Annotated in this window: 52 protein-coding genes, 10 pseudogenes and 1 other annotated feature (1 of these 63 running past the window's edge); of the genes and pseudogenes, 24 read left to right on the forward strand and 38 right to left on the reverse strand. The window is 62.0% G+C overall.

Translation table 11 applies throughout. From position 1 onward, the window contains the following. Positions 1-654: 654 nt before the first annotated feature. Both FFS09_RS03225 and FFS09_RS03230 read left to right on the forward strand, forming a co-directional pair. Positions 655-1182 (forward strand): annotated as a pseudogene (locus FFS09_RS03225) (site-specific integrase); the annotation flags it as partial. A 169-nt stretch (positions 1183-1351) separates the two neighbouring features. Next, a pseudogene (locus tag FFS09_RS03230) lies at positions 1352-1624 on the forward strand (IS5/IS1182 family transposase); the annotation flags it as partial. A 191-nt stretch (positions 1625-1815) separates the two neighbouring features. On the opposite strand, the pseudogene FFS09_RS03235 reads toward FFS09_RS03230, so the two are convergent. From FFS09_RS03235 to nhaR, 3 genes and pseudogenes are all read right to left on the reverse strand, one after another. Next, positions 1816-1989, reverse strand: a pseudogene (locus tag FFS09_RS03235) (transcription elongation factor GreAB); the annotation flags it as partial. Positions 1990-1991: 2 nt separating this feature from the next. Next, positions 1992-2186, reverse strand: a complete 195-nt coding sequence (locus FFS09_RS03240) for a hypothetical protein (RefSeq protein ID WP_137917435.1) — start codon at positions 2184-2186, stop codon at positions 1992-1994. 143 nt (positions 2187-2329) lie between these two features. Further along, positions 2330-3250, reverse strand: coding sequence for a transcriptional activator NhaR (nhaR, locus tag FFS09_RS03245; RefSeq protein ID WP_137917436.1), 921 nt, complete (start codon positions 3248-3250; stop codon positions 2330-2332). Between the two features lie 163 nt (positions 3251-3413). On the opposite strand from nhaR, the gene FFS09_RS03250 reads away from it, so the two are divergent. The 3 genes from FFS09_RS03250 to FFS09_RS03260 all read left to right on the forward strand — a co-directional run bounded on the left by FFS09_RS03250 (position 3414) and on the right by FFS09_RS03260 (position 5881). Further along, positions 3414-3653 carry a TFIIB-type zinc ribbon-containing protein gene (locus tag FFS09_RS03250; RefSeq protein WP_137917437.1) on the forward strand — a complete coding sequence of 80 codons (240 nt, stop codon included), beginning with the start codon at positions 3414-3416 and terminating at the stop codon, positions 3651-3653. A gap of 24 nt (positions 3654-3677) precedes the next feature. Further along, positions 3678-4085 carry a tellurite resistance TerB family protein gene (locus tag FFS09_RS03255; protein ID WP_137917438.1) on the forward strand — a complete coding sequence of 136 codons (408 nt, stop codon included), beginning with the start codon at positions 3678-3680 and terminating at the stop codon, positions 4083-4085. Between the two features lie 710 nt (positions 4086-4795). After that, positions 4796-5881 (forward strand): calcium/sodium antiporter, encoded by a 1086-nt coding sequence (locus FFS09_RS03260; RefSeq protein ID WP_137917439.1) that lies wholly within the window; start codon positions 4796-4798, stop codon positions 5879-5881. 360 nt (positions 5882-6241) lie between these two features. Here the strand turns inward: FFS09_RS03260 and FFS09_RS03270 are convergent. Beyond that, positions 6242-6496: pseudogene (locus FFS09_RS03270) on the reverse strand (DDE-type integrase/transposase/recombinase); the annotation flags it as partial. A 41-nt stretch (positions 6497-6537) separates the two neighbouring features. After that, positions 6538-7768: pseudogene (locus FFS09_RS03275) on the reverse strand (IS3 family transposase). Continuing rightward, positions 7372-7488, reverse strand: a sequence feature (AL1L pseudoknot). (Overlaps the previous pseudogene by 117 nt.) Here FFS09_RS03275 and FFS09_RS31485 point away from each other — a divergent pair. Further along, on the forward strand, positions 7741-8016 hold the full coding sequence (locus tag FFS09_RS31485) for an integrase core domain-containing protein (protein ID WP_137917440.1): 276 nt from the start codon (positions 7741-7743) through the stop codon (positions 8014-8016). The pseudogene FFS09_RS03275 and the gene FFS09_RS31485 overlap by 28 nt on opposite strands. Positions 8017-8175: 159 nt before the next feature. Here the strand turns inward: FFS09_RS31485 and FFS09_RS03285 are convergent, their stop codons facing one another. From FFS09_RS03285 to FFS09_RS03295, 3 genes are read right to left on the reverse strand one after another with little or no spacing between them, the layout of a single operon-like run. Further along, positions 8176-9132: a PDR/VanB family oxidoreductase gene (locus tag FFS09_RS03285; RefSeq protein WP_137917441.1), complete on the reverse strand. Its 957-nt coding sequence runs from the start codon at positions 9130-9132 to the stop codon at positions 8176-8178. A gap of 14 nt (positions 9133-9146) precedes the next feature. Next, positions 9147-10136 (reverse strand): PhnD/SsuA/transferrin family substrate-binding protein, encoded by a 990-nt coding sequence (locus FFS09_RS03290; protein ID WP_137917442.1) that lies wholly within the window; start codon positions 10134-10136, stop codon positions 9147-9149. A 28-nt stretch (positions 10137-10164) separates the two neighbouring features. Further along, a complete protein-coding gene (locus FFS09_RS03295; RefSeq protein ID WP_212745043.1) occupies positions 10165-11103 on the reverse strand; it encodes a Bug family tripartite tricarboxylate transporter substrate binding protein in 939 nt (312 codons plus the stop codon). Here FFS09_RS03295 and FFS09_RS30850 point away from each other — a divergent pair. The 5 genes from FFS09_RS30850 to FFS09_RS03315 are packed head-to-tail and all read left to right on the forward strand — an operon-like array spanning position 11102 to position 15377. Next, positions 11102-11260, forward strand: a complete 159-nt coding sequence (locus FFS09_RS30850) for a hypothetical protein (RefSeq protein ID WP_212745044.1) — start codon at positions 11102-11104, stop codon at positions 11258-11260. The genes FFS09_RS03295 and FFS09_RS30850 overlap by 2 nt on opposite strands. After that, positions 11254-12540, forward strand: a complete 1287-nt coding sequence (locus FFS09_RS03300; protein ID WP_137917444.1) for an aromatic ring-hydroxylating dioxygenase subunit alpha — start codon at positions 11254-11256, stop codon at positions 12538-12540. The genes FFS09_RS30850 and FFS09_RS03300 overlap by 7 nt, the downstream gene beginning before the upstream one ends. Then, complete coding sequence (locus FFS09_RS03305; RefSeq protein WP_137917445.1) at positions 12537-13652, forward strand: zinc-dependent alcohol dehydrogenase; 1116 nt, start codon at positions 12537-12539, stop codon at positions 13650-13652. The genes FFS09_RS03300 and FFS09_RS03305 overlap by 4 nt, the downstream gene beginning before the upstream one ends. Next, positions 13649-14434, forward strand: a complete 786-nt coding sequence (locus tag FFS09_RS03310; RefSeq protein ID WP_137917446.1) for an IclR family transcriptional regulator — start codon at positions 13649-13651, stop codon at positions 14432-14434. The genes FFS09_RS03305 and FFS09_RS03310 overlap by 4 nt, the downstream gene beginning before the upstream one ends. Positions 14435-14441: 7 nt before the next feature. Continuing rightward, entirely contained in the window at positions 14442-15377 is a 936-nt protein-coding gene (locus FFS09_RS03315; protein ID WP_137917447.1) for a CobW family GTP-binding protein, read from the forward strand. A 112-nt stretch (positions 15378-15489) separates the two neighbouring features. Here FFS09_RS03315 and nadC (FFS09_RS03320) read toward each other — a convergent pair whose 3' ends face one another. The 4 genes from nadC (FFS09_RS03320) to FFS09_RS03335 are packed head-to-tail and all read right to left on the reverse strand — an operon-like array spanning position 15490 to position 18597. After that, on the reverse strand, positions 15490-16398 hold the full coding sequence (gene nadC, locus FFS09_RS03320; protein WP_137917448.1) for a carboxylating nicotinate-nucleotide diphosphorylase: 909 nt from the start codon (positions 16396-16398) through the stop codon (positions 15490-15492). Then, positions 16370-16864, reverse strand: coding sequence for a bacteriohemerythrin (locus FFS09_RS03325; RefSeq protein WP_137917449.1), 495 nt, complete (start codon positions 16862-16864; stop codon positions 16370-16372). The genes nadC (FFS09_RS03320) and FFS09_RS03325 overlap by 29 nt, the downstream gene beginning before the upstream one ends. Continuing rightward, positions 16861-17592, reverse strand: a complete 732-nt coding sequence (locus FFS09_RS03330) for a sulfite exporter TauE/SafE family protein (protein ID WP_137917450.1) — start codon at positions 17590-17592, stop codon at positions 16861-16863. The genes FFS09_RS03325 and FFS09_RS03330 overlap by 4 nt, the downstream gene beginning before the upstream one ends. A gap of 33 nt (positions 17593-17625) precedes the next feature. After that, positions 17626-18597, reverse strand: a complete 972-nt coding sequence (locus FFS09_RS03335) for a Bug family tripartite tricarboxylate transporter substrate binding protein (protein WP_137917451.1) — start codon at positions 18595-18597, stop codon at positions 17626-17628. 217 nt (positions 18598-18814) lie between these two features. On the opposite strand from FFS09_RS03335, the gene FFS09_RS03340 reads away from it, so the two are divergent. The 3 genes from FFS09_RS03340 to FFS09_RS03350 are packed head-to-tail and all read left to right on the forward strand — an operon-like array spanning position 18815 to position 21511. After that, positions 18815-19783, forward strand: a complete 969-nt coding sequence (locus FFS09_RS03340) for a PDR/VanB family oxidoreductase (protein ID WP_137917452.1) — start codon at positions 18815-18817, stop codon at positions 19781-19783. Then, a complete protein-coding gene (locus tag FFS09_RS03345; protein ID WP_137917453.1) occupies positions 19780-21006 on the forward strand; it encodes a Gfo/Idh/MocA family protein in 1227 nt (408 codons plus the stop codon). The genes FFS09_RS03340 and FFS09_RS03345 overlap by 4 nt, the downstream gene beginning before the upstream one ends. Continuing rightward, positions 20999-21511 carry a MarR family winged helix-turn-helix transcriptional regulator gene (locus tag FFS09_RS03350; protein ID WP_137917454.1) on the forward strand — a complete coding sequence of 171 codons (513 nt, stop codon included), beginning with the start codon at positions 20999-21001 and terminating at the stop codon, positions 21509-21511. The genes FFS09_RS03345 and FFS09_RS03350 overlap by 8 nt, the downstream gene beginning before the upstream one ends. Here the strand turns inward: FFS09_RS03350 and FFS09_RS03355 are convergent. Beyond that, a complete protein-coding gene (locus FFS09_RS03355; protein ID WP_137917455.1) occupies positions 21504-22493 on the reverse strand; it encodes a PhnD/SsuA/transferrin family substrate-binding protein in 990 nt (329 codons plus the stop codon). The genes FFS09_RS03350 and FFS09_RS03355 overlap by 8 nt on opposite strands. An 8-nt stretch (positions 22494-22501) precedes the next feature. After that, positions 22502-23821: a Rieske 2Fe-2S domain-containing protein gene (locus FFS09_RS03360; RefSeq protein WP_137917456.1), complete on the reverse strand. Its 1320-nt coding sequence runs from the start codon at positions 23819-23821 to the stop codon at positions 22502-22504. Between the two features lie 123 nt (positions 23822-23944). Here FFS09_RS03360 and FFS09_RS03365 point away from each other — a divergent pair, with 123 nt between their 5' ends. After that, positions 23945-24295: a DUF2798 domain-containing protein gene (locus FFS09_RS03365; protein WP_252374211.1), complete on the forward strand. Its 351-nt coding sequence runs from the start codon at positions 23945-23947 to the stop codon at positions 24293-24295. Positions 24296-24307: 12 nt separating this feature from the next. On the opposite strand, the gene FFS09_RS03370 is transcribed toward FFS09_RS03365, so the two are convergent. The 7 genes from FFS09_RS03370 to FFS09_RS03405 form a co-directional block, all read right to left on the reverse strand. Continuing rightward, positions 24308-25468 carry an aldehyde dehydrogenase family protein gene (locus FFS09_RS03370; RefSeq protein WP_252374212.1) on the reverse strand — a complete coding sequence of 387 codons (1161 nt, stop codon included), beginning with the start codon at positions 25466-25468 and terminating at the stop codon, positions 24308-24310. A gap of 465 nt (positions 25469-25933) precedes the next feature. Further along, on the reverse strand, positions 25934-26449 hold the full coding sequence (locus tag FFS09_RS03375; protein WP_252374224.1) for an IS110 family RNA-guided transposase: 516 nt from the start codon (positions 26447-26449) through the stop codon (positions 25934-25936). A gap of 216 nt (positions 26450-26665) precedes the next feature. Then, the gene (locus FFS09_RS03385) at positions 26666-27682 is read right to left on the reverse strand and encodes a 2Fe-2S iron-sulfur cluster-binding protein (protein ID WP_137917458.1); all 1017 of its coding nucleotides are present in this window, start codon (positions 27680-27682) and stop codon (positions 26666-26668) included. Then, positions 27679-28650, reverse strand: coding sequence for a PdxA family dehydrogenase (locus tag FFS09_RS03390; RefSeq protein WP_252374213.1), 972 nt, complete (start codon positions 28648-28650; stop codon positions 27679-27681). Before FFS09_RS03390 ends, FFS09_RS03385 begins: the two co-directional genes overlap by 4 nt. Further along, on the reverse strand, positions 28647-29111 hold the full coding sequence (locus FFS09_RS03395; RefSeq protein ID WP_137917459.1) for an aromatic-ring-hydroxylating dioxygenase subunit beta: 465 nt from the start codon (positions 29109-29111) through the stop codon (positions 28647-28649). Before FFS09_RS03395 ends, FFS09_RS03390 begins: the two co-directional genes overlap by 4 nt. Positions 29112-29113: 2 nt before the next feature. After that, positions 29114-30346, reverse strand: coding sequence for an aromatic ring-hydroxylating dioxygenase subunit alpha (locus tag FFS09_RS03400; RefSeq protein ID WP_137917460.1), 1233 nt, complete (start codon positions 30344-30346; stop codon positions 29114-29116). 11 nt (positions 30347-30357) lie between these two features. After that, positions 30358-31329 carry a Bug family tripartite tricarboxylate transporter substrate binding protein gene (locus FFS09_RS03405; RefSeq protein WP_137917461.1) on the reverse strand — a complete coding sequence of 324 codons (972 nt, stop codon included), beginning with the start codon at positions 31327-31329 and terminating at the stop codon, positions 30358-30360. Positions 31330-31405: 76 nt separating this feature from the next. Between FFS09_RS03405 and FFS09_RS03410 the strand changes: the two genes are divergently transcribed. Then, positions 31406-32206 carry an IclR family transcriptional regulator domain-containing protein gene (locus FFS09_RS03410; RefSeq protein WP_137917462.1) on the forward strand — a complete coding sequence of 267 codons (801 nt, stop codon included), beginning with the start codon at positions 31406-31408 and terminating at the stop codon, positions 32204-32206. 307 nt (positions 32207-32513) lie between these two features. Here FFS09_RS03410 and FFS09_RS03415 read toward each other — a convergent pair whose 3' ends face one another. Further along, positions 32514-33311 (reverse strand): IclR family transcriptional regulator, encoded by a 798-nt coding sequence (locus FFS09_RS03415; RefSeq protein ID WP_137917463.1) that lies wholly within the window; start codon positions 33309-33311, stop codon positions 32514-32516. 144 nt (positions 33312-33455) lie between these two features. On the opposite strand from FFS09_RS03415, the gene FFS09_RS03420 reads away from it, so the two are divergent. From FFS09_RS03420 to FFS09_RS03435, 4 genes are read left to right on the forward strand one after another with little or no spacing between them, the layout of a single operon-like run. Continuing rightward, positions 33456-34730 (forward strand): aromatic ring-hydroxylating dioxygenase subunit alpha, encoded by a 1275-nt coding sequence (locus FFS09_RS03420; protein WP_137917464.1) that lies wholly within the window; start codon positions 33456-33458, stop codon positions 34728-34730. 37 nt (positions 34731-34767) lie between these two features. Beyond that, positions 34768-35748, forward strand: a complete 981-nt coding sequence (locus FFS09_RS03425; RefSeq protein ID WP_137917465.1) for a Bug family tripartite tricarboxylate transporter substrate binding protein — start codon at positions 34768-34770, stop codon at positions 35746-35748. Continuing rightward, a complete protein-coding gene (locus tag FFS09_RS03430; RefSeq protein WP_137917466.1) occupies positions 35749-36534 on the forward strand; it encodes an SDR family NAD(P)-dependent oxidoreductase in 786 nt (261 codons plus the stop codon). Between the two features lie 45 nt (positions 36535-36579). Then, the gene (locus FFS09_RS03435) at positions 36580-37542 is read left to right on the forward strand and encodes a PDR/VanB family oxidoreductase (protein WP_137917467.1); all 963 of its coding nucleotides are present in this window, start codon (positions 36580-36582) and stop codon (positions 37540-37542) included. A 283-nt stretch (positions 37543-37825) separates the two neighbouring features. Here the strand turns inward: FFS09_RS03435 and FFS09_RS03440 are convergent. Beyond that, a pseudogene (locus FFS09_RS03440) lies at positions 37826-38928 on the reverse strand (IS110 family RNA-guided transposase). Positions 38929-39126: 198 nt separating this feature from the next. Between FFS09_RS03440 and FFS09_RS31380 the strand changes: the two are divergent. Then, a complete protein-coding gene (locus FFS09_RS31380; protein ID WP_289509287.1) occupies positions 39127-39249 on the forward strand; it encodes a hypothetical protein in 123 nt (40 codons plus the stop codon). 120 nt (positions 39250-39369) lie between these two features. After that, a pseudogene (locus FFS09_RS03455) lies at positions 39370-39893 on the forward strand (IS91 family transposase); the annotation flags it as partial. On the opposite strand, the pseudogene FFS09_RS03460 reads toward FFS09_RS03455, so the two are convergent. The 15 genes and pseudogenes from FFS09_RS03460 to FFS09_RS03525 all read right to left on the reverse strand — a co-directional run. Then, positions 39850-40781: pseudogene (locus tag FFS09_RS03460) on the reverse strand (IS481 family transposase); the annotation flags it as partial. The pseudogenes FFS09_RS03455 and FFS09_RS03460 overlap by 44 nt on opposite strands. Before the next feature lie 82 nt (positions 40782-40863). Further along, positions 40864-41227 (reverse strand): annotated as a pseudogene (locus FFS09_RS03465) (IS110 family transposase); the annotation flags it as partial. A 361-nt stretch (positions 41228-41588) separates the two neighbouring features. Beyond that, positions 41589-42431 carry a carboxylating nicotinate-nucleotide diphosphorylase gene (nadC, locus tag FFS09_RS03470; RefSeq protein ID WP_252374214.1) on the reverse strand — a complete coding sequence of 281 codons (843 nt, stop codon included), beginning with the start codon at positions 42429-42431 and terminating at the stop codon, positions 41589-41591. Positions 42432-42475: 44 nt separating this feature from the next. Beyond that, positions 42476-42928, reverse strand: a complete 453-nt coding sequence (locus FFS09_RS03475; protein WP_137917469.1) for a bacteriohemerythrin — start codon at positions 42926-42928, stop codon at positions 42476-42478. Positions 42929-42944: 16 nt separating this feature from the next. Further along, positions 42945-43697: a sulfite exporter TauE/SafE family protein gene (locus FFS09_RS03480; protein WP_137917470.1), complete on the reverse strand. Its 753-nt coding sequence runs from the start codon at positions 43695-43697 to the stop codon at positions 42945-42947. Positions 43698-43735: 38 nt separating this feature from the next. After that, on the reverse strand, positions 43736-44725 hold the full coding sequence (locus tag FFS09_RS03485; RefSeq protein ID WP_137917471.1) for an ABC transporter substrate-binding protein: 990 nt from the start codon (positions 44723-44725) through the stop codon (positions 43736-43738). A 29-nt stretch (positions 44726-44754) separates the two neighbouring features. After that, entirely contained in the window at positions 44755-45759 is a 1005-nt protein-coding gene (locus tag FFS09_RS03490; RefSeq protein ID WP_212745045.1) for a PDR/VanB family oxidoreductase, read from the reverse strand. Then, positions 45756-46925 carry a Gfo/Idh/MocA family protein gene (locus FFS09_RS03495; RefSeq protein WP_137917472.1) on the reverse strand — a complete coding sequence of 390 codons (1170 nt, stop codon included), beginning with the start codon at positions 46923-46925 and terminating at the stop codon, positions 45756-45758. Before FFS09_RS03495 ends, FFS09_RS03490 begins: the two co-directional genes overlap by 4 nt. After that, complete coding sequence (locus tag FFS09_RS03500) at positions 46925-47461, reverse strand: MarR family winged helix-turn-helix transcriptional regulator (protein ID WP_137917473.1); 537 nt, start codon at positions 47459-47461, stop codon at positions 46925-46927. Before FFS09_RS03500 ends, FFS09_RS03495 begins: the two co-directional genes overlap by 1 nt. Positions 47462-47500: 39 nt before the next feature. Further along, the gene (locus tag FFS09_RS31655; RefSeq protein ID WP_502703715.1) at positions 47501-48052 is read right to left on the reverse strand and encodes an ABC transporter ATP-binding protein; all 552 of its coding nucleotides are present in this window, start codon (positions 48050-48052) and stop codon (positions 47501-47503) included. A 17-nt stretch (positions 48053-48069) separates the two neighbouring features. Continuing rightward, positions 48070-48598 (reverse strand): annotated as a pseudogene (locus FFS09_RS31660) (ABC transporter ATP-binding protein); the annotation flags it as partial. A gap of 22 nt (positions 48599-48620) precedes the next feature. Next, entirely contained in the window at positions 48621-50378 is a 1758-nt protein-coding gene (locus FFS09_RS03510; protein WP_252374215.1) for an ABC transporter permease, read from the reverse strand. Between the two features lie 8 nt (positions 50379-50386). Continuing rightward, on the reverse strand, positions 50387-51433 hold the full coding sequence (locus FFS09_RS03515; protein ID WP_137917475.1) for an ABC transporter substrate-binding protein: 1047 nt from the start codon (positions 51431-51433) through the stop codon (positions 50387-50389). A 149-nt stretch (positions 51434-51582) separates the two neighbouring features. Then, positions 51583-52314 carry a class II aldolase/adducin family protein gene (locus FFS09_RS03520; protein ID WP_137917476.1) on the reverse strand — a complete coding sequence of 244 codons (732 nt, stop codon included), beginning with the start codon at positions 52312-52314 and terminating at the stop codon, positions 51583-51585. Then, positions 52307-53596 carry an aromatic ring-hydroxylating oxygenase subunit alpha gene (locus tag FFS09_RS03525; protein ID WP_137917478.1) on the reverse strand — a complete coding sequence of 430 codons (1290 nt, stop codon included), beginning with the start codon at positions 53594-53596 and terminating at the stop codon, positions 52307-52309. The genes FFS09_RS03520 and FFS09_RS03525 overlap by 8 nt, the downstream gene beginning before the upstream one ends. 270 nt (positions 53597-53866) lie before the next feature. Here FFS09_RS03525 and FFS09_RS03530 point away from each other — a divergent pair, with 270 nt between their 5' ends. Further along, on the forward strand, positions 53867-54847 hold the full coding sequence (locus FFS09_RS03530; protein ID WP_137917479.1) for a porin: 981 nt from the start codon (positions 53867-53869) through the stop codon (positions 54845-54847). Between the two features lie 268 nt (positions 54848-55115). Further along, on the forward strand, positions 55116-55424 hold the 5' portion of the coding sequence (locus FFS09_RS31490; RefSeq protein WP_354595863.1) for an IS66 family transposase. It continues 189 nt past the right edge of the window; only the first 309 of its 498 coding nucleotides appear in the window; it begins with the start codon at positions 55116-55118; the stop codon falls past the right edge of the window.

Here is a 55424-nt window from a genome sequence, read left to right on the forward strand (position 1 = left end):
GGTCTGCTCCATACCCCCCATCATCCGCGTCCGAGGCCAGCCCGTGGCCACCCGCGGCGGGTGGCCTTGCGTCCCGGAAAACCCGCCAAGGCACATAGGTCGTGTGCTGGGACCGCGTCGCGCAAAAGTCGTGCAATCGAACGCACAAAGAAAAACGGGCTAGCTCTTTTGGAGCTAACCCGTTGTTCTAGAACAGTGTTCTGGTGCGGCTGGCAGGAATTGAACCCACGACCCCTTGGTTCGTAGCTACCAGATCATCCGTAAGTTGTTGATTTATAAAGACAGGACGTCTGCTCATTGTACAAAAACTACTCAGTATAGACATGTATTGCAGAGCCCAGTCCCGCAAATGTCCCGCGGCGAAATTGCGCGCGAGGTCACATTGATCAGTTTCTGCGGCCGGAGCGCAAACGTTTTCTGGAAGATGGGCAGGCGCCTGGTGGGTATTGTGATGCGACAAAAATGCGCCCACTCGTTCGAACCCGACAGAGAGATAGGTGTCGATAAGAAGATCGTTATCGCGGTTAATTCATCTGTCGCATATTTTTTAATACATAGTATGTGTGATAAATCGCCATTAGTCACCCTGATCTGAACAGGCGCCTGCCCACGCTCCAAAAGACGCCCGCCCTGCAGCCTCACGAGCTCAGCGATATCACCGCCGAAGCCGTGGCCGATCTGCTGCGCGAAGGGGAATCGCTCAATACGCAGATGAGCTACCGCAGCGCGTTGCGCTATTGGGCCGCCTGGTACGGCATCCGTTTCGGTGGGCAGATCAGCCTGCCTCTGCCGGCGACCTGTGTGCTGCAGTTCATCGTCGACCACGCTCAGCGCACGACGCCCCAGGGCCTGGTGCACGAACTGCCAGCCGAGATCGATGTCGCTTTGGTCGAGGCCGGCTACAAGGGAAAACTGGGGCCGTTGTCCCACAACACGCTGGTACACCCCTTGGCGGTGCTCTCCAAGGCCCACCAGATGCGCGAAGTTAAGAACCCATGCCAGGACGCCAAGGTGCGCGAGTTGCTCTCTCGCACGCGCAAGGCCTACGCCAAGCGCGGCGATCTGCCCAAAAAGAAGGACGCGTTGACCAAGGACCCGCTGCAGCTCGTGCTGGCCGACCGCGCCCTCCTCCTCTTTGCCTGGGCCAGCGGCGGGCGAAGACGCTCGGAGGTGGCCGCGGCCAGCCGAAGCCCCTGGGCCTTCGTCTCGTGTGAGCAAGTCGCTATGGTGTGACGGGCTATTAAACCCGTGCAGGACGGGCTCGTTGGCTCGTTAGAGGCAGCCTTTTCATTGATGTGCTGTCCTCTCTGCGCGCTCCCGGAGTTGGAGAGCTGTCGCGCCAGTGAGCACGGATGGCCGCCGGCCATTCGGCGCAGGCATCCGCAACGTCTGCTAGCGCTTCATCGGTTTGTGCCGCGAGCTCAAGCTCTTCTCCCAGGCCATCGTCGCCATTGATGGCAGCAAGTTCAAGGCGGTCAACCGCAACTTAACGCCCGGCAAGATTGGGGACCGCCAGCGGCAGATCGAACAAAGCATCCAGCGCTACCTCGACGCACTGGAAACACCCGATCGCACGCAGCCCGCAGAGGTGGAAACCAAGACCGAGCGTTTGACGGACAAGATCCAGAAGTGATCACATGCCAAGCTTCTTTGCGAAACGATCGTGCTGTTGCGCTATTAGCGCTTGAGCACGGCCTTCGTTCTGACCGCTTTGCGGGCCCCCCGGTAACCCTGCGCCTGGATCTGGGAGAACAGCGCAGTGCCGAGCCCCGGCTTTGCTTTGGTCGGTGCGCATCGGCCGCCAGCGCCTGCATCAGCGTGGCCGGTGGCCAGGTAGGCGGCTTCGAGTCCCAATGTGTCGTATTTGTTTTCGGCGATGCTTTCTTCGTGAGTCGCCGTTTCATCCGCCGCCTGCACTGCTTGTTCGGCTTGCAGCAGGCTTTCGGCGAGACGTTTCAGCACCTGCTCCTGCAGCAAGAATTTATCCATCATCAAAGGTAGGCATCTCTACCAAGAGGGGGCAAGCTTTGACTATGAAGGGCCACACCAGCCTTCGACGCTTCGCTTTGCTGCAGATCAACTCTAGCTATGGGCACTGTCCTGTCGCCCATCGAAGCACCGAAGGACAGCCAGTGGTCGAAAAAAATGTGATCTCGCGGCGGCATCATGCAGATGACCTTCAGCATGGTGGTCCTGCAGGCCAACACCAGCTTCCGGCTATCCAGAGCATGGTCGGCGCAATCTGTTCGTGCAACGAAAGCAGTGATGTCTCCTGTGTCAATGACCGGTGCGCCACACGCCTCACCGCACGAAGCTTGGCAATTCCTGATTAAGCCCCGGGAAACAACTCGCGGCGAGCTGTGGCAGTGATGGCGGCAACCGCCGGGTTTGAAATCCTGCGTTCGATGGAAATGGCATAGAACTCCTCCATGAGTTCCTGCGCCGTGCCCAGCTCAACCACCAGGTACTGCGCTTCAATCTCGGAAGCCAGGACAGCGGGTCCAGCAAACACCCCGAAACCCTGACGTCCGAACGCCTTGGTGAGGGCGCCATCGTCAAATTCTGCGGCGATACGAGGAACGACCCCTTGGTCGCTCAGCCAAGCGTCCAGACGAGGACGCAACACCGAATCAGGGTTCGGCATGAGCCATGGCAAGCGGCCAAGGCAACTTGGAAAGCGGGCCCGTGCCTGCCTCAGAGAAATCCCCTCGGTCTTGAGCAGTTTGGGTGACGCAAAGAAGCTGACATCCGTTCTCCCAAGCAGGTGGGTAAACGCCTTGACGCTCAAACCAGTCGGCATGGGCACATCCGACACCACCAGGTCCAGCCGGTGGATCGCCAGCTCGGCCAGCAGCGCAGTCAGCTTGCCTTCAACGCACACCATGCGAGCTCTGTCTGGCATGGCCAGTGCAGGTTCGAGTACATGGCAAGCAATGGATTTCGGTACTGAGTCCACCACGCCGACCCGAAACGTGCTCTGCACAGACTCGACTTGATCGGTTTGCAAGGCCTCCTGCAAGGCAGAGCCGATCGCGAAGATTTCGTCCGCAAAACGCTGGACCATGCGTCCCGTATCGGTGGGCTCCACACCACGCCCCACCTTTCGAAGCAGTGGCTTGCCCAAGCGATCCTCAAGCAGTTTGATCTGGCCGCTCAGCGTTTGAGGAGTGAGGTGCAGTTGGGCGCTGGCTCGGGCGATGCTGCCCGTGCGAAGAACTGTCCAGAAATAGAAAAGGTGCTTGTAATTCATTCAGAAGCCTCGCTTTATTCGATGGTTTTTACATAAAAAGCGAATTTATCTCGAATCAACACCCGCCTACAGTCAAGTTGTGTCTCATAACAAGTCTTCGTTCAAGGTCAAAAAACTAGCCAATGTTATGCACAGTGTCTGCGTGGTCAAAGAGGAGTTCCTCATGCAATGTCCCGTCTGTGAATCCATCGCCCTTGTCCTCACCGAGCGCTCTGGCATCGAAGTTGATCACTGCGCTCAATGCCGTGGCGTGTGGCTTGACAGGGGTGAATTGGAAAAACTGATCAAGCGTTCAAACACGATGCAAGCGCCGCGTCGCCAGTTTGTAGATCTGGATGAGCCTGACCCGGGGATGCGCGGACCAAGTCGACGCAAGTCGTGGCTCGGTGACATTTTTGAGTAAGAACCGACTTCAAAGGAGGCATTCATGAGGCCCTACCCCGTCAACAGCGCTCGGGCTGCCGCCAGGTTGATCGCGCTTGCTGTTCTGGCCGATGGCCACCTGAGTACCAGCGAGCTTGGTTTGCTGGAGCGGATGAATGCGGCATGTCGTCTGGGTTTGACTCGCGAACAGTTCAACGAATTGGTTCGAAATCTGTCTGAAGACCTCATGACCTCCTCTTACGCCGTTTGGGGATCAGCCTGCCAGATTGACACAGAGGCCTTGCGATCGGTCATGGCTGAAGTCACCGACCCAGTGCTTCAACAAACAACGCTTGAACTCTGTATTGCAGTGGTTCGAGCCGATTTTCACCGTGCAGATTCCGAAGAAAACCTGGTCAACGCGCTTGCCGAACACTGGCGCCTGGTCAAGCCGGGCCTTCATTTCAGTTAGTTCATCCATCAAGGAGAGCAGCATGCATATCGACGTTCGTACCCCCAACACCAAGCTGTCCCGCGCCCACAGTCTGGAGATCGCTGAGCGCTTGAGAACCACCTTCGCAAAACTGGCGCACAAGATCGTGCGGATCGTAGTCCGCGTGAGTGAGTCATCACGATCGGGCCCGGCTCTGAGGGAGTGCATGGTGGAAGTGCATCTACCCAACGGACAAGTTGCCACCGTCAGTGAACGTCAACGCAAGTTGGGAGCCTTGTTGAGACGAGCCACTGAACGGTCGTGGAAGACGGTCAACGCGTTGGTGGGTCCCCCCCCTGATGTGTCCAAACCGATTCGAGTGCAGTCACGTAGCAATGGGCAACCAGCGTAACTTCATTTCAGTTTGCGTTGATGACCGTCGCAACGGGCTGCATGCTTGGAGCTTGGCTCGGACATCGAAACGGGGATGAGGCGCGCGACGTGGGCCTCATGTCCGGCATCGGTGGCTTACTCGGCCTGGCGTGCTTGGGTACCCTGTAATTGCAATCACATCTGCTGTTCTTGGCGTCATAGAAACACGATGGAGTTTTTGGATACCCCGCTTTTCGGTCAATCCATGAGGTCACCTGTTGCCGATCCATCTGCTGCGGGCACTCCAATCGCTTGGGAGTGGCCCAGAGCACTTTGAGCCGATAGTGCCTAGGGGTTTGTGACTACATTACGCGACTATGAACATACTTATCTTTATCGGCGGTTTGATTTTGCTTGTCCTGGGTGCCAGCTTGTTGGTGCGGGGCGCATCGAAGCTGGCCCTTTCGTTTGGTATCAGCCCACTGGTTGTGGGACTGACGATCGTGGCATTCGGCACAAGTGCGCCTGAGGTGGCGGTGAGTGTGGGTGCCGTGCTGGACGGGAAAACCGACATTGCCATCGGCAACGTGGTGGGCAGCAACATTTTCAATGTCTTGTTCATCCTGGGCATCAGTGCACTGATTGCTCCACTGGTGGTCAACATCCAGCTCATACGACAGGAGGTTCCGATCATGATCGGCGCCAGCCTGCTGCTGCTGGCTCTAGGGCTGGATGGCCGGCTTTCGTTTCTTGACGGGGGCCTTCTTTTTGCGCTGCTGGTGTCCTACACGGTGTTCCTCATCGTTCAGTCGCGGCGCGAAACGCAGATGGCCAAGGACGAATACGCCGGCGAAATCCAGCCTGCGGTACCGGGGGCCTGGGACGATCGTTTGCCGGTTCAGTTGCTGCTGATTGCTGCTGGCCTCGCGGCGCTGGTGTTTGGCTCCGAGTATCTGGTGCAGGCATCGGTGAATTTCGCCAAAGCCATGGGAGTGAGCGACCTGATCATTGGTTTGACCATCGTCGCCGCCGGCACCAGCATGCCCGAGGTCGCCACCAGCATCACCGCTGCCGTCAAGGGCGAGCGCGACATTGCGGTGGGCAACGTGGTGGGCAGCAACACCTTCAACATCCTGGGTTGCCTGGGCGTGTCGGGCCTGGTGTCGGGTGACCTCGGATTGGCCATGGCGCCGTCGTTGCTGGCATTCGACATCTGGGTCATGCTGGCTGTGGCATTGGCCTGCCTGCCCGTGTTCATGACCGGTCGTGAAATAGCACGCTGGGAGGGCGGAGTTTTCCTCGGCTACTACGTCGCCTACGTGGCCTATCTCATCCTGGCCGCACAACAGCACGCTGCGCTTGCTGCCTACTCGGGCGTCATGCTCAGCTTCGTGGTCCCGCTGACAGTCGTGACGCTGGTTGTCGTGCTGATCCGGCGCCCAGTGAAAGCGGGCGGACCATGAGTTCATCATCGGCTCCACTTGGCAATTGAAACGAATTTAACAGCCCACATTTAGCCAATAGGCTGAACCGCACATCCGCGGATGCGCGCGAGTAGCCCAAAGAATGAGTGAAGTCGCGAGTGGGAGCGGCTGAAGTTGCCACTCGCCCCGGGGCTTCGAATCAGGATGGCACATCTTTGTCACGGCCCCCATTAAGAATCTGGTGTTCTGTAGGTTCTTACGTATCCGATCGAGAAACAGGCCCTGTTCGGTTGCTCTTCTTCAGGTCTGTTGCTCTGATTCTGAAAGCCGGTTTTGGAAATCACTTTGCTTTGGTTCTTGTGTGTTACCTTGATTGTGTTGGGCTTGGCGGGCACCGTGTTGCCGATGTTGCCAGGCACTTTGCTGGTGTGGGGTGTACAACCCGTTGATGGTCTCGGCCAGCGCGTTGTCGTAGCTGTCACCCTTGCTGCCCACAGAGGGCTCGATGCCAGCTTCTGCGAGTCGTTCGCTGTAGCGGATGGACACGTATTGCGACCCCCTGTCGGAATGATGAATCAAGGCGCTATCACGCTCAGGTTGTCGGGCATACAACGCCTGCTCCAGGGCATCCAGAATGAAGTCTGTGTGCATGGAACTGAACCGCCCCGGGTTTCGTGGAGGCCGGTTGGTTTAAGTCAGTCCTCCACCGTGGAGGTTTGACTGGCGAGATGCCGGTAGTAGTTTGCCTCAGCCTCGGCTGGCGGGACATATCCGATGGGTCCGAGCAACCTGTGGTGGTTGAAGCAGGACACCCATTCGAGGGTTGCCAACTCCACCGATTCGCGCGTTGGTCAGGATCGGCGATGAATCACCTCGGCCTTGTACAGCCCGTTGATGGTCTCGGCCAGCGCGTTGTCGTAGCTGTCACCCTTGCTGCCCACCGAGGGCTCGATGCCTGCCTCCGCCAGGCGCTCTGTGTAGCGAATGGAGACGTATTGCGACCCGCGATCGGAGTGATAGGTCAAGACGCCATCGCGCTCGGGTTGGCGGTCATAAAGCGCCTGTTCCAGCGCATCCAGAACAAAGTCTGTGTGCATGGAGCGGCTCACGCGCCAACCCACGATGCGCCGCGCGTACACGTCGATCACGAAGGCCACGTACAGCCACCCCTGCCAGGTCGAGACATACGTGAAGTCCGATACCCAGAGCTGGTTGGGTCGATCGGCCTTGAAGACCCGGTTGACCCGATCCAGCGGGCATGGCGCCTTGCCATCACTGACAGTGGTGCGCACCACCTTGCCACGGCGCACACCCTGCAAGCCCAGACGTTTCATCAAGCGTTCGACCGTGCAGCGGGCAACGGAGATGCCCTCGCGGTTGAGCTGCTTCCAGACCTTGTCGGCACCGTAGACCTGCATGTTGGCTCGCCACACGCGCTCGATCTGTGGCGCCAGGACACCGTCATGCTGTGCGCGCTGACATCGCAGGGTCGGGTTGCGATGCTGGGCGGCTTGGCGCCAGTAGCCAGACGGGGCGATCTGCAGCACCTTGCAGATCGACTCGACCCCATAGGCCTGTCGATGCTGATCGATGAAGCCCTTCAGGACTTCAGACGGCGGTCGAGCTCCGCCTGAGCGAAAAACGCGCTGGCCAGCTTCAGGATCTCATTGGCCTTGCGCAGCTCCTTGTTCTCACGTTCGTGTACCTTCAGGCGCTGCAGGTCGGTCGTCGTGACGCCGGCACTGGTGCCGGTATCGATCTCATCGCGCTTGACCCATTCGTTGAGGGTCTGCGGCACGCAGCCAATCTTGGGGCGATGGATTCGATGGCGGCCCACAGCGAGGGGTACTCGCCTCGGTGCTCCTTTACCATGCGAACAGCGCGTTCACGGACCTCGGGTGATAACTTGTTTGACTTCTTGCTCATGGCTCAATCCTCTCAGAGAAAAGAGCCTCCTCAAAATCCGGGGCGGTCATAGTGGAAACAAGATTCACGACGCATCGTCGTGTTCTTTACCGTACCTAAAACAGCGTAGGAAGCCCAGCGGAAAGGAGGTGCGCGACATGACGGCCGACTGGCTGCACCGATACAACTACCACCGACCCCATGAATCCCTCGGCCGCGTCCCGCCCGTCGAGTACCGCATAAAACAGTTCCCCAACCTCTACTACTGACTGGCTCAGGAATTCGAGCGGACTTCAATGCACTGGAATTGTGATTTTTCGGCCCAGATTAATAATAGGCAAGCGGGGCCAAGCTAGTGCGCTCGTGTGAGTTTGGCGCTAAGACGCGTATTGCACCGGCTACTCGGACAAGCCGAACACCTTTGAATCTTACAGATCCAGCACCAGTCGCTGCGAAAGTGAACGGGAGCAACACGGCAGAAAACAATTGTTCTGCGCCTGCTCGTCGGGCGAGAGGTACATGTCCCGGTGCTCGGGCTGGCCGTCGAGCACGCGCGTGAGGCAGGTGCCACAGACGCCTTGCTCGCAGGAGGTGGCCACCACCACCCCGGCATCCGCCAGTGCCTGCGCCGCCGTGCGAGACGAAGGTACACAAATCACACGGCCGGAACTCGCCAACTGGATCTCGAACGCGCCATCGTCCTCGGACGCCACGACGGTGGACGCAAAGTACTCATAGTGCACGTGGTCCTTGGCCCAGCCCAGCCGCTTCGCGGTGCCGATCACGGCGTCCATGAAACCTTTGGGGCCGCAGACGTAGAGATGCACACCGAGGGTGGGTTGCGCCAGCAGCGCTTCCAGGTCGGCGCCCTTCTCGTCGTCGTGGTGAAACCGCACCCGCGGTGCAAAGCCCGACCGAAGAATGCGTTCGCGAAAGGCGGTGCGCTCGCGCGAACGGGTGCAGTAGTGCAGATCGAAGTCCGCCTGCACCGTCGCCAGGCGTTCGGCCATGCAGAGCAAGGGCGTGATGCCAATGCCCCCGGCCAGCAACAACGACTTCTTCGCGTTCGGCTGCAACTCGAAGTGGTTGCGCGGCCGGCTGATCGACAGCGTTTCCCCAACGCGGATCTGCTCGTGCACCGCGCGCGAGCCTCCGCGAGAGCCCGGGTCCTTGAGCACCGCGATGAGGTAGCGGTGGCTTTCGGTCGGGTCGTTGCACAGCGAGTACTGCCGCACGAGCCCATTGGGCAGGTGGACGTCGACATGGCTGCCGGCCGAGAACGCAGGCAGCGCATCGCCTTGTGCATCCACCAGTTCAAGGGCGCAGATGTCCAGGGCTTCGGTGGACTTGCGGGCGACCCGCACGCTCAGGCTGGCATTCGTCATGGGGTGGCCGCTCCTCAGATGCTGTAGGTTTCGTAGGTCGATGGATGGAACAGTTCAGCCACATCCAGCTGCCGCGCCGACAGGCCTTGCGAGTGGTGGTGGCGCACAAAGGTCTCCAGCGTCTTGCGCGATGCGGCTACGCCATAGGGCCAGTAGTCCTCACCCATCGCCGACTTGGCGGCCTTGAGCTGTTCTTCGACGAAAGGCAGAGTGACCTTGGTGGCGGAGGTGTCCCCCAGCAGATCGAGGGCGGCGCTCTTGGCTTGCGAGAAGGCCTTGAAGACGGCCATGGGCAGCCAGGGGTGTTGCGCCGCCAGTTCTTTGCGAATACCCACCACGTGCATGATCGGGAACACACCGGTGCGCTGGTAATACGCCTTGGCGGTGGCGGTGGGATCGTCGAACAGCCAACCAATGTTCGGGTTACGCAAGGCCACGGCGTTGGGCGGGCGCGGCCCGATGAAGCCATCGATCTCGCCACGGTCGAGCAAGACCGAGATGGTCTGGCTTTCGGGTGCGCTTTCCACCCGGATGTCGGGCGGCAGCTGCAAGGCAATCTTCTCGGGCCGAGAAGGCGTGTCGATGCCGCCGCGCACCCAGGTTACGTCGCGCGGATGCACACCATGGTCGTCCTCCAGTATCGCGCGCGCCCACACGTTGGCGGTCAACTGGTACTCGGGCAGTCCGATGCGCTTGCCCTTCAAATCCTCGGGCCGCTGGATGCGGTCCTTGCGCACATAGATGGACGTGTGGCGAAAGGCGCGCGACACGAACACCGGCACCGCGATGTAGGGGCACTCACCGCGCGAGTGCTTCACGAGGAAACTCGAAAACGAGAGCTCCGTGATGTCGAAGTCCTGGCTGCGCATGGCCCGAAAGAACATCTCTTCCGGGTTGAGCAGCATGTAGACGGGGTCCACCCCATCGATCTGGACGCGCCCATCAAAGAGCGGGCGCGTGCGGTCGTAGTCGCCCATGGTGACGGAAAGTCGAAGCTTGTTCATGCAAAGTCGGTGTGGGTGGGGAGCGCGATCAGGGCTTGCGGGAGGAACCGAGCGACTTCACCAGAGGTGTCCAGCGGTCGATTTCGCTCTGCACGTAACGCGTGAACGTGGGCGCATCCCAGTCCTGCGACTCGATGCCTTCCTGTTCCATCAGCTTGCGCACCGGCTCGCTCTTCATGCCACGGCGAACCTCCGCGTTGATCTTCTCGACCAGGGCGGGCGACATGCCATGCGGTCCCGACAGCGAGAACCAGGTGGTCGCGTTGAGCTCCGGGTAGCCCGCCTCGGCAAAGGTCGGGACTTGCGGAAGGTCTGCCGAGCGCTTGGGTGAGGTGATGGCCAGAGCCTTGATCTTGCCGGAGCGGATGAAGGAGCTGGCCGAGGTGTAGGTGATGAAGGCCGCTGGAATCTGGCCGCCCGCCAGGTCGGCCACGGCCGGCGCCGCGCCCTTGTAGCCGATATGGGTCTGTGCGTACTTGGCCCGCTGCGCGAACAACTGGCCGATGAGTTCGCCATGCGTGCCCTGCCCTGGCGATCCCCAGGTGAGCCCGCCCGGTTGTTGCTGCACCAGCGCCACGAAATCATTGAGCGTGTTGACCTGCATCGAAGGATGCACCACCAGCACGGTGGCGGGACCACCCAGCATGGCGATGTGCGTGAAGTCCGCCATGGGCTGGAGGGTCTTGACTTCGACGGGTGCGATGACGTGCGAGCCGATGCCCGAGACCACCAGCGTGTAGCCATCGGGAGGTGTCTTGGCCACCTGGCTCGATCCGATCGTGCCCCCACCGCCCGGACGGTTGTCGATCACGAACGGTTGTTTGAACGCCGTCTGCAGGTGCAGGCCAATGGCCCGGCCCAGCGTGTCGGAAGAACCGCCCGCCGCGTACGGCACGACGATGCGCACCGGCTTGGCGGGCCAGTTGGCCACGTCGCTGGATTGCGCGCTGACGGCGCCGGCGCCCATGGCAACGGCACAGAACAAAAGCGAAGAAGAGAGTTTGCAAATCATCGTTGTCTCCAAAAAATGGTGGGGCTTGCTTCGACCTGCGAATGACTTTATCATCGTTCCACATGCAGGCAAACAGTTCTTTTATGTGGAACAGGAGATAAACCGATGTTGAAAAATGAGCAGAACGAATTGGTCACGCGCACCAGCGCAGGCACTCCCATGGGCGAGTTGTTTCGCCGCTATTGGCTGCCGGCCTTGCTGTCGGAAGAACTCGCCGAGCCCGACGGCCCGCCGGTGCGCGTGCAGTTGCTCGGCGAGCGCCTGATCGCCATTCGCGACACGCAGGGCCGCCTGGGTGTGATGGACGAGTTCTGCGCCCACCGTGGCGTTTCGTTGTGGTTTGGCCGCAATGAAGAGAACGGCCTTCGCTGCCCGTACCACGGCTGGAAGTACGACGTCTCGGGCCGCTGTGTGGACGTGCCGTCCGAGCCCGAAGGCAGCCGCCTGTGCGAGCGCATCACGCTCAAGTCCTACCCGCTGATCGAGCGCGGCGGCGTCATCTGGATCTACATGGGGCCGCCGGAGCTGCAACCGCCGCCACCCGAATGGGAATTCGCCACGGTGCCGGCCGAGCAGAGCTTCACGTCCAAGCGCTTGCAGGAGTGCAACTGGCTGCAGGCGCTCGAAGGTGGCATCGATTCGAGCCACGTCTCGTTCCTGCACAGCGGCGGCCTCAACACCGACCCGCTGTTCAAGGGCGCCAAGGGCAACGAATACAACATGAACGACCTGCGACCCCAGTTCGAGGTGACCGACGCCGAAGGCGGGCTCTTCATCGGCGTGCGCCGCAAGGCCGAGCCGGGTTCGCTCTACTGGCGCATCACGCCGTGGATCATGCCCTGCTTCACCATGGTCCCGCCGCGCGGCGACCATCCGGTGCACGGGCATTTCTGGGTGCCGATCGACGATGAAAACTGCTGGGCCTGGAGCTTCGACTACCACCCCACGCGCGCGCTGAAAGACAGCGAGGTGCAGGCCATGAAGGACGGCGCCGGCATCCATTGCAAGTACGTGCCGGGCACCTACATTCCGTTGGCCAACAAGACCAACGACTACCTGATGGACCGCGCAAGGCAGCGCACGGGCGAGCTCTACAGCGGTGTGGAAAGCATCGCCATCCAGGACTCGTCGCTGCAGGAAAGCATGGGCCCGATCCAGGACCGTACCCGCGAGCACCTGACCGGCACCGACCGCGGCATCGTTCAGGCGCGCCGTTGCCTGATCGCGGCGGCCACCGCGCTGGCCGAATCCGGCACCGCGCCACCCGGCAACGAGCCGCACGTGCAGAAGGTGCGTTCGGCGGCCGTCGTGTTGCCCGAGGGCCAACCCTTCCAGGAAGCCGCGCGCGAAGCCTTGCGAGCGGAGCCCGGCAAACCGCACGCCACGGTATGAGCGAAGCACGTTCCGTGAGGGCCGCCGTGGCGGTGGCGGTCGGTCGCACCGAGATCCACGACATCGAGGTGCCCGCGACCGACGCCAGTTCGGGCACGCTGCGCGTGGCCATCACCGGCGTGTGCGGCAGCGACTGGGGCTACTACCAGAACCTGCCCCGCTCGCGCGGCCCCTTGATCCTGGGCCACGAAACGGTCGGCCATGTCGAGACGCTGGGCGCGCTCGCCGCGCAGCGTTGGGGCGTGAAGGAAGGCGACCTCGTGGCACTCGAAGAGTATTTGCCCTGCGGCCACTGCGAGTACTGCCGCTCGGGCGACTTTCGCCTGTGCAACGCGACTGACTGGCGCCTGGGCGGCATGCGCTACGGCGCCACCGCGCTCAACGTGGCGCCGGGCCTGTGGGGTGGCTATGCGCAAGTGCAGCACCTGCACGCCAACACCGTGTTCCACCGCGTGCCGTCGGGCGTGTCGCCGCAACACGCGGCCCTGGCGCTGCCGATCTCCAACGGCATCGAATGGGCCTACCTGCAGGGGGGCGCCGGGCCGGGGCAGACGGTGGTGATCCAGGGGCCGGGGCAACAGGGCCTGGCGTGTGTGGTCGCGGCGCGCGAGGCCGGTGCGGCGTGCGTGATCCTCACGGGGCTGTCGAACGACACCGACCGCCGCCGACTCGCCCTGGCGCGCGAACTGGGCGCGCACCACACCATCGACATCGAGCAGGACGACCTGCTGGAAACCGTGGCCGAGATCACCGGTGGGCGCATGGCCGACCTCGTGATCGATTGCGCGTCGGGCGGGCCGGGCTCGGTAACGAGCGCGATGCAGTTGGCGCGCAAGAAAGGCACCGTGATCCTGGGCGGTCAGAAGCGGCAGCCTATTCCCGAATTCGATAGCGACCGGATCGTCGCCAACTTCCTGACGGTCAAAGGCATGCGTGGCCACTCCTACGCCTCGGTCGAGCTCGCACTGCAGCTCATCGCAGGCAATCGCCATAATGTGACGGCGATGAGCACGCACACCTTTTCTCTCGACGAGACGGACCTGGCCTTGAGATCCTTGGTCGGTGACGGCGTCGAGGGGGCGATCCACATGACCATCAACCCGCATCAGTGAGCAATACCGAGAAATCCGGCGAGAGCCGCAACCTGTCATCCGTGGCCGCCGCCCTAAGGCTGCTGAAAACCTTCACGGCCGAAGAGCCCGAGCTGGGCATCACCGCACTGTCCAAGCGCCTCGGGGTCGCCAAGAGCACCGTGCACCGGCTGGCGGTGACCTTAGTGTCCGAGGGATATCTCGAGCAGAACCCGGCCGACGGCCGCTACCGCCTGGGTCTGCTGCTCTTCTCGATGGGCACGCTCGTGCGCCGCCGCATGGACGTGGCCGAGGAAGCGGCGCCGCTGCTGCACACCTTGTGCGAGCAAAGCGGCGAAACCGTGCACCTAGCGGTGCTGCATGGCAGCGAGATCCTGTACCTGCGCAACATCGAAAGCCGGCACGCCATCCGCCCACGCTCGTACCTGGGCGTGCGCAAGCCGGCCTTCTGCACCAGCGAAGGCCGCGCGCTGCTGGCCTTCAGTCCACCGATGCTGATCGCCAACGCCCTGCGCGCCGACCTGCAACCGCGCACCGCGCACACGGTGGTGGGAAAGGCCGAACTGCAACGGCTGCTGACCGAAGTGCGCGAGAGCGGCCATGCGATCGACGACGAGGAAAGCGAAGACGGCATGCGTGGCGTGGCCGCGCCCATCTTTGATGCCAACGGCAACGTGTTGGCCGCGGTGGGCCTCGTGGCTCCCACGCAGCGCCTCACCAAGCAGAAGCTGCGCCGCATCATTCCCATGGTGACCGAAACGGCGCAATTGATTTCGTCGCGCTTGGGATACGAAGCGGACTGAACCTGCCATGAAGGCCACGCGCATCCCCGTCTGGTTGATGACGGGCTACCTGGGCAGCGGCAAGACGACCTTGTTGCGCTCCTGGCTGCGCGACGCGGCGCTGCAGGACGCCGCGCTGATCGTCAACGAGATCGGCGAGGTGGGCCTGGACGACAAGTTGCTCGGCCAGGCGGTCGACAGTGCGTCGCTGATCTCGAGCGCGTGCATCTGCTGCACCGGTCTGCCCGGACTTCAAGACGCCCTTGAGAACCTCTGGTGGGACCGACTGCACCGCCGCCGTCCCGCCTACGGCTCGGTGGTGATCGAAACCACGGGGCTGGCCGACCCCCGCTCCGTGATCGATGCTTTCGAGACCGTTCCAGTGCTGCGCGAACGCTACCGGCTGGCAGGCGTCTTCACGGCGGTCAGCGCGGTGGCCGGGCTGGACCTGATCGAAGCGCACCCGGAGGCGGTGGCGCAGGTCAGCGCCGCGAACGCGCTCATCGTCACCAAGTGCGACCGGGCCGACGGTGCCGCTTTGGAGCGCATACTACGCCAGCTCAATCCGCGTGCAGAGATTGTCCTGTCGCGGAACGCTTCCTTGGGATGGCCCAGTGCAATGGCGATGGCCAATGCTGCCGGCAGACCAACCCCAACGCCGCCCTGGCGGGCCCACGTTCCCACGGACCATGGGACCTCGGCCCATTTCGTGCCACTGGACGCACCGCTGACGCTGGCGGCACTGAACGCCCAGGTGGACGCCCTGCAGGGCGACACGTTGCTGCGGCTCAAGGGCGTGATCCGGCTGGACGACGGGGCCTTGCGCGACGTGCAGTGGTCGGTCGGCGACCGCGACATTGCTGTCGCGCCTTTCGCAGGCGATGTGCCCAGGCTGGGGTTGACCTGCATCCGGGCGCTCGAAAACCCCGCGCTCACCACCAAACCACCGCCATTCGTTTTCTGATGGCCGGCGCTGGTCGCGGTTGTTCTATAGAGCGTACGTTAAGCGAAGACTCCAAGGCATCTCGCTCTCTAGGAGACGTCCATGTAAGACCTTCCCTAACCCATCTGCAAGGCTAAACGCGTTGCGTCTCAACAGGTTTGTCAGCGAACCGCATGGAAAAGTCGACGGCCGTGATGTCCTTGATCAGACTTCCCACGGATATCCGGTCCACGCACGTCTCGGCGCATGCGCGGATCGTTTCGAGGTTCACACCGCCGGACACTTCAAGGCTGCAGCGTCCCGCGGCGAGTTCAACAGCCTGCCGAGTCTGATCGAGAGACATGTTGTCCAGCAACACCATTTTCACGCCCGCATCCAGTGCCTCTTGGAGTTGCGTCAAGGTTTCGACTTCGACCTGAATGAACGAGACCGCGACGGACAGCTTGCGCGCCGCATGGAAAGCGGCCGTCAGTCCACCACAGGCGGCGATGTGGTTTTCCTTGATGAGGATGGCATCGTAGAGTCCCATTCGATGATTGGATCCACCACCACAACGCACCGCATACTTCTGCGCCATTCGCAAGCCTGGAATAGTTTTGCGCGTATCCAGGACGACTGCCCTTGTCCCCTCAATCGCCTTCACATAACGAGCAGTCTTTGTCGCGACCGCACTGAGCGTCTGAAGAAAGTTGAGGCAGACTCGCTCTGCGGTCAGCAGCTCGCGGGCGAGTCCTGATATTTCCACGATCGTTTGCCCCGGGTCGCAATGCTGCCCGTCTTCGTTGAACCATCGAGCGACGGCCGTCGGGGCCACTTGACGGAGTACTTCATCGACCCATGGGCGCCCGCAAATGACGGCCCGCTCTCTGCAGATGATCGTGGCCGTGGCCATCTGTTGAGCAGGTACAAGGGCCGCAGTCACATCGCCGGTGCCCACATCCTCGCTTAACGCGCGTTCGACATCGATTCGGACTTCAAGGGGAAAATTGATTGCGGCAATTGACACGGTTTTCTCACTTTTTGACAGGAATGACGGTTTCATCGAATGAGAGGTTTCGTCGTAACACCACCGGTTTGCCACCCAGACGTGTTTTGCTCATCCAGTGAGAAAGGGCGGCGTCTAGGTAGTCGGCATGGCCCGGAAACCACTGAATCAGCTCATCGCCGAAGCGGCGCACGATGGCCACGTCGCCGTTCGCGCAGAGCGCTTTCACCTGTTCAAGCGTGGCAAGCACGGCGCCATGCTCGTCCATGTGGCATTGACGTGCGGGAAAATCCGTCTCCTCCATCCAGCGATCCTCCGTTCCGAAGTGATCGCGAAGGTGACATTCCAAGCGAGCCAGAGCACCATCGAGTTCATCGTCAGTCGCCTGCATGAGTGCTGAAACAACTTCCACGAACTCCCTATGCGTGTCGTCCAGGGGACCGTAGCCCAACAAAAAGGCATCGGTCCACACCAGTGTGCGAGCGACGCCCGCTTGGGGGGAAATCAGAGCATTGGTCGTCATAGGAGCAGCAGCACAGCGAGCATGACTAGAAGCAAAAGGAGTATTTTGCGGAACAGAACCTCATTCAGGCGCTTTCGAAGCGCCCTTCCCATCAGCAAGCCCACACCCATGGGAACGAGCGCCAGACAGGAGAGCCAGACATCACCCATGCCGATTCGGCCGAAGTAGAGCATCGCAGCGTACAACGGAATGGCGCCACTCAGATAGATGACGCTGATACTGCCGATAAAGGCGTCTCTCTCCAGTTTCAACGCCATCAGATACGAAATCACCAGCGGTCCCGTCAGCGAGGAAATGCCTCCCAGCACTCCGGACGCGGCCCCGACAGCCACGCTTGCCACTGCTTCGCGCCGAGGGCCGATTTCGAAATTGGGTGTGAATGCCATCAGCGCCACAGCCACGAGCAAGGACAAGGCCACCATGAATTCCAGCTGAGAAGGCGACCAGGAAAGCGTCATTTTCACCACCAGCACGGTCATGACGAATTGGGACAGAATCATCCCTGCGAAGCGGCGAACGTTGCGCCGAAGTCCAGCGCCCTCCCGTGACTGAATCAGATTCGACAGCAACACAGGCATCACCATCAAGCCTATGGCCTGAGGAATGGGCAGCCATAAGGACAACAGCGGAACCGTCACCAGCGGCAGACCGACACCGAGCGCACCCTTGACGGTGCCTCCCAAGACAAATGCAGGAATGATCAGCAGCCAGACGGCGTCCGCAGCCATCGATTCTGAGTACCGCTTTCTAAAGAATGAGGCTCATTCCGATTTCAAGTTTGCTGCTTTACCCGCCTTTGCCATCAGATCGTTCTCACGCGCGATCACGCGGCCATACTCGGCCGGGCCAGCGCCAACGGGTTCGATGACGGCTCCTTCAAAGGTCCTTATAACTTCCGGCATCCTGACGACTTCTGCAATTTCTTTGCTGATGCGGTCGATAGCGTCACGAGGTGTACCCGGCGCTGCCAGTACGCCGACCACCACCGAGAAGTCGAAACCGGGTACCGTTTCCGCGATGGCAGGCACATCTGGTGCCTGCGGAGACCGAGCCGGCGCGTTGCTTGCCAGCAAGCGCACCTGATTGCTCTTGATAAAGCCGAGGACTGATGGGAGCGCTGCAATGGAGAAATCCACCTGACCACCCACCAATGCGGGCGTGGACTGGCCGGAACCCCGATATGGCACGTGTCGGACATCGAGATTCAGAGCGACCTTCAGCGCTTCCATCGTCAAATGGTGCGTACTGCCGATTCCGGATGAGCCATAGGTGAACTCGTCGGGCTTGCTCTTCACAAGGCTCACAAATTCTTTAAACGTGCTGACTCCCGTTTTAGGGTGGGCCACCACGAATAGTGGCGAGCGGGCAATCAGCGAAACGGGAAAGATGTCTTTGCCGACTTGGTAGGTCGCTGCCTTGTTGATCAAGGGGGTGATGGACAGCATCGAACCATCCGAGACGATGAATGCGTGGCCATCGCCAGGCGTGCTTTGCAACAGCGTCTGGTATGCCACCACGCCGTTGCCACCGGGTCGATTGTCGACCACCACGGATTGCCCCAGTCGTTCACCCAGGTTCTTCGCAACCACCCTTGCAACCGTGTCTGGGAGACCTCCGGGCGCATACGGAACGATGAACTTCACGGGCTTGGATGGATAGGCCTGCTGGGCCAGGGATGCCAAGGGCGTGAAGCAAATGGCGAGCGTTGCAGTGGCAATGGTTCTGCGTAGCATGTGTCGTCTCCTGTGGTGTCTTGTGTTGCGAACCGGCCGGATGGAAGATCAGATTCATGACGCCGGCAGAACCACCATGAATCAACCCGCAAGCTCTTGGACAGTTAGTCACTTGCAATTTACTTAGAGCTCTAAGATAATGTATTTTTGCAAACTGTTTGACGGTTGTCAACACTGAAAACCCTCCTCTGTGCTTGGGGGTTACCAAGGAGTCCGTATGACGTCTGATCCTTCCTTCATGAACCTTGTCGTGGTCAGCGCCGAGCCCGCCGCCCGCGACATCCAGCGCTTTGAGCTTTCACATCCCGATGGAGATGACCTCCCTCCTTTTACTGCTGGCGCTCACATCCGCATCAAGACGCCGAATGGAGTCACGCGGCAGTACTCCCTGAGCAACGACCCGGAGGAGCGGAACCGATACGTCATTGCCGTCAAGCGCGAAGCCGATGGCAGGGGTGGCTCGATGAGCCTTGTGGACACTGTCCGAGCAGGACAACAGGTGGAAGTGGGCGTCCCCGAGAACCTCTTCGAATTGGATTCGAAAGCTCGCAGCTTTGTGCTCATTGCTGGAGGCATTGGTATCACGCCCATGATGGCGATGGCACGCCATCTTTCAGCGCAAGGAGATCGACCGTTCAAGCTCTACTATCTGACGAGAGACTCGGAGGGAACGGCGTTTCTCCAAGAGCTGAAAAGCGCCGATTTCTCTTCAAACGTGGTGATCCATCACGATCATGGTGATCCCTCTGACGCGTTCGATCTTTGGCCAGTTCTCGAGAAACCAGGCACCGTGACTGGGCGCCACGTGTATTGCTGCGGACCCAAGCCACTGATGGATGCCATCAAGGATATGACGGGGCATTGGCCGAGCAGCACCGTGCATTTTGAGAGCTTTGGCGGCGACACGAAGCCGCACGCAGATGATCAATCTTTTGAAGTCGAGCTCAAGAAGGATGGCCGCCGATTCGTCATTCCCGTCGGGAAATCAATTCTGGACACCTTGCGAGCTGAAGGCGTGCATATCCCCAGTTCTTGCGAAAGCGGCACCTGCGGCTCATGCAAAACGAGGCTGCTTGGGGGTGAAGCCGACCACCGGGATCTTGTGCTGTTGGACGAGGAAAAGGAAGACAACATCATGGTGTGCGTATCAAGAGCCAAGTCGTCCATCCTGGTCCTGGACATATGAGCGATCTTGCTTCCAACGTGGGTAATCCAATTCGCCTTGGGGTACTGGGGCTTGGCCGGGCGTTCACCTTGATGCTGCCCACCTTTCTCAAGGACCCTCGGATCACGCTGGTGGCGGCGTTCGACCCAAGAGATGCGGCAGGGAAACAGTTTGAGAAGACATTCAGCGGTGTCGCACATGCGTCGCCGGATGCGCTCTGCGCAGACCCCAACGTCGAATGGATCTACATCGCGACGCCTCATCAGATGCACGCCGAGCATGTGGCGCTGGCGGCCAAGCACGGAAAGAGCGCAATCGTGGAAAAGCCGATGGCCATCACGATTGATGACTGCACAAGGATGATTGAGGCTTGCGAGCGCGCCGGTACGCGCCTGATCATTGGACACAGTCACAGCTTCAATGCGCCGGTGCTCCTGGCCCGCCGATTGATCGACTCAGGAAACTTCGGTGCAGTGCGATTCGTTCACGCAATGCAGTACACCGACTTCCTGTATCGGCCGCGGCGAGCGGAGGAGCTGAACACGTCACAAGGTGGTGGTGTCGTTTTCAGCCAAGCTGCGCATCAGATCGACATCGTCCGCCTGCTGGCCGGCGGCATGACTGCTTCTGTGAGAGCCACCACCGGCAAATGGGATGCCAGCAGGCCAACCGAAGGTGCGTTCACGGCCATGCTGAATTTTGAAGGTGGCGCTTTTGCCAGCGTGACCTACAACGGGTATGGCTTCTATGACACAGACATCCTTATGGACGGGATCGGCGAGCTGGGTCGCCGGAAGGACCCCAACGCGCACCACAACACGCGGATGCGCCTTTCGGAAGTCGTGGATGAAGCGCACGAAGCAGCGATGAAAGCCGAACGCAACTTCGGTGGTCGACTTTTCGTTCCGCCGGACGCTGCGGCGCCAGAGGCGGCACAGCATTTTGGCCCCACGTTGGTCAGTTGCGAAGGCGGTGATCTGCGTCTGACCCCACAAGGCGTTGAGGTGTTTGACAAGACAGGCCGTCGCTTCATCGCTGCCGATATTTCCGCGGTTCCGCGCGGTGAAGTGATCGATGAGCTATGGGACGTAGCCCGAGATGGGAAAGAACCGTTGCACAATGGCCATTGGTCGCGAGCCACTCTCGAGGTGTGCCTGGCCATTCTGGAATCCAGTCGACGATCCGTGGATATCATGCCGAAGCTGCAAGTAGGCTATATTCCACCCCCTCCTGACCATGCCTGACACCGAACACACCCGACATCTCCTGCGCCACTGGCGCGAAGCGGTCCCTCAGGATCGCTTGGCACATCTGATCAGGGACGTCGCCAGAGCGCAGATGCGGGCTCTCCAGGTGAAGCTTGCCGTCCATGGGGTTTCATTCGGGCACTGGACGTTCCTGCGCATCCTCTGGATTCAGGACGGGCTGACACAGCGCGAACTCAGTGATCTTGCGGGAGTCATGGAACCCACCACTTTCAGTGCCGTCAAGGCTATGGAAGCCATGGGACTGATCGAGCGGCGCCAGCTCGCTGGCAACAGAAAGAACATGCATGTCTTTCTATTGCCAGCAGGGCGCTCCCTGGAGAAATTGCTGGTGCCATTGGCCGAAGAGGTCAACCAAACCAGCGTGCGCGGTATTTCGGAAAGATCGGTGGCGCTTATTCGGAAAAGCTTGCTATCGATGATCGAGAACCTGGCCGCAGAGGAAGAGGCTGCCCTCGGCAAGCCCGGTTCCTCTGTCAAATAGCGTAAGTCTCGTACGTGGCCGGGTGGAAAATCTCGTCAGCCGACAGAGGGCGAGAGGAAAGGCCCTGCGAGTGGTGGTGCCGCAGAAACGCGTCGATGGTTGGACGGTTGCGTGCCACCCCATATGACCAGTAGTCCTCTCCCATTGTTTCACGCGCTGCCTTCAGTTGTTCTTCGACGAATGGCAACGTGACCTTCGTGGCCGACGTATCCGACAGGGCTTCAAGGGCCGCCACCTTGGCTTGCACGAAAGCCTTGAACACCGCCCCTGGCAACCACGGATGCTGCTCTGCCAAAGTCTTCCTCACACCGACCACGTGCATGATCGGGAAGATGCCAGTGCGTTTGAAATAGTCCTTGGCCTCCGAGGTTGGATCGTCGAACAGCCAACCTACGTTGGGATTGGCCAAGGCCTTGATGCTTGGAGGGCGCGGCGCCATGAAACCATCGATTTCACCGCGATCGAGCAGTTCCGAAATGGTCACGCCATCCGGCGCACTCTCCAGTTTCACTCCTTTGGGAAGGCTCAGCGCAATCTTCTCCGGACGGCCGGCAGTTTCGATGCCACCACGGACCCAGGTCACATCTTCAGGCGCGACACCGTAGTCATCCTGCAGAAGCGCCCGTGCCCACACATTCGCGCTCAACTGGTATTCGGGTAAACCGATTCGCTTTCCCTTGAGATCCTCTGGGCGCCGGATCCTGTCCTTGCGGACATAAAGCGAGGTGTGGCGAAACGCCCTTGAGAGGAAAACCGGGATAGCGACATACGGGCAATCGCCTTTTGCCGTCTTCACGGCATAGCTGGAGAACGACAACTCGGAGATGTCGAACTCCTGACTCCTCATGGCACGAAAGAACATTTCCTCAGGATAGAGGTTCATGAAGACAGGATCGACCCCATCAATTTGCACGCGCCCGTCCAACAAGGCTCTGGTGCGGTCGTAGTCGCCCATGGCGACCGATAGTTGAAGTTTGCTCATGCGCTGGCTCAGGTGTTGACGGAGTAGGAAGGCTCAAGATCAGGACGTTCGATGCCGTCCGCCCAAACATAGGTTGTCTCGTATTCGCGCCAGTCAATGGTCTTTGGCACCACCGCCTGGAAGGCGCATACATTCTTGGGGATAGCGTTGCCATTGGTGCCGATCGCAGGCTCGCCCGCTTGAAACGCGCGGACAGCATCCAGCATTTGTTTTCGGAATTCCACGACCGCCATGTCGCTCGCTCCCAGCCGGTCATTCGTGCGATCTGCGATGGGCCCCATCGTGACCCACATCGCGACGTCCTGGTTGGGGAATCCCTTGATGCCCGTGAAGTTGCCGGCTTTCATGGCCTGACGGTCTTGCCAGAATCGGTTTTCTTCATTTCGCAACGGGCGATAGGATTCGTCCAGATCGACCCCCACCGTCTGGCCAAGGAATTTGCGCCAGGTCTCCGTCTCAGGCGTCTGAGTGGAATGCCCCCAAGCGAGAAAATAGAAAGCCGTATTGGTGTCGTCCATCGGGACGTTCACATTCGCCACGTTGTAGAGGTTGTTGGGCGGAATCAAGGCGGAGGCTGGTGCCACGAAAACCGTCGACCGCACATACTCATGCGTGGCCGCGTTCTGGATGGGCCTGCGAATGGCCGCGTAGCGGAAGCCATATCGCGCTCTTTGCACCTGCATCCTTGGGGCCTTGTCGGTCGACGGCCGCAGCCAGGCCTTGTCGGTCGCCTTGGCACCGACAACTCGAGCAGGAACCATGTCGGACGAATGCAGGCTCGAACTGTGAGCCGAGTCGATCGCACCTTCGAGAATTTGCGCCCAGTTGCAGGGCAGCAGAACCTTGGCAATCGACACTCGAGTGTCCTCTGTCGGCGCCCATGGCGGCGGCACAAACTCAGGAACGTTCTCGGCCGCCCCAAACCAGGCCCACACAAAGCCGCCCCACTCTTTGACGGGATAAGCCTTGTGCTTGACTTTTTCGGCAAAGCCACTGGCCGCAGGCTCAGACACCATCTCAAGGACGTTGCCGGTGACATCCATCTTCCAGCCGTGGTACAGGCAACGAAGGCCGCCCTCTTCATTTCGCCCATACACCAAGGAGACTCGTCGATGAGGACATTTTTCGTCCAGCACCCCGACACTTCCGTCGGTATCTCTGAACACCACAAGGTCTTCTCCATAGACGCGGGCTTTAACCGGCGCACCGTCCGGCTCCGATACCTCCTCGATCAAACACACTGGCGTCCAATGGCGACGCATGAGCTGCCCCATGGGCGCCTCGCCTACAACACGGCAGAGCAATTCGTTCTCTTCAGGAGTGATCATGGTGAGACCTCTAAGTGGTTGACTGTCATGGTGCTCATGACATGGCTATGGTTAGTCATCTAAGTATATTGCACTGCATGGCAGTGTGCAAGTGTGAATCTGCAGGCCTGAGCGCGATGAAGATTGCCCACATTGCTGTATCTTTCCTGTTCATTTTTTGACGCGCCTTACCCAGTGAAACTACCGCACAAATTCTCCAGCATCGCCTTCGCTGCGTATATGGCGGGGATCATCGCCTTCGTGATGAGCGCCGTCCTTACAGCCCTGGGCTCCGGCCTCGGAGACGGGTACATTTGGCGCGTCCTGCGCTCTTACGCCGTGGCATTTCCCGTAGCGTTCATCTGCGTGGTGATCTTCAGACCGCTGATCGTGTACCTCGTCAAGAAGACGGTCCATGGCCCGACCATGGCCGGCCCCTCAAGCACCGCCGCCCCTTCACCAAAGGGCGCTGCGGGCCGAGGTCCCACCTCCTGAGTGGTCGAGTGATCAGAAACGAGGCACGCCTCGCAAGGAGACATTGACGTTCTTCGTCTGCGTGAATTCGTGAAGCTCCTGAAGGCATTCCTCGCGGCCGATCCCGGAACTCTTATAGCCACCGAAAGGCGCGCCTGGAATGTGAATGGACGAATCGTTGACCCAGATGTAGCCTGCCTGGATTCCTCTGGCTGCGCGATGTGCCGTCACCAGATCGCGTGTCCAGAGGGATGCAGTCAGGCCAAACTCGACGCCATTGACGATCGCCATCATGTCGGCCTCACGACTCCATTTCATCACCGAGAGGACCGGGCCGAATATCTCTTCGCGAGCCACGGTGTGATGCGGTTGAACGTCCCGAAGCACCGTAGGCTCGATGAAAAATCCGCGCTCGAGACCTCTGGGACGACCACCTCCAAGCAACACTCTGGCACCTTCGGATTTTCCCATTGCGATGTAGGAGAGGCTTTTCTCGTATTGCCCCTTGTCAACGAGTGCTCCCATGGTCGTCTGCATGTGCGTTGCTATCCCGGGTTTGTGGCGCTTCGTCAACTGCGCAGACAACGCTTCCAGAAACCGCTCGTACAGGCTTTCATGAATGAGCAGTCTGCTTGTGGAACCGCAGGACTGGCCGCACCAGGTGAAGTTCATCCCCCGCACGGCGCCATCGACCGCGTCTTCCAGGTCGGCATCGGGATAAATCACCATGGCGCTCTTGCCACCGAGTTCCAGCAGACAGTGCTTCATGGTGTCGGCGGAGGAGCGCAAAACGGCCTTGCCTGCTTGCACGCTTCCGATCAAGCCCACGGCGTCAACGTCCGGATGCTGAGCGATGGCGGCCCCTACCTCTCGGCAGCCCACCACGCAGTTCAATACGCCGGGTGGAACCACACCGTCAAGAAGCTCCATCAGCCGCAAGGTGGACAGGGGGGCTTGTTCAGGGAGTTTCAGGAGGACCGTGTTGCCGGCCGCCAGCAAAAGAAAAATGGGCCCGAAGGCCCATGGCTCAAACGAGCCCGCGTTCGGCCATCGACTGCACCGCGCTGCCCGCGACGGATCGGCCACGCCCGAGGGGTGGTTGTGCACCAGCAGCAGCGCATCGCGGACCACTTCGCGCGGATACACCGAGGACTGGCTCACCTTGCCGCGGAACATCTCCACGTAGTCGAGCACACACATGTCTGCGATGGCACTCCGGGCGACCAAACGTCGAAAGCTTCAGTTCCTTGTGCGGCAGCCGGTAGCTATGAATGAATCGTCCCGGGGCGATTCAGAACTGCGACCTCTGGAAGTTCTCAGTCGTGGCGACGTTGAAGTAGCTGCTGAGTTTCGGATTCGAGAGGCAGACGGAGTGAACCGCCTACATGGTCCGCCCGAGGAGAACAAGTTTTCCGCGTCGTGATCGTCTGAAAGGTTTGCTGCCTTACATTCGGGCTGTTTTTGCAGTCGGTGCTGCTGCCCATGATGGCTGTTCGCGGTTGGAGCTCCTACCTCCGGGCTGTACTCAAGGTACTGGCGGTTCATCGGAATGTCTCCAACCCGGTTTGACCTTCATCCCATCACTTCGCTTCTTGCAGGTTCTCCTTCAAAGCGGTTCTGATCAGTCGCTTGCCGGCTTGATGCTCAAGCGTTCGTTGATCAGGTGCTTGCTTGTTCAAGCGGATGCCATTTGACCTGGTCAAAGGCGGCGCCTTTGGCCAGGACTGTCCACGCTGTGCGCGCAATCTTGTTGGCCAACGCGACGACCGCCACGTTGTAGTGGCGCCTATCCAGCAGCCGTGTGATCCAACCCGATCTCTCCGCCCTGGCAATCACGGCTCTGGCCCCCGCGATCAACAGGGTCCGCAAGTAGGTGTCGCCACGCTTGGAGATGCCCAGTTGCTGGGTCTTGCCCCCGGTGCCCACCTGCCGTGGTGTAAAGCCAACCCACGATGCAAATTGGCGCGCAGACTTGAACGTCGAGAAGTTGCCCACGGCTGCTACCAGAGCGGAGGCCGTTAAGTCTCCGATGCCGGGGATCTGCTGGATCGCCTGCATCTGTCGATCCTCCTGAATCATGGCGCGCAGCCGTTGGCCAATGTGGTCAATGTCAGCAACCAAGGCATCAATGCGTTTGAGTTGCTCCTGCACGCTGACAACCAGATCAGTAGGCAGTTTAGCCAACCTGCGATTTGTTCTGGCGACCAGAGCATGCGCAACTTGTCTGCAACGATTCGAGCCAAGGCACGGTACTCAATCAGCTTACAGGCGGGGGTTAGTGTGTTGCATCGACCGGTTGAATCCGCCGTTCTGAAACAGACATTGAGCTGTTGTACGTTGCCGGTAAAGCTTCCATTGGGGGGAGCCTCGATTGTCGAGGTCGTTGACGCGCTATGCCGGAGTTGACGAAGGCCCGGATACGAACACATCGGCGTGGAAGTCCTCGGAGGTCAATCCCTTGGCGGTCGCCGCGGAGCGAACTGCCGACACCATGGGCGGTGAGCCACAGCAGTACACGACGTGACCGGCCAGGTCGGCACAGGTGGTGTGCAGGGCCTGGTCCACACGGCCTGCGAAGGCCTCGCCCGCAGCATCTGCCGACATGCCGCTCAAGGCGGCGACGAAGCGGAACCCGGGCCACTGTTTCTGCCAGCGTTCGACCGCGGCGCGCAGGTAAAGGCCACCCGCCTCGCGAGCGCCCCAGATGAGGGTGATGTCGCGCTGCACGCGCCTCTTCAGCATGTCGTCCAGGATGGACTTGACCGGCGCGAACCCGGTGCCACCGGCCACGAAAACGATGGGGCGCATGTCGTCCGCGGCGAGCGCCACGTTGCCGAACGGCATCTCGATCGTTAGCAGGTCACCCGGCACGAGTTGCGCCACGCGCGCGCTGAACTGCCCACCCGGCACATGGCGAATGTGCAGCGTAGCGCCATCGCTTTCGTGGGGCGGGTTCGCCATGGAATAACACCGCGCACTGCCATCCTCCAGCAGGATCTGCAGGTACTGGCCGGCCTGGAACTTCGCGCGCTGCCCAGCTGGCAGGCGCAGCTTGAGCACGGACACGTCGGGCGCGGCCAGCTGGTTGCTGTGTACCTTGGCGGTGAAGGTCTTGCGCGCGTTCGGGTCCAGCCGTTTCCACGACACGGGCCGCAGAACCACGTCGCTCTTGGGTTCACACATGCAATACAGCACCTGATCCGGACCGCAGATGTCGTTGCGGATGGCCGCGCCGTTGATGCCCTGGACCTCGCCCGACACGATGCCGCCCACACAACTGCCGCACACGCCCTTGCGGCACGAGTAGGGCAGGTCAATGCCGGCGTGCAAGGCCGCGTCCAGCAGGCTCCGGCCGGGCGCAGCTTCGAAAGCGACCTCGGTCGCTTCAATGGCAATGGAGGGGCTCATGCGACTGCTTGGGGTTGTGTGGCGCCCGACAACAGGGCGATCGTGCGCAGCAGCGCGGTCGGGTCGGCAATGCCTTGGCCCGCGATGTCCATGGCGCAGCCGTGGCCCACGCTGGACAACAGTGCGTCCCCGCCGATGCTCAAGGCGCTCGCCGCATTCGGCGCCAGCAGCTTGATCGGAATGTGGCCTTGATCGTGCAACATAGCCACGTACAAGTCGTGCCCACGCTGAGACAGCACCATGTCGGCGCCATGCGGCCCATCGACCCGGTAACCCTCGGCGCGCAGGGTCGCCATGGCGGGCACCACGATCTGCTGGTCTTCGGGGCCGAACAGCGTGCCTTCAGAGGCGTGCGGGTTGATGCCGAACACGCCGATGCTCGGATCGTTCACGCCCAGCAGGGCGCAGGCGCGCGCACCGGCCCGCACGGCCTGCTGCACGAGTGTGGGGGTGAGCCGGTCCAGCGCGGTGCGCACGCTCTCGTGCAGGGTCACGTGCACGATGCGCAGCCCGCCACCCACCAACAGCAGGAATACCTCGTCCTGCGGCATGCCGCAGACGCGCGCCACCAGCGACGGGTAACCGCTGAAGGCAATACCGGCCTGGTGAATGGCGGTCTCGTGGTGCGGGCAGGCGATCACCACGTCGAAGTCGTCCGCGCGAACGGCCTGCAGCGCTGCGGTGGCGGAGGCAACGGTGGACGCGCCGGCCGCGGCATCGATGCGGCCGGGTACCGCGGCGCTGTCGGACAGCGTGCCCGCCTCCACATGACGGAGTTGCGGCCAGAGCGTGGACAAACCGCAGATGGATGCCGCCCGCTGCAGCACTGCGCCGGGGCCGAACACCGTGATGCGGTCGCGCTGGGCCGGGGCGAGCGCGGCGAGGGCCTTGAGCGCGATCTCGGGGCCGATGCCGTTGGGATCGCCCGCCGCCAGAGCGATGCGGCGCAAAGGTGGCGTGGCGCTCACAGCGGCAAGGCCATCAGCGTGTCGGTCACCGTGCTGTCGCAGATGGCGACGCGCTCGGCCAGCAGCAGCTCGCCAGCTTCGCACTCGAAACAGTCGCGGTATTCGCCGGTGGCAAACACCTCGCTCTGCCCGGAGGCCATGATGCGCACCACGATGAAGGGCGTGCGCGCCTGCGCGGTGGTGTCGTCGGCCGAATCCACCAAGGGCATGCCCAGCAGATGGCGATAGCGCTGGCGCTCGTAGATGTTCGCCTCGCGCAGCGCGGCGATGCGGTCTTCCAGCATGGCACGCGAGTCGGCATAGACGATGCCTGCGGCCAGACCCTCCTGTTCGTTCTCGACGTGGGTAATGCGGTAGTGACAGTCTTCGGTGAAGAAGGCGGGCCAGGCCTCCAGCGCATCGCTGTCGATGGTGTGAGCGTAGCGGGCGTTGAAAGCGGCGATGGTCAGAAGATCGATCATGCTCAGGCCCCCATGTGGTGACGGTAGGCTTTCCAGAAACCACGTACCGAGGTTTCGGTGGCGCGGCCTTCGCTGGAGCCGGACTCGTCTCCGCCCATTTCCACCACGGCTTCCTTGTCACTCGCGCCGGCAATGCCGCGCTGCACGAAACCGCCCACCGCGCCGTCCTCCATCGAGATGAAGCCGGCCGGCCCCACCAGGTTGGACTGCTTCAGGCGCACCTTGCGCTGCTCGGGCGTGTCGTCGGCGTAGCCGAAGTAGGTCCAGTTCAGCTCGGTGCGGACCACACCTTTGGGCAGCACCTGGCGCACCGCCAGGCAGTTCTGGATCTGCTGCAACACGAAGCCCGGGAACACGGAAAGGATCTGCAGCGTGACGCCGTCGTCGTACTCCTTGAAGCCGGCCAGCAGTGTCTGGTCCTTCAGGCGGTAGCGGTCGTTGTCCGAACGCAGGTCCTGGTCCTTGTAGGAAGAGTCCTTCTCGGCCGCGGTGTCGATCATCGAAAAGCTCACGTGGTGGCCGCCCGATTCGTCGACGATGACGCCGCCTTTCTGCGACAACCGGTTCAACTCGAAGGTGGTGAAGAACATGTGCAGCAGGCTGGCGTGGTAGCTGTCCTTGACGTTCTCGACATAGAGCTTCCAGTTGTTGGGCAGGGCCTGCGTGAAGCGGCCGATGACCTGCACCGGCTTGTGCATCACGCGTTCGATGCGCTGGCAGATCTCGTCGCCCAGGTACTCCTCGATGTCGGGCACGTCTTCGGAGAAGCTGCCGAATACCAGGCCGCTGTACACGGCGATGCGCAACTTGCGCGGGCCGTGTTCTTCCTTGCAGAAATCGGGCGGCATGCCGCCCTGGCCCTTGACACCCTTCTCGAACGCCACGCCGGTCAGGTCGCCCTGGCGGTTATAGCTCCAAGCGTGGTAAACGCACTGGAAGTTCTCAGCTTTGCCGGACTTCTCCAGCGCGATCAGCGCGCCACGGTGAGCGCAGCGGTTTTCGAACGCGTAGATCTCACCGTCGCCGTCGCGCACCACCACCACCGGCGTGGTGCCGGCAAACGTGGTGCGGTAGCTGCCCGCCTCAAGCAACTCGGCGTCCAGGCACAGGAAGTTCCAGGTGTTGCCACGGAAGATCTTTTCCTGTTCCTGCTCGGGCACCTGTTTGTCGGTGTACAGCGAATAGGGAATGCGTGTGAGCGCGTCGCTGCGCCAGTGAATGGTCTGTTCCTGCATGTTGGTTTCTCTTACTCCAGCGTCACGTTGGCGCTTTTGATGACCTTGTTCCACTTGTCTGACTCGGCCTGGATGAAGCGGCCGGACTGTTCGGTGGACCAGCCGCGCGGCTCTGCACCCTGTTCGGCGAACCTGGCCTTGACGTCGGGCATCGCCATCGCGTTACTCAGAAGTTTCTGCATGGCGGTGGCCGTGGCCGGTGGTGTGCCGGGAGGCGCCACCACGGAGAAAAAGGTCACAGCGTTCATGCCAGCCACTTTGGATTCTTCGAAGGTGGGCACCTGAGGCAACACGGTTGAACGTACCGCGTCCGCCACCGCCAGGATGCGCAGCTTGCCCGCCGCGAGGAACTGCGCGGACGAGCTCAGGTTGTCGAAGAACACGTCGACCTGCCCGCCGACCAGATCAACCAGCGCGGGCGCTGTGCCACGGTAGGGGATGTGGGTCATTTGGGTGCCGGTCAGCTGCATGAACAGGGTGGCTGTCAGGTGCGAAGTGGAGCCGTTGCCCTGCGAGGCATAGGTCACCTTGCCCGGATTGGCCTTGGCGTAGGCAATGAACTCCGCCACGTTCTGCGCGGGCACCTTGGTGCTGACCGCCAGCACGTTGGGCACGGTGGCCAGCACCGTGACGGGCACCCACTTCGTCGGGTCGAATGCGAGCTTCTTGTACAGGTGGTGGTTGATGGCAATGGGTCCGGGTGGCGAGACCAGGAACGTGGTGCCATCGGGCGCCGAGCGGAACACCGATTCGGCACCGATGTTGCCGCCTGCGCCGGTTCGGTTTTCAACAACCACGCCCGCAGGGAAGTGCGTGCGCAATTTCTCGGCCAGGATGCGCGGCAGCACGTCCGCCGTGCCGCCTGCGGGGAAGGGCACGATCAGCCTCAGGGGTTGGTTGCTCGTCTGCGCCAAGGCACTGCCGATCAGGCAAGACGCCAGCGCAAAGGCTGCGCCGAGGCGGCGCGGGAAGGAATGAAACATGGGTTGTCTCCGCAGTTGTTTTATGGGGAGGCCAGTGTTACCGCTGAGGCGTTCCCAAACAAGGTAGATTTGCGCCATGCGCAAGAATGAACCCAAACAGTTGACGGACGTGAATGCGGCCGACCGCTATTTCGTGACCTCTTTGGAGAAGGGCCTGGACGTGCTCACCTGCTTTGGCCGCCAACACAACCGCCTGACGCTATCGGAGGTTGCACGCCTGACCGGCATGTCACCCGCGTCTGCGCGGCGCTCCCTGCTCACGCTGCATCAGCTGGGCTACCTGGACAGCGATAGCAAGCGCTTCTGGGTGCAGCCGCGTGCGTTGCTGGTGGCGCATGCCTACCTGTCTTCGCGACCGATGCCCTCGCTGGCACAACCGCTGCTGGATGCCTTGTCGGAGCGCACGCGCGAATCGGCGTCGTTGGGGCAGTTGCTGGATGACGACGCGATCATCGTGGCGCGGTCCACGGCGCGCCGCAGCCTGAGCACGGGCCTGGGCATCGGCTCACGCCTGCCGGCCTACTGTTCGGCGCTGGGACGTGTGTTGCTGGCCGGGATGTCCGCGCAGGACGCACTGGCTCGCGTGCGTGGCATGAGGCGCGTGGCGCTGACGCCGCAGACGATCCACAGCGTGGCGCAAGTCGTCGAACTGGTGGATCGCTGCCGGGAAGACGGCTTCTCCACCAACGATGGCGAGTTGGAAATCGGGGTGCGGTCGATGGCGGTACCGGTGCGCGACCGGACGGGACAGGTGGTCGCTGCGATCAGCATTGCGGTGCGGGTGGAGCGCATGGGCATGGGAGAATTTCGCGACGCCTTCCTGCCCATGCTGAACCGGGCGCGCGAGACGCTGGAGGCGCGCCTCTTTCCTGCGTGAGCTTGCTTTACGGCTCTTCAAATAGGGGCGAACGCAGACGGAAACTGATTTTCGGGTGGTGCCGGTGTGCGTGTTGGAGCGCGGCCAGTCTGTCGCCACCCGGGTAACCAACGCGAACCGCGGAATGGCGGGTTTGTGAGGCACAGCGGTCGAACGGAAAGCTGGCCCTGGAATGCCCGGTGACGAACCCCGCCATCTTTCGGGACGTCGGGCTCGAATGACTCAGACCAGACTGAACCTACCTTTCAGAGCGAAAGCTTTTCAACCTGGTTGGCTTTTTTGGATGCGGTGAATTGATATTGGAAGTTCAAGTTTTGGCGACGTTCTTGGATACAAGCCGCTGACCCAGAGCTTTTGAAAGGGCTGTCGCTTCGACTTTCAACATGTCTGCAAAGGTCTGAACGCGATGACGATCGACGCGAACGCCTGGTCCAAACACAGCCAGTGAGCCTGCCACCTTGCTATCTCCCATAAAGAACGGCACGGCAACGGCGACGGCCCCTTTGATCAGTTCATCGCGACTGATCTCATACCCTTGTTCGCGAATCTTCTTCAAGCGATCGAGGTATTCCGCAACGTCGGTCGGCCTCGCTTTGTCGCGACCGATGTAGGTCTCCGGTGAGGAGACGTGAGCAAGGATCACCCGGCCGCTTGCACCCAACGTGACGTCCTCGCGGTACCCCACGCCGCGTTTGAAGCTCAAGGGCTGTCCACTCGCGAGTTCGGCAACACAAATTCGACTGTTGCCCTGATGGACCAGAAGAGAGACGGTCTCTCCTGTCTGATCCCAGAGTCTGCGCATCATCGGCTGGGCAATCGTTGCGATGTCCAGACTGGCGCTCCAAACATGAGCCAAATGAGCCACTGACGGGCCGAGTTCGAACCTCTGCGGATCTCCAGATGACACGATGAATCCGCTGTGCTCCAGCGTGTGCAGGAGTCGGTAGAGCGTGGGGCGGCTGAGACCCACGCGTTTGGTCAGTTCCCCGGCAGTGAGTCGATGGTCGTCTGCGGTAAAGGCCATCAAGATCTGCAGTGCCCTGTCCACTGCTCGGACACCTTCGCCCGGTTTTTCTGGTGGTTCCACTTCCGTTCGCCCGTTCATTGCTGTTGGGGGATGTTACGCGTCCAACTGTCCGCCTGTCGGACTGATTTCTCAACTCTTGACGCAGGTCAATGATGTCCATACCATGGACTTTGTGTCCACTAGATGGACATAAGCAAGCATCAAGAGACTTTGGAGATTCATGTGAACAAAGAAATGTCGGAAACGCTTACCCGGGTCGGACCTGAGACCCGCATGGGCAATCTGTTGCGGCGGTACTGGGTCCCGGCGCTGATGTCGAGCGAAATCGCGGAGCCGGATGGCCCCCAGGTGCGGGTACAGCTGTTGGGTGAAAAGTTGCTGGCTTTTAGGAACACGGATGGACAGGCCAGCCTGATCAGTGAGTTCTGCTCACATCGCGGGGTGTCGCTCTTCTTCGGACGCAATGAGGAAAATGGCATTCGCTGCGCGTACCACGGTCTCAAGTTCAACAGCGCAGGCCAATGTGTCGATGTTCCCTCTGCCCCGCAAGCTTGTGCGCGCATGCATATCAAGGGGTATCCCTGCATCGAGCGCGGCGGAATCGTGTGGACCTATATGGGTCCCGCCGATCAGCAGCCAGAACTGCCGGAACTGGAGTGGTGCACTCTTCCAGCCGAACACGTCTATGTGTCGAAACGGCTGCAATACTCGAGCTATCTGCAGGCCATGGAGGGTGGGATCGATACCGCCCACGTCTCATACGTTCACCGCTACGAGGTTGACTCGGACCCGATGCACAAGGGGGTCAAGGCGCTCGACTACATCAAAGCCGATGGCAATGTGGTGTTCGAGATCGAGAAGACACCCTTTGGCTTGAGCCTGTTTGGCCGACGCAATGGAGAACCTGACTCCTACTATTGGCGCGTCACCCAATGGTTGTTCCCTTGGTTCACGCTGATTGCACCATTTGGTGACCACGCCTTGGGCGGTCACATCTGGGTGCCGATCGACGATCACAGCTGCTGGGCCTGGAGCATCAACTGGCAACCCAACCGACCATTGAGCGAGGAAGAGCTGGATGCAATGAAGGCCGGCATGGGTATCCACGTCGAGTACGAGGCCCCCGGCAGTTTCGTCCCTGCGGCCAATCGGGAGAACGGGTACCAGATGGACCGTGTGGCCCAAAAAGAGCACCGAGCCTACAGCGGAGTTTTTGGCTTCTCTGCACAGGACTACTCGCTGCAAGAAAGCATGGGCTCTATCCAGAACCACGAAGCTGAGCGACTACTGCCCACTGACAAGGCCATCGTGATGGCGCGTCGCATGTTGCACGAAGCCGCCTTGGGACTGGAGGAAGGCCTCATGCCGCCAGCGCTGGATTCAAGTCAACAACGTGTGCGTCCGGCAGGTGTGTTGCTGCCCAAAGAACAGAGCCCAGTTGAGTGGGCCAGGGAGCACCTCGCCGACAGCACAGAGAAGCCTGTCTTCAGCCTCTGAAATCGTTCGCTTTTCCACCCACAAAGAAGGAGACAAGATGAATGCATCCAGGTCACTCATCGCCAGCGCCGTGCTCATGGCATTTGCGGCGTCCCCCGCATGGTCACAAGCTACAGCCGATTGGCGTCCTACCAAGACGGTCCGAATCGTGGTGCCCATCGTCGGCAGCACGAACGACGTGTTGGCCCGCCTTCTGGCGCCCAAGCTTCAGGAAGCGTTCGGGCAACCCTTTGTGGTCGAGAACAAAGGCGGAGCGGGCGGGAACATCGGTGCGCTGGACGTGGTGAAGTCCGCGCCGGATGGGCATACCCTCCTGGTTGGGTACAACGGCCCGTTGGCGATCAACGTGACCCTGTTCGACAACATGCCCTACGACCCCGTGAAGGACCTCGCGCCCATCACCCTTGCAGTGAAGTCACCCCAATACCTTGTGGTGAATCCCGCCACAGGGATCACCAGTATTCAGGACTTCATTGCCAAAGCCAAAGCCAACCCGACCAAGTATTCCTATGGATCGGTGTCACTGGGTAGCGCATCGCACCTGACGATGGAGATGATGAAGTCGGAGGCGGGCTTCCGGATGACTCACATCCCTTACCGTGGTGCAGGACCCGCCGTGGCTGACCTCCTGGCTGGGAATGTTCAAGCAGGCTTCTTTGTACCGGGCAACGTACAAGGGTTCGTCAAGGAAGGGAAGTTGAAGCTGCTGGCCACCTCGGGCACCAAGCGCTTCGACAGTACCCCGGACATTCCCACGCTCAGTGAATCGGGACTGAAAGACTTCGAGGCAACATCCTGGATCGGCTTTCTTGCCCCGGCAGGCACGCCCCCCAACATCATTGCTCGCTACAACCAGGAAATGGTCAGGATCATCAACTCGCCGGAGATCAAGGCACGGCTGAAGGACATGGAATTTGAGATCGTCGCCAGCTCGCCGCAAGAGTTCGGCAACTGGATTTCCACGGAGATCGTGCGCTGGGGCAAGGTCATCAAGGACACCGGCGCCAAGGTGAACTGAGTGACCAGCAACAGTTACCGTTTGGCGAACAAGGTCGCGCTGATTACTGGTGCGGGCGCCGGCATCGGCGCTGCAGTGTCAACCCTCTTCGCTCGCGAAGGCGCTGCCATCCTGATGGTGGATGCCGATGCGCAGGCACTCGCGAGAACGAAGGCCGCCATACTGAATGCTCAGCCTGATGCGAGGGTGTTCTGCGTGCACGCTGATGTGACCGATGAGGCCGCGGCGATGGCCAGCGCCAGGCACTGTGTGGACGTGTGGGGCTCGTTGGATGTTCTTGTCAACAACGCAGCGATGCGAAACTATTCGGCAGCGGCCGATGCAACACCAGGTGAATGGCAAGCGATGGTGGGCGTCAACCTGGTGGGAATGTCCAATTACTGCAAAGCTGCCCTCCCGGCCTTGCGCGCGTCGGGTGCGGGAAGCATTGTCAATGTGTCGTCTTGTTATGCGGTCACAGGACGCCGGGGAATGGGCCTCTACGATGCAACCAAAGCTGCCCAACTCGCATACACACGCACGCTCGCCTTTGAAGAGGCGCCACATTCGGTAAGGGCGAATGCCGTCTGTCCAGGATCCACGCTGACCGATTTTCACGTGAGTCGCGCGCAGGGTGCTGGAAAGAACGTGGAACAGCTCAAGACTGAACGCAAGGACACGTCCTTGATTGGGAGGTGGGCAGACCCTATCGAAATTGCGCGGCCCATCCTCTGGCTGGCTTCCAGCGAAGCCTCCTTCATCACCGGCACAACGCTGATGGTGGACGGCGGTCTGCACATCATGTAATCCCGGCCGTCGCGCTTTTGCGCCCGGGCTGAATATCGTCCTTTCATGTCCACCTCCACTCTTTTTGCACGAGTTCACACCCTGCGCTATGAGGCACCGGAGATCATCAGTGTTGAATTGAGGCCAGCGGATGATGGCGTGCTGTTTCCGTCCCATGAACCTGGCTCACACATTGATCTCCACTTGGGAAATGGTCTCGTCCGGAACTATTCCGTGCTCAACCCGTGCTCAGAATCAGGACGCTATGTCGTGGGCGTTTTGAAGGATCGCAAAAGCCGCGGCGGTTCCAGATATGTGCATGAGAACCTTCGCGTTGGCCAGGTGCTCAAGATCTCAGAGCCACGCAACAATTTTGCGCTGGACGAAGCCGCGCTGCACTCTGTATTTTTGGCCGGGGGAATTGGCATCACCCCCATGCTCTGCATGCTGAACCGATTGCTCGAGTTGGGGCGACCTGCTGACTTGATCTATTGCTCAAGGTCGCGACAGGACGCTGCATTCCTGCAGAACTTGAAAGCAATGACCGCGCGTGGGTTGAATGTTTCGTACCACTTCGACGACGAAGAGGGCGGACCACCCGATTTGCACACGTGGCTGTCGGCCTATTCCCCAGCAGCACACTTTTATGCATGTGGGCCCGCACCCATGCTTGACGCGTTTCAAAGGGAGTGTTCGAACTTGAGCTTCAACCAGGTGCATCTCGAACGGTTTGCTGCGCCTCACGCACCGCAGGCGGCTGCGTCCGATTTCACTGTGGAGTTGCGGCGCAGTGCCAAAGTCATACAGGTCAGTGCTGGGCAGTCGATCTTAGATGCCATGTTGGAAGGCGGTCTGCGGCCCGACCACAGTTGTCGCGAAGGACTTTGTGGCGCGTGCGAGACCAAAGTATTGGACGGTCAGGTCGACCACCGGGACAGCATCCTCACCGCCGAAGAGCGCAGGGCGAACAAGTCGATGATGATCTGTGTATCGCGCTGTAGCTCTCAGCGCCTTGTCTTGGACGCGTAAGTTTTCAGTAGAGGCCCACTTGGCTTGAATGGTGATCGACCGCTTTCTCCCGGCGCGTCGTTTCGCTATAGGTCGGCAGTTCCAGGTCACCTTGCGCTCGACCGGACATTCGTGAACTGGTTGCGGCCACAGCTTGTCGAGCACCCGGTTTCGGTGGTACGGCGGTCATTCGAGCGCTGGCCGTCGAATGCCTGGTGATGAACGCCGCTGTCCTTCGGGACGTCGGCCGCGTGTGACTCAGATCAGTCTTGGGACTAAACGGTTGTCGCGATTGCGGTGCCACTCAGGTCGTACAAGTGGTGCCGAACGAGGCAGTAGCGCGATGGAACTCAGACTGCTTGGCCTGCGGCTTGACGCTGACGTGGTTGGGATCGAAGCCTTCTTCTCGGGTCATCACAGCCCACAGGATGCGGGCGTTTTTGTTGGCCATGGCTACGCACGCCTTCTGCCAACCCACGCGCGCGGTCAATTGCGCTAACCATCGCGAGTTTGGGTCGTCCCGCTTTTCGGCGGTCATCACAGCTGCCTTGGCCCCCTGGATCAGCACTGTGCGTAAGTAGTCGTCGTCGCGCTTTGTTATGCGTCCGAGACGTATCTTGCCGCCGCTTGTGTCCTGGCGCGGCACGATGCCAAGCCAGGCGCCGCACTGATGGCCACTCTTGAACTGCTTGAAGTCACCGACGCCCGCAGTGAACGCTGATGCGCAGAGTTCACCGATTCCGATGATCTTTGCCGCGCGCTTGGCCGCCGAACTGGAGCGCACGTGCTGTCCAATCTGCCTGTCGCACCAGCGCATGTGCTCGTCGAGCTCCCGCCAATGCTCAAACGCACGCTGCATGACCAGACGTGCAGTCGGACTAAGTTCGTTGCTCGCGTCCTCGATCACATCGCTCAGCACAGATCGCAACACCTTTGGGCTCTTCCCAAACGCCAGGCCAAACTCCGTGAGCACCCCACGGATCTGGTTGATGCAAGCAGTGCGCTCTTCCTTCAAGCTTTCTCGCACACGGTGCAGGCTCATCACGCCTTGTTGCTCGCAAGTCTTGATCGGAACGAAACGCATGCTCGGGCGCGACGCTGCCTCACAGATCGCTGCAGCGTCGGTGGCGTCATACTTGCCGCTCGGGCCTTCCATACGGTAGGGGGTGACGAAGTTTCATCCAGTCCCAACGCGCGCAGTTTTCGACCCCAGTAGTGCGCGCTTGAGCACGCCTCCATCGCAATCAGGCAACCTACAGGCAACTGCGTGCACCAGGCGAAGAACTGTTCGCGCTTGAACGCTCGCGCCACCACGCGTCGGCCCGATGCGTCGACAGCGTGAACCTGAATGACTTGTTTGGCAAGGTCGACACCTACCCGCACTATTGGTACTCGTGGTTCGTTCATGGAGTTCTCCTGGTTCGATTTCCGATTGATGATCACAAGCGCTAATCGTGGCGCTTCAGCACCGCCAATGGAAGGAGGGAGAGTCCCTTCGTATTCTCGCGGTAGTCTCCGAGCCGGGATGGGTGGTTGACGGCAATGGTGCACGCGCCGATGTTGTGAGCCGAGGCGATTGGCCTCGATCACGACAGGAGCACCATCATGAATGCACCCCATCCGACGGTCTCACCGTTGCGCCAGCGCATGCTCGAGGACATGCGGATGCGCAAGCTGGCCCCCAAGACGCAGACCGCCTACATCCGAGCGGTGTGGACATCCGGGTGATCCAGGTTCTGCTGGGGCACAAGAAGCTGGAGACGACAGCCATGTACGCACAGGTGGCCACCGGCGTCCTGCGCGAGGTGGTCAGCCCGCTGGAGCAGCTCAGCACCGCGTAGGCCCACCATGGGCACCGCTGCCCTGGAGGTGGCGGACATCTTTCGCACCCACGGGCCGGCCTGGCGGCAAGCCCAGCTCTCCCACCTGAGCCTGGGTCAGCTCAAGGTCATGACAGCCATCGAGCAGTGCCGCAGCGCGGCACTGGGAGGACATGTGCTGCGCTGTGAAGACTGCCAGCGCCAGCAGATTGCCTACAACTCGTGTCGCAACCGCCATTGCCCCAAGTGCCAGTCCAGGGCTGCACAGCGCTGGCTGGATGCGCGCCAGACCGACCTGCTTCCCGTGGACTACTTCCACGTGGTCTTCACGCTGCCCGCACCCATCAGCGAGATCGCGTACTGGAACAAGGCCGTCGTCTACGGCCTGCTGTTCGAGGTGGCGGCACAGACGCTGCGCACCATCGCCGCCGATCCCGGCACCTGGGTGCGCAGATCGGTGCCACCCTGGTGCTGCACACCTGGGGGTCAGTTCAAACACGGGGCGGTTCAAGAGGTTGTTCATGGCCGGGATGCGGCTCATGGGAGGCCTGTGGTTCAGAGCGGAGTGTGGCCGATGCCAGTTGTAGCGGTGCAGGAAGGGCTGCAAGGTGGCCTCGCGCTGCGCTGAACTCTCGTAGGGTTGGGCATAGGCCCACTCGCGCAGGCTGGTCTGCACAAACCGCTCGGCCTTGCCATTGGTCTTGGGTGTGTAGGGCCGGGTCCTGATGTGGCGGATACCCAGCTCCTGGCAGGCGGCTTCGAAGAGCTTCTTGTAGCCCGCGCCGTTGTCCGTCATCACCCGCTCAATGCGCACGCCCAAGCCCGCGTAGTGGGTCACCGCCTGGCGCAGGAACGACACGCAACTGGCGGCCGTCTCGTCGGGCAACACTTGAGCGAAGGACACCCTTGAGTGGTCGTCGATGGCCAGGTGCACCGCGTCCCAGCCTATGCCCCTGTTGCGGTTGAGTGTGCGGTCGCCGGTGATGCGGTGGCCCACTCCCCGGATGCGTCCGAGCTTCTTGATGTCGATGTGCAGCAGCTGCCCGGGTTCTGGCGCTCGTAACGCACCACGGCCACGGGAGCCTGCAGCGCACTCAGACGCGAGAGCCCGACGCGCTTCATGCAGCGACTCAGGGTGGCCAGGCTGCGCCCGCTCTGTTGCGCAATGCGCCACAGCGGCCAGCGCTGGCGGCGCAACCGCTCGAAGTGCTCGCGCTGCTCGGCGCTGGTGGCCTGCGGACATCGTTTGGGCCGCGAGCTTCTGTCGGCCAGACCGTTCATGCCTTCGGCTCGGTAGCGCGCCAGCCACTTGTAGGTGGTGCGTTCGCTCACCCCTGCGGCCTGGCTGGCCTCCCCCACCTTCCAGCCTTGCTCCAGCACACGCTGGCACAAAAGGGCTCGACCGCAAGCGGTCAATCTTGCATGCTTATGTCTGTTCATCCGTTCTCCTGATTCGGTTGGCTGTTGGCGTGGTACCCACAGCTTCCCAAATCCGGGAAGGATGATCAACCTACTGAAACATCACAGATAGGACTGCTTGTTGCTCCACGTTCTTAACCGGGACGAAGCGCATGTTCGACCGCCCGACCGCTTCGCAGATGGCTTCTGCTTCGGCCGCATCGTTCTTGTTTGTCTTGACGTAAGGCTTGACGAACTGCGGAGCCATCAGCCGCACCTTGTGGCGCATGCTCTGCAGCTTGCGAGCCCCGTGGTGCGCGCTGCCGCAAGCCTCCATGCCGATCAGGCAAGGCGGCAGGTTGACGAAGAATGCGGCCATCTGGTCGCGCCGCAGCTGCTTCTTCAACACCGCCTTGCCATGCATCGTCGATGCCGTGGACCTGGAACACGTTCTTGGCAATGACAATGCCAACAATCGTAATCTTCATGGTGTACGCCCCTTTCGGTTCAGGTGGTTGGTGACACTTCCACTGTGGCATGCGAATGCCGATACGGGTCGGGGCGTCCATCCCATTGCTTACGGTTTTTCAACAGCCTGCTAACGCGCCGGGACCGTCACACAGCAGGTCCAGGCATCGGCTTTATCGCGCTCCGGCTTCTGCTAACGCTTCGTTCGCACCGTGGGCATGCCGCCGATGGATACCTGCTGGCGCGGCACATGGCCCTGGACAAGACCCCGCTGTACCACCACGAGCTGGCCATCGCCGAGGACTCCGAGCACGTGGGCTATGACTCGGCGAGCACCTTCAGCACCGCGTTGAGCCGCCACGTGGGCCAGGCGCCGGGCCGCTACGCGAGAAAACGCATTGAGAAGTCGGCGGCGGTCACGTCCTTGACCAGGGCGCCCACCGAGATCCGGTCCACGCCGGTCTCGGCATAGGCCCGGATGTTCTCCAGGTTCACCCCACCCGAGACCTCCAGGCTGCAGCAGCCACCGGCCATGGTAACCGCGGCGCGGATGGTATCCGGCGCCATGTTGTCCAGCAACACCATCGTCACCCCGATGGCGAGCGCTTCCTCCAGCTGGGCCAGGGTCTCCACTTCCACCTGGATGAAGGTCGCCTGCGGCGCCATCGCCGTGGCCGACTGGAACGCCGCCGTGAGGCCGCCGGCCGCGCTGATGTGGTTCTCCTTGATCAGCACCGCATCGAAGAGCCCCATCCGGTGGTTGTGCCCGCCACCGCAGCGCACCGCGTATTTCTCGGCCTGCCGCAGCCCCGGGATGGTCTTGCGGGTGTCCAGAACCCGCGCGGCCGTGCCCTTCACGCGTTCGACGAACACCGCCGTTTTGGTCGAGATGCCGCTGAGGAACTGGAGGAAATTCAGGCAGGTGCGTTCGGCGGTGAGCAGCTCGCGCGCGCCGGCATGGACTTCGAAGATGCGTTGCCCAGGTTCGCAGCGCGCCCCGTCGGGCACCAGCCAGTGCACCTGCGCATCCGGGACCGCCTGCCGCAGGGTTTCCATGACCCAGGGCTGGCCACAGATCACCGCGGACTGCCGGCAGATCACCACGGCGTGCGAGCGTGTGGCGGACGGCACGATCAGCGCGGACAGGTCGCCGTCGCCCACGTCTTCGGCCAGGGTGCGCTGCACGTCGGCTTCGATCTGGCTGGCGGGAATGTTCACGTCCATCGTCGGTTCCATAAAAAAAAGAAAAGGGCCGGGCGCGCCGCTGCCTAGGAACGGCGCCGCAGGACCACGGGCTTGCCGCCCAGCTTGGCCTTGCACATCCAGTGCGCCAGGGCGGAGTCGAGGTGGGTGGCGTGACCCGGGAACCAGTGCTCCAGCGCATCGGCAAAACGCCGGCAGGGTTCCACCTCGCCCTGCAGCAGCAGGGACCGCACCTCCGCCGCCGACCGCAGCACGGCTGCGTGCTCGTCCACGTGGCATTGGCGCGGTGGAAATGCACTCTCCTCCATCCAGCGGTCCTCTTCGCCGAAATGCGCTTCCAGGTGTTCGAGCATCGCGTCGAGCGCGATCGGCAACACCTCGTCGGGCGCGCGCTGCAGCTCGTCCAGACGGGCCACGAACTCCTCGTGCCGGTGGTCCAGCGGCCCGTAACCGAGCAGCCATTCGTCGCTCCAGACCAGGGGGCCTTCCGCGGCCGTGGGGATGGGAATGTGTTCCATGTGGGTATGTGTCGGTCTACTTGAACAGCAGCACCAGCGCCAGCACCGTCAGAAAGCCCAGCAGCAGCAGCCGGAACAGCTTCTCGCTGAGCCGGGAGCGGATCTTCTTGCCCAGCATCAGGCCCAGCAGCATGGGGAGGACGGTGGCGCAGGACACCGCCAGTTCGAAGGCACCGAAGCGGCCGAACCAGATCATGGCCGCATACATGAAGACCGAACCGAAGAGGTAGATGACGCTGATGCTGCCGATGAACTCCTCGCGCTTGAGGTTCAGGGCCATCAGGTAGGTGATGAGGACCGGGCTGGTGAGTGACGACACGCCGCCCATCACACCCGCCGTCACGCCCGCCAGCATGCTGGCCGCGGTCTCGTGGCGCGGCGCAATCCGCACGTTGGGCCGCGTGGCCATCAGCAGCACCGAGACCAGAATCGCGCAGGCGAACATCACGTTCATCTGCTCGGCCGACAGACTGGAGGTCAGGCGCACCGTGAGCACGACCGACACCAGCTGCGACACGATCAGCCAGCGGAAGCGCTTCACGCTGTAGAGCGGTGACCCGCGCTCCACCGTCTGAACCACGTTGGACCACAGCACCGGCACCACCATCAGGCCGATGGCCTGGGATGGTGGCACGAAGAGGGTCAACATGGGCACGGCCAGCATGCCCATGCCCACACCCATCGCGCCTTTGACGATCCCCGCCGACATGACGATGAGCGCCCCCGCCAAAATGAAAACCAGCCACGCGGCGGGCTGGAATTCACTCATCCGATGGACCACGGCGGGCGACAACTGCGCGGCGAGGGTCAGATGCTGTAGGTCTCATAGGTCGAGGGGTGGAACAGCTCGGCCAGCTCCACCTTGCGGGCCGAGAGGCCCTGCGCGTGGTGGTGGTGCAGGAAGGCCTCGATGGTCTTGCGGTTGCGGTCCACGCCGTACGACCAGAAGTCGTCGCCCAGCAGCTCGCGCGCGGCTTTGAGCTGCTCCTCCACGAAGGGCAGCGTGACCTTGGTGGCCGAGGTGTCCGCCAGCAGCTCCAGCGCCTTCGCCTTGGATTCGCTGAAGGCCTTCAGCAGCGCGGCGGGCAGCCAGGGGTGCTGCTGCACCAGCTCCTTGCGCACGCCGACCACGTGCATGATCGGGAAGATGCCGGTGCGGGCGTAGTAGTCCTTGGCGGTCGCGGTGGGGTCGTCGAACAGCCACCCCACGTCGGGGTTGTGCAGGGCCGCACCGCTCGGCGGGCGCGGCGCGATGAAGGCGTCGATCTCGCCCTGGTCGAGCAGGTCGGAGATGGTGCGGCCTTCCGGTGCGCTGGTCACATCGACACCGGGCGGCAGGTTGAGCTTGATCTTCTCCGGACGCCCCGGCGTGTCGATACCGCCGCGCACCCACTTCACGTCTTCCGGCCGGATGCCGTAGTCGTCCTGCAGGATCGAGCGCGCCCAGACGATGGCCGTGAGCTGGTATTCCGGAATCCCGATGCGGCATCCCTTCAGGTCCTCGGGGCGCTTGATACGGTCCTTGCGCACGTAGATCGAGGTGTGCCGGAAGGCGCGCGAGAGAAAGACCGGGATGGCCACGTAGGGGCTGTCGCCGGCCGAGTGCTTGACGAGGTAGCTGGAGAAGGACAGCTCCGTCACGTCGAAGTCGCGGTTGCGCATGGCGCGGAAGAACATCTCCTCCGGGCTGAGCAGCATGTAGACCGGGTCGCAACCATCGATCTGGACGCGGCCGTCGAACAAGGCGCGGTTGCGATCGTAGTCGCCCATGGAGACGGAGATTTGCAGTTTGGACATGGTGTTTTCCAGAGAAAAAGAAGACGGATTCAGATGTCGATCTCGAGCACGGAGCTTTTCGCGCGGGAGACGCAGATCATGATTTCGCTGTCGTGCTGGTCTTCGTCGAGCACGTAGTCGCGGTGGTCGGCCACACCGGCCAGGAGCCGGGTGCGGCACGAACCGCAAGTGCCGCTCTCGCACGAGCTGGGCACCAGCACGCGCGCCTCGCGCAACACGTCCAGGATGGTTTTGCCGCAGGGCACGTCCAGCAACTGGCCGGTCTTGCTGACCCGGACCTTGAACGGGATGTCGGTGTGTCCCTCAGCGACCTCGCTGGTGCCGAAGTCCTCGAAATGGACCGTGCCACTCGGCCGGCCCCGGGCCAGCTCCTTCACCGCGTCCATCAGGCGCCGCGGGCCGCAGCAGTAGATGTGCGCGTCTGCGGGACAGGCCTGCATCTCGGCCGCGAGATCGAACCGGCGGGCGGGGTCCGCGTGGTTGTGGTGGACGGTCGAGTGCGCGATCAGGTCGGGCGCCTGCAGCTCTTCGCGGAAGGCCGCCGACTCGGGCATCTGCGTCAGATAAAGGACGCGGAAAGCCGCGCCTTGCCGCTGCAGCGCGCGCGCCATGGACAGGATGGGCGTGATGCCGATGCCGCCGGCGATCAGCCAATACGACGGTGCGCCCGGCAGCAGCGGGAAGTAGTTCGAGGGCGGCGAGACCGACACCGGGTCTCCCGTCTGGACCTGGTCCACAAGGCTGCGCGAGCCACCGAGGCCGTTCTCCTCGCGCTTGACCGCGATGCGGTAGACCGCCGTCTCGTCCGGCCGGTTGCAGACCGAGTAGCGCCGCGTCAGACCATTGGGGGTCAGCAGGGTGATGTGCGAACCGGGCTCGGCGGGCGGCAGCGCGCCACCGCCGCTGCGCGCCAGCTCGAACAGGTGCACATCGCTGGCGATGCATTGTTTGTTCACCACCTCCAGGCTCATCCAGCCGCTCTTGGCCGTGGACGGGTCTGGCGCAGCGACGACAGCCAATTCTTCAGTGCTCATACAGCAACCGCTCTCTGTTCTTTCAATTCCACCTCGGCGGACCGCTCGGAAGACGCGATGGCCGCCAGACACACCTCCAGGTTGGCCATGCCCCACTGGCCGTCGTGCACCGCCGCCGAGCGGCCGCGGATGGCATCGCCGAGCTCGTCGAGCACGAGGTCGCGCGGGGTCCTGTCGGTGGGGAAGGTGATCTCCTCCACACCGTCCCGGTCGTACACATACAGCCCCTTGGGCGACTGCCGGATGTCCCCGCGCTCGCAGCTCACCAGCGTGATGCCGAAGAACGGGTGGAAAGGCGCCTGGTCCGGAATCACTTTGCCGGCGCGCGCCTGCTTGGCCTGGATCTCGGCGGCCGCGTCGCGCCCGCCTTCGCCGCGACGCTTGACGCTCCAGCCCTGCTCGGGGGCGGGGAAGCCCCATTCCGACAGGCCGTCGAGGATCTCGGTGGTCTGGAAGCCGCCGTAGCCGTTGTAGACCGCGGTGGCCACCGCGCCGTTTTCGAAATCGAGGTAGACGCAGTGCGCGCCGATGGAGCGCCGCTCGCGATCCAGATCGAACGCGCGGGCCCGCACGCGGCGCACCTGGCCGCCACACAGCAGCCGCAGCACGTCGAACTGGTGCGAGCCCTGGCGGAAGGTGACGCCACCGCCCAGGCGGATGTCCAGCTCGTCGGGGCGGCGCGGCCGGTAGATCCAGTCGGTGAAGCACCAGTTGTGGGCCATCCTCACGGCCCCCAGCCGGCCCGACGCGATCACCTCGGCCATCTTGCGGATCGGCAGGTCGTAGCTGTGCGAATGACCGACCAGCAGCGTCACCCCGCGGTCGCGCGCGGCGTGCACCATCACACGCGCATCCTCCAGCGTGATGGCCATGGGCTTTTCGACCAGCACGTGCAGCCCGGCGTCGATGGCCTCCAGCGCCTGCGCGGTGTGGTATTCCGTGGGCGATGCGATGCACACCGCATCCAGGCGCGGGCCCGATGCGAGCAACTGCGCCAGCGTCGCGTGGCCCGGCACGCCGTGCTGCGCCTCGGCCGCCGAACGCGCGTCGTCGTTCGGTTCGACGAAGGCCGCGAGCTCGAATTCCGGGTGTTTGCGGATGGCAGGGACGAAGGCCAACCCGGCATTGCCCATTCCGAGCATGCCGATGCTAAGGGGGGTGGACATCACGGCTCCTCGTTCAGGCCCACGCCTTCGTCGCCATTGCCATCCGGCTGCCGGGCCGCGTCCCGGGTCAGGTTGTCGATGATGGCCAGCAGGGTGCGGCGCGTGGTGGCCAGGTCTTCGCCCGACACGCCCTGCGAGGCGATGGCGTTGACCTCTTCCGCGCAGATGACGATGGCGGAGCGCAGCGCCACGCCCTTGGGCGTGAGGAACACGCGGATGTTCTTCTTGTTGCCCGGCACCTTCTGGCGGAAGACATAGCCCTGCGCCTCCATGCCCTTCAGCGCGGTGATGGTCGAGGGCTCCGTCACGCCGGCCTGCTCGCTGAGCTGGCGCTGCGTCAGGCCGTCGCCGCGCCACAGGATGCGCAGAAGGGTCCAGTGCCCATAGAGCACGTCGTGCTGCTTGAGCCGGCGCGACAGGCTGCCGGAGGTGCAGCGGAACGCGGTCTTGATCAAGTGCGTCACGCGCTCGTCGTTGAGCACGCCGCGCCAGTCGGCGGAGATGGTTTCTTTTTCCCTGTTTTCCTGTTGAGACATGGTGGTCCAGTTGCTGTGTCGTTGTCTGCGTAAAGGGCTTCAATCCGGGCTGATGCAGATGCACTTCTCGGGGTTGATCCTGACATGAAGCGGTTCGCCCACCATGGTCTTGAGCGAAGGGTGTACGCGCGCCATCAGGGAACGATCACCGACCTTGACCTGGAAGTCGATGAATTCACCCAGGAAGACCTTGGCATCGACCGTGGCCGCCAGCACGTTCTCGCCGACCGGGGCAATCTCGCTCAACTCCATATCTTCGGGCCGCACCGAGAGCAGCACCTGGGCACCGACGGCGACCTTTTCGTAGGCGGTGACGCGCAGCACGCCGATGCTGGTCCGCACGTCGCACAGGCTCTCGCCCACCCAGGCCAGGACTTCGCCTTCGATGAAGTTGGTCAAGCCCACGAAATCGGCCACGAAGCGGTTGGCCGGGCGCTCGTAGATGTCGCGCGGCGAACCGATCTGGCGGATGCGGCCCTCGCTCATCACCGCGATCTCGTGCGACAGCGCCAGGGCCTCGCTCTGGTCGTGGGTGACGTAGATGGTGGTCAGGCCCAGGTCGCGCTGCAGGCGCTTGAGCTCGAAGCGCATCCGCTCGCGCAGCTTGGCGTCCAGGTTGGACAGGGGCTCGTCCAGCAGCAGCAACTCGGGCTCCATGGCCAGCGCGCGGGCCAGCGCCAGGCGCTGCTGTTGGCCACCGGAGAGCATGGTCGCTTCGCGGTCCGCGAAGTCCTCCAGGCCCACCACCGTGAGGACCCGCATGACCTTGTCTTCGATCTCGCGGCGGCTGAGCTTCTTCGAGCCCACCTGCAGGGGAAAGGCCGCGTTTTGGAACACGTTCATGTGGGGCCAGATCGCATACGACTGGAACACCATGCCGAAATTCCGCTTGTTGGGGGCGATGAAGACGCCCGTGCTCGAGCAGTAGACCGGCTGGCTATTGACCGTGATCTTGCCCGACACGGGCTTCTCCAGCCCCGCCACCGAACGCATGGTGGTGGTCTTGCCGCAGCCGCTGGGACCGAGCAGGGTGAACAGCTTGCCGCGGGGCACCTCGATCGAGATGTCCTGCGCCGCCTTCACGATGCGCCCGTGGCTGTCCTTGTATTGCGTGTTGAGGTTGCTTACGCGCAGCATGTTGTCTCCAGATTCTTGAACATCAGATTTCCTTCACGCCGAACCGGCGTCCCACGTACTGGGCCAGCACGACCAGCATCAGCAGGGCCAGGATGAACAACACCCCCAGCGCGGACAGCTCCACGAACTGCCCGTTCTCCCACAACTCCCAGATCACGATGGCGATCACTTCGTTGCCCGGGCTGTACAGCAGGATGGACGCCGACAGCTCGCGGATCGAGACGATGAAGACGTAGATCCAGCCGGCCATCAGACCCGGCTTGAGCAGGGGCAGCAGGATGCGGCGGAACATCGTGCCCCAGCTCGCCCCGCTCATCTGGGCCGACTCTTCCAGCTCCTTGTGGATCTGCAGCATCGACGTGCTGTTGTAGCGCATGCCGTAGGGCATGAAGCGCGTCACGTAGACGATCAGCATGATCCACAGCGTGCCGTACACGCCGATGTTGAAGTGCAGGTAGAAGACCATCACCGCCAGGCCCAGCACCAGGCCGGGAAAGACCAGCGGCAGCGAGGCCACGTTGTCCAGCAGCCAGCGACCGGGCATTTTGGTCTTGATCACGATCCAGCAGACCACGGAAGTCAGCAGCATCACGATGGTGGCGCTGCCGAAGGCCAGCACCAGACTGTTCCACACCGAGGTGCCGATGGTGGGGTGGTTCCAGAGGAAGCGGTAGGCATCCAGGCCCACGTTGCGCGCGGCTTCCATGGACGGCACGGCGTAGTAGCTCTGCAGGGACGACCACAGCAGCACGAGGAACGGCAGCAGCACGATCAGGGCGAAATAGAAGATGAACACCGCAGCCGTCACGTAGCGCCATGCGCCGAGGTCGACCACGCGCGGCCGGAAACCCTTGCCCGTGACGGTGGCGTACTTGCTGCCCTTGCCCGTGAGTCGGGACTGCAAGTAGATGCCCGCGGTGGTGATGATCAGCAGCGTGGTTCCGTACGAGGAAGCGAGTCCGACCTGACTAGGGTACTGGTGCACGGCCTGGTAGATCGCGGAGGTCAGCACCTGGGTGCCCACCGGAATGCCCAGCAGCGCTGGTACCTCGAACGCCTCGATGGCGCGCACGAACAGGATCAGCATCGACGCGAAGATGGCCGGCCAGGTCAGCTTGAGCGTGACACGCCAGAAAATCTGGCCGATGCTCGCGCCGCTCATCAGCGCCGACTCCTCGAGCGAGGGGTCCATAGAACGGAAGGCCGCCGTCATCATCAGGAAGGCCATGGGCGAGTAGTGCAGGCCCTCCACCCAGATCATTCCCCACATCGAGTACACGTTGACGAACACGTGGTCGGTGCCGAACCAGCTCTGCAGCAGCATGTTGATCAGGCCGATCTTCGGGCTGCCCAGCAGGATCCAGGAGATCGTGAACATGATGCCGGGAATGATCAAGGGAATGATCGACAGCGCGAAGAACAGCCGTTTGAAGGGCGTGTTGGTGCGCTCGTTCATCCAGGCCAGCATGCCGCCCACCCCGAACGCGAACACCGCCGTGCCGCTGGCGAACAGCAAGGAGTTGCCCATCAGGTGCAGGGTCTCGGTGGAGCCATACGCCTTGGCGTAGTTCTCCAGCGTGAAGCGCGTGGCTTCACCGGCGGCTTCGGGCGTGAAGAAGCTCTGCCAGATCAGGAAGCCCAGCGGCATCAAGGCCAGGTAGGCCACCGCCAGCAGGCAGGCCCCGATGACCAGCCACTGCATGCTCAGGGCCCCGGCCAGCCTCTTCCAGGGGCTCACCCTGCCCAGACTGGCGATGGGGACGTTCAGCGAGGTGCTCATGTCGGGCGTCACTTGGCTTTCTTGACGATCATCTCGTCAAAGGTGGTCAGCCAGGCGTTCTGCATGTCGATGGCCTTGGCCGGGTCGATGTAGCGCAGGGCGTCGTCGCGCAGCACATGCGGCAGCTTCTTGTGCGTCGTCACGTAGCTGGACTCCTGCAGGATGCGCTGCCCCTCTTCGCTGATGATGAAGTCGTAGAACAGGAGGGCCGAGGCCGGGTTCGGCGACTTCTTCATCAAGGCGACCGTGCTGGGCTGGGCGATCGCGGGCTTCAAGGTGAAGCCCTTGATGGGTGCGCCCTTGGCCTTGAGCTGCTCCGGGTTCCAGTTGTAGACCGTCAGCGCCAGCGGCACTTCGCCGGAGGCGACCATGGTGGTCAGCAGCGAGTGGCCCTTGCGCGCGGAGATGCCGTTGGTGGCGACGATGTTCTTGAAGATCTCGCGCCCGCGCTCCTCGCCCATCTCCAGCAGCAGGGTGCCGAACCAGCCGTGGTTGTTGGCCTCAATGCCCAGGCGGCCCTTCCACTTCGGGTCCTGCAGGTCTTCGTAGCTCTTGGGCAGCTCGGCTTCCGTGATGCGGTTGGTGTTGTAGGCGGCGGTCCAGACATCGAGGGTGACGCCAACCCATTCACCGTGCGCCGGCGTCGCCTGCGGGATCAGGTCCGCGGCAAAGGGCGATCGCACGGCCTGCAGCAGCTTCTCGCGATGCGCGGCCTCGTTCTCGGGTGCGTTGTTCTGGACGATGTCCACCTCGAAGCGGTTGCCACGCGACTCCGTGATCATGCGCTGGAGGATCGCTTCGGAGCCCGCGCGCCAGGCGCGGGTCTTGATGCCGTACTTCTTGGTGTAGGCCGTCATCACATTGGTGAGCGCGGGGTACGAGTGGTACACCGTGATCCCGTTTTCCTTCTTGGCGGCCTCCACCAGGCGCGCCTGCCGGTCGGCCCCCTGGTACAGGGCCAGTTCGCTCACCGCGCCCTGGGCGTGGGCCACAGCGCCATGGGCACCGAGCACCACGATGGCGCTCGCGACCAGTTTCATCAGAACCTTATTCATTGCTATGTCTCCTTCATCATGGGTTCAAGGCGGTGCTCGCGTCGCCCTCGACGTCGACACCCCGGATGGTTTCTGCTCCCCTTGGGTGTCACGGAACACCGGAGAAGTTCTCTCGACCCTGCTGCGGGGCTCGGAACACGCGGAAAAGGTCAGGCCTTGTTGCGGGTTGCGCGCCGCTGCAGGTATTCAAAATTGATGGTGTATTGCTCCGTTTTGGTGATGGTGTCGTGCAGGCGCTCGATGCACGCCTGGTCGAACTCGGCCCCGGCGGCCCCCGCCGCGTCGGCCAGCAACTGGATCTCGCAGGCGTTTTCCAGCAGGATCGCCAGAATGGTCGATTCCTCGACGCTCGCGCCCACGACCGCCACGCCATGATTCCGCATCAGCACGGCCTTGTGGGGCCCAAGGGCTTTGGCCACGCCCGCGCCCATTTCGCGCGTGCGGATCAGCTCGATGGTCTCGGTGAACACCGGCAGGCCGTCGACGAATGCCACGCTGGGCTGGCTGATGGGCCGCATCGGCCGTCCGGTGGCCGAGAAGGCCACCGCATGGGTGGGGTGCGTGTGGATCACGCTCATGACATCGGGGCGCGCCTTGTAGATCTCGGAGTGGATGTACACCTCGCTGTGCTTGCGCCCGCCACCACCGATCTTCTCGCCATCGAGGTTGCAGATCACGATGTTCTCGGGGGTGATCTCGTCGAAGCCGAAACTGTGCGGCTTCATGTAGAAGTGGGTGGGGTCGCCCGGGACGCGCACCGACACGTGGCCCCGCGTGAGGTCGCCCTGGCCCGCCGCCTCGAGGATGAGCCCCGAGTCGATCAGCACCTGCCGGGCGTCCTTCGCGCCGAGGCGCCCTCGGGTCTCGGCCAGGTTAGACATGTTGCGCCTCCACTGCGGCTTCGGCGGCCTGCCGGCTCTCGGGGCTCTCGAATACGTTAACCAGGTCCTGCGCGATGGGCGAGTACTTGGCATGCGTGCGCAGCATGAAGCTGGCGAAGCCATCGCTGTTGTGGTGCTTCTTCTTCTCGTTCGGCAGGTCGATGCGGGCGTTGCGCACGGCATCGCGCACGATGCCGATGGGATCCTGGCCCTGCTCCATCTTCTTGATCTCGCGGCGCAGCACACGGCGGTAGGTGGCGATGCCCTTGTCCGACGCGCCCAGGTTCTCCATGGTGCGGTCGGCGATGGCACCCTGGGTGATCCAGGCCATCATGTCCTGGCCATCCACGTTGTCCACGATGAACTCGCCGCTGTCGTCCTTGAACGGTACGCTGTAGGTGTGCACCTTGTCCAGCAGGCGCTGCGGAACGCAGACGCCCGCGGGTGGAACGTAGGCGTTGTACCAGAGGTGCAGGGTGTTCTCGTCGTCCATCGGAACGCGGATCTGGAACGAGTAGTAGCGCGACTTCTCGTCGCCATTGCCCACCGCCAGCATGTTGGGAAACACCACGGGGTGGCCGATGCGCCAGTCATCGCCGTCCTCCGAGTGGCCTTCCAGCAGGCGGTGCTTGGTGATGCCGAACTCGAACTCGCGGAAGTCGATCTTCACGTGGTGAGCGCTGATCGCGACCTTGACGCCTTCCTGCTCTTTCAGAAACTCGTAGTGGTGTCCGTGCAGCCACTCGGTGTGGATCGGATCGAGCGAGTTCTCCATCACCTGCAGCCAGTTCACCGGCAGCTCCGTGCGGCCCAGCATGCGAATCGTGCCTTCCGCGATGAAGCCGTCGAAGCGCGGCAGCAGCGGCGCGGGCTTGGGGCCGAGGTAGGCGAACACCAGCCCGCCCAGTTCCTGCACCGGATAGGCGTCGATCGACATCTTTTCGCGAAACGCGCAGTTGTCGACCTCGTTCGGCTGCTCGATGCACTTGCCCGCGACATCGAACTGCCAGCCGTGGTACGGGCAGCGGATGCCGTCGGCCGTGGGAATGCCGTGCAGGAACGAGGCGCGGCGGTGCGGGCAACGCTCCGCGATCAGGCCCAGTTCGCCCTGGCGGTTGCGGAACAGCACCAGGCGCTCACCCAGCAGCTTGACCGGACGCGTCCACTTGCCCTCCATGTCGGCCACCGCGCAAATCGGGTGCCAGTACCGGCGCATCAGCTCGCCCATCGGGGTGCCCCGCCCCACCTGGGTCAAGAGTTGGTTGCCTTCAGCCGTTTCCATCACTCATCTCCTGTAAAAAGTTGCATCGGATATCAGAAAATACTTAGCTATCAATTTTTTGATGATTCGCAGTGTACAGGCGACAAACACCTTGAATCAACTAGTAAATCGGCAAGATATTTAGGGGTTTTCCCTGATGATTTTAGATACACCCGGTATTTTTACTTAGATAGAAACTTTTCTAACCTGCCTACAATCCGCCGGCCTTTTGCATGGTGCAAAGGGCGCGAGCCCTGACGGGCTCCGACCAACCACTAGGAGATATTCCTCATGAAAAAGAGCTTTATGGCTCTGGCCGTCCTGGCCTGCACCGGCGGCGCCATGGCGCAATCGAACGTCACCCTCTATGGCCGCATCGACGCTTCCCTGGGCTCCACGAAGTTCAACGGCGTCAGCACCACCCAGCTCTACAGCGGCAACCTGTCCGCCAGCCGCTGGGGCATGCGCGGCAGCGAAGACCTGGGCGGTGGGCTCAAGGCCATCTTCCAGCTCGAGACCGGCATCAACGCCGACGAGGGCACGGGCCCCTCGGGCTTCTCCCGCCAGTCCTGGGTCGGCCTGAGCGGCGGCTTCGGCACGGTACGCATGGGCAAGGCCGACAGCATCTACAAGGACATCAACGACCTGGGCAACACCTACAACATCTCGCCAGACTCGCTGTTCAACTCTGCCGCGGAGGCCTACCGCGCCGGCCTGGCCACTTTCGTCAACCGCCCGAACAACCAGATCCGCTACGACTCGCCCGACTTCGGCGGTTTCACCGCGGGCCTGACCTATGCACTGGACGAGGACGTGGCGGGCACACCGCAGGTGACCGCGATCGCCGCGCGCTACCGCGTGGGCAAGCTGGACGTGGGCTTCGGCTACCAGAATGAGGACCAGTTGCTGCGGGCCAACGACCGCAAGCACAGGGCCGTCGCTGCCACCTACAACTTCGGCCCGGCGCGCGTCTCGACGCACTACCAGAACGTCAAGGCCGGCGACAACCGCAAGGACAATGAAGTGGCGCTGGGCGTCGGCGTGCCACTCGGCAACTGGGACCTAACCGCCGGCTATTCACGCAGCAAGGCCGAGAACGCCGCGGGCGCCACGGCCGGCAAAGGCACGGCCTTCGCACTGGCGGCCACCTACGCCCTGTCCAAGCGCACCCGCCTCTATGGCGGCTACCTGGACGGCGAGATTGAAAACGCTGCTGGCGTGACCACCCGCGACTACCGCCTGTACGCCGTGGGTATCCGCCACGATTTCTGAAGCGGCCCAAGGCCTTCCCGCATCCAAGGTTGAAGCCTGCCGGCTCTTTCGAGTCGGCAGGCTTTTTTCGCCGGCGCTCCCAACGGAGAATGGATATACATGGGTTCAAGGCCGGTGGAAGTGGTGCGATCCCACACACCTTTTTTATAAGATCGAAGGCCATGGACATTCGCATTCTGCATGGCACTCATGCGGCGAAGATCGCAAAGTCTTTCCTGAATACGCAGGTCATGGAGAACAGCGAAGATCGAAGTAGGCGATGGCTCAGATGCCCACAGCCGAAGAATTTGCAGCCCTGCAAAAGGCGCTGGCCCAAGCCACTCAGACCAGCGAATCGCTAGCTGGCGAACTGCGCATCACGCGCGCCGAGCGCGACCTGCTCGAGGAGCCGTTGAACAAGTTCAAGCGCCAGTTGTTCGCGGCCAAGAGCGAGGCCAGCGCCGACCACCAGAAGGACATGTTCTTCAACGAGGCCGAGGCGCTCGGCTCGGCGGCCCATCCGGCCCAGCAAGAATCCGAGGCCGACGACAACGCAATCGAGGTGCCCGCCCACAAACGAACCAAGCGCGGGCGCAAC

The sequence above is a fragment of the Hydrogenophaga sp. 2FB genome (genome assembly GCF_005503365.1).
Classification (GTDB): Bacteria; Pseudomonadota; Gammaproteobacteria; order Burkholderiales; family Burkholderiaceae_C; genus Hydrogenophaga.

Coding starts and splice junctions, on each gene's coding strand:
- FFS09_RS03480 (WP_137917470.1), bottom strand. CDS start 43,697: ATGAGTGAATTCCAGCCCGCCGCGTGGCTGGTTTTCATTTTGGCGGGG.
- FFS09_RS03510 (WP_252374215.1), bottom strand. CDS start 50,378: ATGAGCACCTCGCTGAACGTCCCCATCGCCAGTCTGGGCAGGGTGAGC.
- FFS09_RS03355 (WP_137917455.1), bottom strand. CDS start 22,493: ATGAGCAAACTTCAACTATCGGTCGCCATGGGCGACTACGACCGCACC.
- FFS09_RS03530 (WP_137917479.1), top strand. CDS start 53,867: ATGAAAAAGAGCTTTATGGCTCTGGCCGTCCTGGCCTGCACCGGCGGC.
- nadC (WP_252374214.1), bottom strand. CDS start 42,431: ATGGACGTGAACATTCCCGCCAGCCAGATCGAAGCCGACGTGCAGCGC.
- FFS09_RS03350 (WP_137917454.1), top strand. CDS start 20,999: ATGCCTGACACCGAACACACCCGACATCTCCTGCGCCACTGGCGCGAA.
- FFS09_RS03475 (WP_137917469.1), bottom strand. CDS start 42,928: ATGGAACACATTCCCATCCCCACGGCCGCGGAAGGCCCCCTGGTCTGG.
- FFS09_RS03485 (WP_137917471.1), bottom strand. CDS start 44,725: ATGTCCAAACTGCAAATCTCCGTCTCCATGGGCGACTACGATCGCAAC.
- FFS09_RS03435 (WP_137917467.1), top strand. CDS start 36,580: ATGTCCACCTCCACTCTTTTTGCACGAGTTCACACCCTGCGCTATGAG.
- FFS09_RS03335 (WP_137917451.1), bottom strand. CDS start 18,597: ATGCTACGCAGAACCATTGCCACTGCAACGCTCGCCATTTGCTTCACG.
- FFS09_RS03525 (WP_137917478.1), bottom strand. CDS start 53,596: ATGGAAACGGCTGAAGGCAACCAACTCTTGACCCAGGTGGGGCGGGGC.
- FFS09_RS31380 (WP_289509287.1), top strand. CDS start 39,127: ATGAATGCACCCCATCCGACGGTCTCACCGTTGCGCCAGCGCATGCTC.
- FFS09_RS03330 (WP_137917450.1), bottom strand. CDS start 17,592: ATGGCTGCGGACGCCGTCTGGCTGCTGATCATTCCTGCATTTGTCTTG.
- FFS09_RS30850 (WP_212745044.1), top strand. CDS start 11,102: ATGGCAACGGCACAGAACAAAAGCGAAGAAGAGAGTTTGCAAATCATC.
- FFS09_RS03325 (WP_137917449.1), bottom strand. CDS start 16,864: ATGACGACCAATGCTCTGATTTCCCCCCAAGCGGGCGTCGCTCGCACA.
- FFS09_RS03410 (WP_137917462.1), top strand. CDS start 31,406: ATGCGCAAGAATGAACCCAAACAGTTGACGGACGTGAATGCGGCCGAC.
- FFS09_RS03395 (WP_137917459.1), bottom strand. CDS start 29,111: ATGATCGATCTTCTGACCATCGCCGCTTTCAACGCCCGCTACGCTCAC.
- FFS09_RS03340 (WP_137917452.1), top strand. CDS start 18,815: ATGACGTCTGATCCTTCCTTCATGAACCTTGTCGTGGTCAGCGCCGAG.
- FFS09_RS03500 (WP_137917473.1), bottom strand. CDS start 47,461: ATGTCTCAACAGGAAAACAGGGAAAAAGAAACCATCTCCGCCGACTGG.
- FFS09_RS03360 (WP_137917456.1), bottom strand. CDS start 23,821: ATGATCACTCCTGAAGAGAACGAATTGCTCTGCCGTGTTGTAGGCGAG.
- FFS09_RS03290 (WP_137917442.1), bottom strand. CDS start 10,136: ATGAACAAGCTTCGACTTTCCGTCACCATGGGCGACTACGACCGCACG.
- FFS09_RS03520 (WP_137917476.1), bottom strand. CDS start 52,314: ATGTCTAACCTGGCCGAGACCCGAGGGCGCCTCGGCGCGAAGGACGCC.
- FFS09_RS03515 (WP_137917475.1), bottom strand. CDS start 51,433: ATGAATAAGGTTCTGATGAAACTGGTCGCGAGCGCCATCGTGGTGCTC.
- FFS09_RS03405 (WP_137917461.1), bottom strand. CDS start 31,329: ATGTTTCATTCCTTCCCGCGCCGCCTCGGCGCAGCCTTTGCGCTGGCG.
- FFS09_RS03260 (WP_137917439.1), top strand. CDS start 4,796: ATGAACATACTTATCTTTATCGGCGGTTTGATTTTGCTTGTCCTGGGT.
- FFS09_RS03415 (WP_137917463.1), bottom strand. CDS start 33,311: ATGAACGGGCGAACGGAAGTGGAACCACCAGAAAAACCGGGCGAAGGT.
- FFS09_RS03285 (WP_137917441.1), bottom strand. CDS start 9,132: ATGACGAATGCCAGCCTGAGCGTGCGGGTCGCCCGCAAGTCCACCGAA.
- FFS09_RS03255 (WP_137917438.1), top strand. CDS start 3,678: ATGAGGCCCTACCCCGTCAACAGCGCTCGGGCTGCCGCCAGGTTGATC.
- FFS09_RS03240 (WP_137917435.1), bottom strand. CDS start 2,186: ATGCTGAAGGTCATCTGCATGATGCCGCCGCGAGATCACATTTTTTTC.
- FFS09_RS31655 (WP_502703715.1), bottom strand. CDS start 48,052: ATGCGCTTCGAGCTCAAGCGCCTGCAGCGCGACCTGGGCCTGACCACC.
- FFS09_RS03315 (WP_137917447.1), top strand. CDS start 14,442: ATGAAGGCCACGCGCATCCCCGTCTGGTTGATGACGGGCTACCTGGGC.
- nadC (WP_137917448.1), bottom strand. CDS start 16,398: ATGAAACCGTCATTCCTGTCAAAAAGTGAGAAAACCGTGTCAATTGCC.
- FFS09_RS03425 (WP_137917465.1), top strand. CDS start 34,768: ATGAATGCATCCAGGTCACTCATCGCCAGCGCCGTGCTCATGGCATTT.
- FFS09_RS03295 (WP_212745043.1), bottom strand. CDS start 11,103: ATGGGCGCCGGCGCCGTCAGCGCGCAATCCAGCGACGTGGCCAACTGG.
- nhaR (WP_137917436.1), bottom strand. CDS start 3,250: ATGAATTACAAGCACCTTTTCTATTTCTGGACAGTTCTTCGCACGGGC.
- FFS09_RS03300 (WP_137917444.1), top strand. CDS start 11,254: ATGTTGAAAAATGAGCAGAACGAATTGGTCACGCGCACCAGCGCAGGC.
- FFS09_RS03385 (WP_137917458.1), bottom strand. CDS start 27,682: ATGAGCCCCTCCATTGCCATTGAAGCGACCGAGGTCGCTTTCGAAGCT.
- FFS09_RS03400 (WP_137917460.1), bottom strand. CDS start 30,346: ATGCAGGAACAGACCATTCACTGGCGCAGCGACGCGCTCACACGCATT.
- FFS09_RS03345 (WP_137917453.1), top strand. CDS start 19,780: ATGAGCGATCTTGCTTCCAACGTGGGTAATCCAATTCGCCTTGGGGTA.
- FFS09_RS03495 (WP_137917472.1), bottom strand. CDS start 46,925: ATGTCCACCCCCCTTAGCATCGGCATGCTCGGAATGGGCAATGCCGGG.
- FFS09_RS03305 (WP_137917445.1), top strand. CDS start 12,537: ATGAGCGAAGCACGTTCCGTGAGGGCCGCCGTGGCGGTGGCGGTCGGT.
- FFS09_RS03490 (WP_212745045.1), bottom strand. CDS start 45,759: ATGAGCACTGAAGAATTGGCTGTCGTCGCTGCGCCAGACCCGTCCACG.
- FFS09_RS03250 (WP_137917437.1), top strand. CDS start 3,414: ATGCAATGTCCCGTCTGTGAATCCATCGCCCTTGTCCTCACCGAGCGC.